This window comes from Geothermobacter hydrogeniphilus (assembly GCF_002093115.1).
Taxonomy (GTDB): domain Bacteria; phylum Desulfobacterota; class Desulfuromonadia; order Desulfuromonadales; family Geothermobacteraceae; genus Geothermobacter_A; species Geothermobacter_A hydrogeniphilus.
Window position 1 is genome coordinate 172,747 of sequence record NZ_NAAD01000002.1, and the last position, 57,316, is coordinate 230,062.

The window sequence follows — 57,316 nt, forward strand, 5'->3', positions numbered from 1 at the left end:
GCCGCTCTGGATCCCGCAGCTGTCACTGCTGGCGGGACTGGCCCTGCTCTGCCTGCAACTGCTGGCCGAAATGCTGAGGAGGCTGCCATTTTTACCGACCCGCTGATACTGACCCTGGTCCTGTTCGGGGTGCTGCTGCTCTGCCTGCTGGCCGGGTTGTGGATCGGCTTTTCCCTGTTCACGGTGGGCATTGCCGGGATGCTGCTCCACCAGGTCAACCTGCCGCCGACCATCTCCATCTTCGACAAGATCGGCGGACTGATGGCCAACTCGGTCTGGAACAGCCTCAATTCCTGGTCGCTGACCGCCCTGCCGCTGTTCATCCTGATGGGGGAGATCCTGTTCCGCACCGCCGTCTCCACCCGGCTGCTGAACGGTCTGCTGCCCTGGCTCGGCTGGATCCCCGGCCGACTGCTGCACATCAACGTCGTCGCCTGCTCGTTGTTCGCAGCGGTCTCCGGATCGAGCGCCGCCACCACCGCCACAGTCGGCAAGATCACCCTCGACGAACTTTCGAAGCGCGGCTACGACCGCTCCCTGGCAATCGGTTCGCTGGCCGGTGCCGGAACTCTCGGGTTCCTCATCCCGCCGAGCCTGATCATGATTATTTACGGGGTGCTGTCGGATACGTCGATCGGCAAGCTGTTTATCGGCGGGGTGATTCCGGGGCTGGTGCTGGCGGGATTCTACTCACTCTACATCGCCGGCCGGGCCCTGCTCAACCCGCAGGTGGTGCCGGGGCACAAGGAACGTTTTACCGGCCGCGACCGGCTGGCCTCCCTCGGCGACCTGGCACCGGTCCTGCTGCTGGTCTTTGTTGTCCTGGGCGGCATCTATTTCGGCTTCACCACCCCGACCGAAGCGGCGGTTATCGGCGTTCTCGGCTCGCTGCTGCTGGCGCTGGCCTACCGCAACCTCACCTGGGACAATTTTCGCCAGTCGCTGCTGCAGGCGGTGCGCACCACCGGCATGATCTGCCTGATCATCGCCGGGGCGGCCTTCCTGTCGCAGGTCGTCGGCTTCGTCGGCATCGCCCGCGGCATCAGCCAGGCGATCGCCGCCATGCAGCTCTCACCCTACACCCTGCTGCTGGTGCTGGGATTGATGTACCTGGTGCTGGGAATGATCCTGGACGGCATCTCGATCGTCGTCATGACCCTGCCGATCGTCCTGCCGATCGTGGTTCAGGCCGGGTTTTCGCCGCTCTGGTTCGGGATTTTCCTGGTTATCATGGTGGAATTGTCGCAGATCACGCCGCCGGTCGGCTTCAGCCTGTTCGTCATCCAGGGCATCGCTGCGGAACCGGTCGCCGCCATCCTCAAGGCCACCCTGCCCTTCTTCCTGATCATGATCGGCATGGTGATACTGCTGGCACTCTTCCCCGAGATGGTGCTCTACCTGCCGGAGAAGATGATTCATTGATGGGTGGAGGACGATGAAAGGCCAAGGACAAAAGGTGGCAGGGATACGATTCCCTGACACCTTTTTTGTTCTCCTTCGTGTTCTTCGTGCCTTCGTGGTGGACTCGCCTAATCAAGCCGCACGATCAGGCCGCCGACGAAGCGCGGATCGAGACTGTCAACATCCAGGTTGCAGAATTCCTCGTCCCAGACCGCCAGGCACCAGTCGGCGAAACTGCCGCCGCCGGGCAGCTGCCGCTCCAGTTCGGCGACGGTCTTGTTCCGCAGGTCGGGGTCGACCCGGCCGTCACGGCCGACGAGACCATGGAGGGTGACCAGTTCCACCGCCGGAATCGGCTCGGGAACAAATTCGCCGCCGAGCAACTGGTTGCCGAGGGCGGTGAGAAAGAAGGTGCTCAGGCTGATCTGGCCGAGCTCATCGGGCTGACAACCGGTGAGATCGAAAGTTTCAGCCTCCGGCAGCGTGAACGGAAAGACCTCTTCAAACAGCCGCCGCTGGACTTCAAGACGACGCAGCCAGTCTTCGGCCGATTGCAGCTCCGTCAGGCTCTCGAAGGGCCGGCTGCCGCCGCGGTTGACTTCCAGAATCCCTTCCCAGCATTCCGGGCGCGGTTGCGCCAGGTTCTCAAGCAGCGCGCGGCAGGGAGCGTCGAAGTAGGGAGCCAGGGAACTTTTCAGCAGGGCGCGGGCCCGACCCTGCAGCTGCAGCAACAGGCTGAAACCGAATCGGAAGAGGATTTCCAGGTAGGAGGACTCGAACAGCTCCGCCGCCTGTGCCACATCCTGCCCGCAGAGTTTCTCCAGCGCCAGGTTGAGAGTCGCGTAGAGCCGGCGCAGGGCCTGATCGACCTGCAGGACGTCCCCGGCATCGATGCCGTCGGCGACCAGCAACTTGTTCAGCAGGCAGGTCAGTTCCCAGGCGGTTTCATCACTCAGGCCGCCGGCGAGAACTTCGGCCAGCAGGTTTTTCGGCAACGTTTCCGCCAGCACGAAACCGGGAGCGGCACGATCCTCTTCGACACCGAAGGGAATCGTCTTGCGCGCGTCCGCCGGGCTGAAAGTCTCCGGGTCGAGCCAGGCGTAAATGCCGCGGGCGGCATAAGGCTCGGGAAATCCCTGATCCAGCAGCCGACCATTCCGCCAGCGAAAGACCTCCTCTTCGAGGGCGGCATCCAGCTCCTGCCGGATCGACTCAACCAGTCGACGGTGGAAAACCGGGTCGCGCCGGAAGAGAACCCCGAGCAGCCGCTCCAGCAGCTTGGCCACCTCGCTGTCGCTGTATTCAATGACGAAACCGCCGTTGAGCAGAATCGCCTCGTCACGCTCATCCTCGTCGTCAAAATCCTCGGGGCCCCGGGTCACCCGCATCCACTTCTTGAACATCAGCGTCAGCAGCTCGAACTCGATGCCGGTCAGCACCCTGAGCTGCTGATCTTCTTCGGCCTCGGCCACCAGGGTCAACCAGTGCAGCGCCTGCCGCGGATCAAGCAGATCCCCCTGCCAGCAATCGAGATCGATGAAACCGTTGATCTGTTCCGGGGTCGCCAGTGCCAGCAGTTCCAGGACATCCTCGGCCCCCAGCTCCCGGATCAGCAGGTAAAGTTCCTGCATCGGCATCCGCTGCACCAGCTGCTGCATGTCGGCGGCCTCGATCAGCAGATCATATTGCCGCCGGCCGCGCAGGGACTGGACCATGGCCAGCCGCTCATCGAAGCTGAGAGCATTGAATTCCTTGCCGCTGATCTCGCGAGGTTGACGCAACAGCGTCAGATGCTTGACCCGACGTTTGTCGGGCAGGGTCATTTTGTTCATCGTCCATCCTCGTCAAGAGATTGCCGTCCAAGTGGGGCAATCTAATGCAGTGACTACGGCAGGTCAAGGCTCCTGCATGGAATTCCTCGAATTACCGCAACAATGATTTTGCCGATCTGCTGCTATAATAGCTCCCATGAGATATTTTGTAATCCTCCTGCTGGTGTTCTGCACCCCCGCTTACAGTTCCGGTCTCGACCTGCGGCACCTGGTTCGCGGCGTCGAGGATCAGTACATGGGCGCCTCCTCGACCGCCCGGATGACCATGCGGGTCAGCACCGTCCACTGGCAGCGTACCACGGAAATGGATGCCTGGTCATTGGGACGGGATCACTTCCTGGTCCGCATCCGCGAACCGGCCAGAGAACGCGGCGTGGCCACCCTGAAAGTCGGCCGGGAGGTCTGGAACTATCTGCACAAAGTTGACCGGACCATCAAGATCCCGCCCTCGATGATGGGAGGAGCATGGATGGGCAGCCACATCACCAACAACGATCTCGTCAAGGCGGCGCACGTCGATGAAGATTACGACTTCACCCTGCTGAGCGAAGATCAAACAAGCTGGACCGTGGAAGGCACACCCAGGCCCGACGCGGCGGTAATCTGGGGAAAAATCATCTACCACATCGAAAAACAGCGCCGGGTACCGCTGCAGATCAGCTACTTCGACGAGGACATGATCGAGGTCCGAAGAATAAGCTTTGACCGGGTGAAAAAGATCGACGACCGCTTCATCCCGCTCAGGATGACTGTCCGGCCCCTGGAGAAACCGGGTGAAAAGACCATTCTTGAATACCGTGAACTCAACTTCAACATCGATCTTAAACCCGCCTTCTTCTCCCTGCGCAACCTGAGACGGCGCTGACATGCTGATCGCCATCGCCTACCGCAACCTCTGGCGCAACCGCCGCCGCACCCTGCTGACCCTGTCGGCGATGGTGGTCAGTTCATCGCTGCTGATTCTCGCCCTGGGCGTCTTCTCCGGCATGCTGGAAGATATGCTGGCGTCGGCGACAGAACAGTATCATGGCCACCTGGTTGTTTCCAAAAGCGGCTATCAGGACAACCACGACCTGTATGCAACCATCAGGGATGAGAAGCTGCCCGGCATGCTGGAAACTCGACCCGAGATCGTGGCCGCCTCCCCCCGGCTGCGGGCTTACGGTCTGCTGTCGGGGCGCGATATCAGCCGACCGGCGGAACTGCTCGGTATCGACCCGGAACGGGAAAAGAAGGTCACCACCCTGATGTCTCACCTGGTCGCCGGACGGCCGCTGCCATCGGCGCCCGGCAACGGCGCCCTGATCGGCTCCGGCCTGGCGCGTCGTCTCGGTGTCGGCCCCGGTGATCAGCTGGTCTTCGTCACCGGCGCCGCAGACGGCTCGATCGGCAATGACCTGCTGCGGGTCACCGGCATTTTCAGCACCGGTGACAGCGGGCACGACAACGGCCTGGTGCTGGTCGGCCTCCCCTGGCTGCAGCAGTTGCTGGTCCTTCCCGGGCAGGTGCATGAAATTGCCATGCGGGTCAACGACCCGATGGCCGCCGCCGGAATTGCCGACCGGCTTGCCGCCGTGTTGTCGCCCGGACTGGACGTTTTCGACTGGGGAGACCTGCTGCCGGAAATGCGTGAAGCGGTCGCCTCCTTCGATGTCAGCCGGATGATCGTCGTGCTGATCCTCTATGCCGCCACCGGTCTCGGCATCCTCAACACCTTCTTCATGGCAGTGATGGAACGGACCCGCGAATTCGGCATCCTGATGGCGATCGGCATGCGGCCGCGGACAGTCCGCGCCATGGTGCTGCTCGAAACCCTGCAGCTCGGGCTGCTCGCCCTGCTCCTCGGCGGCAGCGGCGGGCTGCTGATGACCTGGCTCATGCAGCGCTTCGGCATCGACCTGTCGGGGCAGATCACCCCGGTCACCTACGCCGGCGGCACGATTCTGCCGCGCCTGCATGCCGCCTTTGACCCGGTCAACGTCTGGATGCCCTGCGGGTTGCTGCTGGTGATCTGCATGGTCGCCGGCTACCTGCCCGCCCGCCGGGCGGCGAAACTGCAGCCGGTGGCGGCGATCCGGGAGGAATGATGAAAGCATTTTGGGCCGCCAAGGCGCCAAGAAGGGCAAACTCTTTCAACGGAGAGCCGGAGAGATGCAGAGAAGGAGAGAAAATCTTTTGAATTTTAAAACCCTCAAAATGTCTTATGCCTTTCTCCGCGTCTCTTCGTTAAGAAGAGGTTTTCTTGGCGCTCTTGGTGTCTTGGCGGCATTCTGGACAATATAGAGTGAACATGCTGATCCTTGCCTGGCGAAATATCTGGCGCAACCGGCGACGGACACTGATCACCCTGGCGGCCATCGCCCTCAGCGTGACCCTGGTACAGGCGTTTCACAACCTTTCGTACGGGGTCTACCAAAGCATGATCGCCGGCGGAGTCCGGGCCGGCAGCGGGCACCTGACAATTTATCGCAAGGGCTATGTCGACAACCGCGACGAGCGCCTTTCCTGGCGACCGGGAGACCTGGCGGAACAGGCCGCTGCTCTGCCGGGCGTCGAAGCGGTACTGCCGCGCGTCTACCTGCCGGGCATGGCGCAGTCGAGCCGCGAGAGCCGGGGCATCCTGCTGACCGGCATCGACCCGCAAGCCGAACGACCGGTCAACCCCTTTCTCAAGGGGCTCGATGAGACGCGGATGATCCGCTCCCTCTCCGGACGGGACGCCCTGGTGGGGGTCCGGCTGCTGAAGGAACTCAAACTCAAGCCGGGCCGGAAGTTCGTCGTCACGGTGCAGAACCGATCCGGCGACCTGGCCAGTGAACTGTTCCGGGTACGGGGAGTCATCACCACCGGCCTGAAGGATGTCGACGGCAGGCTGATCATGGTCGGCCTGAAAAAAGCGTCCGCGATGGCCGGAATTGGCGGGAAGATCCATGAACTGGCAATCATCCTCGATCAGCCGCGGCGTGACCGGGACGTCGGTCCGGCACTGGAAAAGCTGATTCACAACCGCCGGCAGCTCGCGGTCATCCCCTGGGACCGGGCAATGCCGAACCTGGCCAACGCCATCAAGCTCGACTATGCCAGCCAGAAATTCATCTTCGCCATCATCCTGCTGATCGTCACCATCGGCGTGGTCAACACCCAGCTGATGTCGGTGATGGAACGTTATCGTGAATTCGGCATCATCCTCGCCGTCGGCGCCACAGCCGGCCGCCTGCGGCTGCTGGTGCTGACCGAATCGCTGATGATCGGGCTGAGCGCGATGCTGCTGGGCTCGACGCTCGGCAGTCTGGCAACCCTCTACCTGAACCGGGTCGGCATCGACTTGCGATCTTTTGTCTCCGAATCGCTCGAATTCGGCGGCGTGATTTTCGACCCGGTCCTGCGCGCCGCCTGGGATTTCGGCTACATGGCGCAGATCGCCTGCTACGTCGTCATCCTCTCCCTGCTCGCCGCCCTCTACCCGGCCCGCAAGGCCGGCCGCATCCAGCCGGCCGAGGCGATGCGGAAAATCTGACAGAGAAAAGCGGCTAAAGGCTGAAGGTTTTCCCCTTGGCCTTTAGCCCTTGGCCTTTAACCAATCTTCAATCTTAGCCTTGCACCCAGCCGCGACCGGCTATATCCTCTATGATCATGTCCCTGATCCAACTTGACAAGGTCTGCAAGACCTACCGCACCGGCAACCTGGAGGTTCCGGCGGTGATCGATTTCACCGCCACCATCGAGGCGGGAGAATTCACCGTGCTGGCCGGTCCCTCCGGCAGCGGCAAAACCACCCTGCTCAACCTGATCGGCTGCCTCGACCAGCCGAGTTCCGGGCAGGTGGTGCTCGACGGCCGCAATGTCGCCACCACGCCGACCCGCAAACTGGCCGACTTCCGACTGCAGCACATCGGCTTCATCTTTCAGTCCTACAACCTGATCCCGGTCCTGACGGCGCTGGAAAACGCCGAATTCACCCTGATGCTGCGCGGCGTGCCGCAACAACAGAGACATCAGCGGGTACGCGAACTTTTCGCCCTCCTCGGCCTCGAAGGGCTGGAGGACCGGCGTCCCAATGACCTCTCCGGCGGGCAGCAGCAGCGGGTCGCCATCGCCCGCGCCATCGCCGCGGAACCGGCGGTTGTGCTGGCCGACGAGCCGACCGCCAATCTCGATTCCAGGGCCGGCCGGGATCTGCTCGAACTGATGTACCGCCTCAACCGGGAACAGCAGACCACCTTCGTCTTTTCCTCTCACGACCCGCAGGTGGTTGACATGGCCAGGCGGGTCATCAGCCTGCACGACGGCCGACTCGCCGACGACCAGCGCCGGAAACCGTGACTCGTCTGCCGGCGTTCCTGCTGCTGTTCATCCTGAGTACAACATCGGCGGTGGCCAGCGGCTCCGTCGGCGGTTTTCTGAAAAGTATCGATCTCTACCGCCAGGCGCCCCCGCAGAGCGACCTGCCGGCGGGATGGCTCTCCGCCAACCGTCTGCGACTGGAAGCGGAAGGACCGCTTGCCGGCAACTGGCAATTCAACATCGCCGGTGAAAACCTGCTGCTCTACAGCGACCCTCCGCGATTGACGCCGCTGCCGGGTGAAAACATCAACCGCCGTGTCGACCTCGAAAGTGACTGGAATCGCGACGGACATTTCGCCGACCAACTGCAGATCGACCGGCTGCAGTTCTCCTGGCAGGATGATGACAACAGGTTCAGCCTCGGACGGCAGGCCCTCGGGTTCGGCCGCATCCTGATCTTTTCGCCCCTCGATATTATCGCCCCCTTTGCCCCCGACGTCATCGATGCCGAGGTGCGCCCCGGAGTTGATGCGCTGCAGGCAGCCCACTATTTCGGACTCGGTGGCGAACTGGCGGGAACGGTCGTTTTCGGTCAGACTGCGCGGCTGAACAGCTACCTGGCAACCGCCACCAGCAACATCTCCGGCGTCGATCTGCTCGGCATCGGCGGGTCGCTGCGAGGCCGGGCGATGCTCGGCATCGGTGCGGCAGGCAGTCTCGGTGGATTGGGGATCAAGGCGGAAGTCGCCTTCTACCGGGGAAGGGATGTCGGTCAACCCGGCGGCGATCCGGATGACCAATTTTCAATCGGGGCCCTGGAACTCTGGTACCGTTTTGCCAACGACCTGGTCCTGGTCGCCGAATATCTCTACAACGGCCCCGGAACCGGCGACCCGCGTGACTACCCGGGGCGCATGCTGACGGCACCGGTTGAGGAAAACCTGACCTACCTTCTCGGCCGCCACTACCTGCTGCTCGCCCCCTCTTATGAGCTGCATCCGCTTCTCAACCTGCAGGGACTGCTGATCTGGAACCTGGGCGATGATTCTTTCCTGCTGCGGCCGCTGATCGACATTTCCCTGGCCGACAACCTCAGTCTGCAGCTTTTCTGGTCTTTTTTCGTCGGCGACAAACCGCGACGACAGCCCATTTCACCCCTGCCGGAAATCCGCAGTGAATTCGGCTCGGCCGGAGGCGCCGGCGGACTCTTCCTGGCGTACCATTTCTGACCTCCACATGACGCAATTTGTCACTGACAAGGGGCAGCGGCTGGCTAAAACCGGTCCAATCAATCCAGGATCTTGAAGGCGACAACCTCCTTTTCCAGTGCTGTAATCTCCGCTGAAAGTTCTCCCAGAATGCTGTCCAGGGCATTGGCCGAACCAAGATTCTTCCGGGTCGACTCCTGGATGTCGGCAATCGCTTCGACGATCCGACCGCTCCCGACGGCCTGTTGGTCGCAGGACTGACGGATTTCCAGGATTTTACTGCTGATACCCTCTGTCAAATGCGAGATCTGTTCGCTTTCGTCACTCTGTTTACGGGTGGCGTTACGGACCCTGTCAGTCAGTTCTGCCATCTTTTCAACTTCGGCCATGATCTCCTCGCTGGCGGTGGCCTGTTGATGAGTCGACATGGCGATCTGGCCGACCATGTCCGAAACCTTCTCCATGGTATCGCGAATGAGCTGACTCCCTTTGGCCTGTTCCCTGGTAGCCCGGGCAATCTCGCTGACCTGCACCGTGGACCGCTCGACACCATCGACAATTTTGTTCAGGGCGGTCCCGGCCTGCAGCGAAAGAGACTCACCCTCTTCAATCTTCTTCTCCGCACTGGTGACTGCCTGGATAACGGACCGCATTTCTTCCTCCACCCGGCCGATAACCTGCTCGATCTCGTCGGTCGACTGGCCGGTGCGCTCCGCCAGGGAACGGATTTCATCGGCAACGACAGCAAATCCGCGACCATGTTCTCCGGACTGGGCGGCGATAATAGACGCATTGAGTGACAACAACCGGGCTTCCTCGGTCACATCGTTGATGACCGAAAGGAACATGCCGATATCCTTGACACTCTGGTCAAGAGACTGGATCGATTCGGCCGTCAGTTGCCCTGAACGCCGAATTTCCTTGATCCCTTCAATGGTCGCCTGAACCGCCCGCTGGCCGGTTTCGGCATCCTCGTGTACGGCTTCCGCGATCTTCGCCGTCTGCCGGGCATTCCCCTCGATTTCCTGAATGGAGGTATCCATCTCGGCGATCGAGGACGCCGTTGTAACCGCGGCATGATTGAGAGTTCTGGCGTTCTCTTCAATATGCTTGATGGTCGCGACCATTTCGCTGATGGAGGAACTGACGTGCTCCACGGATCCGGCCAGGGATTCGGTACTGCCCGCAACACCTTGAATGTTCCCGGCCATATTGAGGATTGACAGCGCGGTCTCGGCAACGGAACGATTCAACACCTCAACGGCGGCCGTAATCTCCTGCTGCGAATCGTTAATACGGACAACAGCCGCTGAGGTCTCTTCGACACCTCGCTGTTGAACCTCCGCGCCGTCGACGACCTCTCTGGAAACATCGAGCATGCGATTTTCCATCTGACCCAATTTTCCGGTCAGTACTTTGACCTTGCCCAGCATGGCCGACAGCTTTTCCAGCATCAGGTTGAAATCAGCACCGAGCCGTCCCAACTCATCCTCCGAAAGGATTGTGACCGTCGCGGTCAGGTCTCCTTCGGCCCCCTGTCTGAGAGCTTTTACAAGTATTTTGATACGACTGACAATGAACCGGGTGGCAAACAAACCAAGGGCAACGGCCAGCAGGATCGAAACGCCGATCACGCTGAGAAAAAGCACCGAAGAACGGTGCTGAATCGCAGCGGCTTCCGTGGCTCCCCGCGCGGTCAGTTTGCCGACTTCAACCAGCAGATCATCAACCGCGACACTGACCGCATCGACTTCATGCGGGAGCTCTATCCAGACCAGCCGGTCGAGGGTGCCGTCAGCAGTTGCGCCGCTCAACAGAGCCGCCTTGCGTTTCAGCAGTTTCTGCGCCACCAGGTCGAAGGTTTCGAAGTTCCGGCGGACATTCTCAATCCGCTTGTGTAGCGTGCTTCCAGGTTGAGCGGGAGGGATGTGGAGGCGGGGTTGCCCCTTGAGCAGAATCGTGCAGTAGCTGTCGAAAGTCCCCCGCTGCAGATCGTAGTCGACCTTGTGGTTCTCAAAGTCATCGGCATTGCCCCGAGTCATGGCCGCTTCAAGCAGGTTGAGCCGACTGCCCTGCAACGCCACCTTCATCAGTACGGTTATCTTGGTCTGCGCCGCGCGACTCTTGGTCTGCGCCAGCAGCGCACGGATCTGGGACTGGCTCCACAAGCCGAAACTGCCGGTGACGGCGACAAGCATCGCCATCACCAGAAAAAGAAAAACCAGCTTGTATTGCAGCTTGATATTTTTCAGCATTCCTCAATCTCCTCCCGGAGCCACATTCAACGCTAAATCACGGATAACAGGCAAATTGTGTCATTTTACGTATTTACCGCGAAAACAAGCAATGCTTTTTCTGCAGCGGATCCGTCTCGACCTGCGGACGGGGCGGATCCGCTCGGCTCAGAATACAATTAAAGCCGAGCAACAATCGTACCGACACCCTGCACGATTTTGGCGCAATAACTGCATTTCACGCTGTGCCCGTTTATTCTGCCCGGGTCAACGGTCAACCTCACGTGGCCGCAGACCGGAGCTTTATTTATCTTAGGAGGTCGAACATGAAAGCTCAGATCATTCTCATCCTGCTGACGGCCGGGCTGATCATCCCCTGCCTGAGCGCCACTTCCGCCTGGGCTATTCCCGCTTTTGCCCGCCAGTATAAAACCGAATGCAAGACGTGCCACACCGTCTTTCCCGAACGCAACGAGTTCGGCGACGCGTTTGAAAAAAATGGCTTCATCTGGCCCGGCAAGGTTCACACCACTCCCCCGACTAAGGCAACCCTGTCTCCCGCGGAACGTCAGAAAGCTGAAGCCATGTATAACAGCGGCCTGCCCGAACAGCTTCCGGTTTCGCTGCTGGCGCAACACGACGTGACCTACAACAGCGACGCGCAACCGAACTTCGATCTCGACGCCGAAACCGAGCTGGAGATCTTCGCTGCCGGGAATTTCCGCAACCAGGTCGGCTTCTGGGCGGAATACAATTTCGAACCTGACAAAACCACGGGTGAGATCTACCTGCAGCTGCAGCAGCCCTACAACCTTCCCTTCAATGTCAAGCTGGGAGAATTTCAGCCGAAATTGAGCATCTGGAAAGCGAATGACCGCCCGTCTCTCAGCAAGTTCGGCTACAACGGCATGAAGGTCGGAAACAACGATTTTACAATCGCCGGCGAGCAGGGAGCCGTCGAACTCAATGGCGTTCTGGGATCCCGTCTTTTTGTCGCCGCCGGGGTCACCAACGGTCCGGACCCGAAAAGCGCCAACAACGGCAAAGACTATTACGGGCACATCTCGGTACGTATCGGCGGGACCGACTTCCTCGGTAAGGAGCCCGAGGTCGACCTTGATCATGACAGCGTCTGGGATTACCTGACCCTGACCATCGGCAGTTTCGGCTATTTCGGTTCCAACGCCGACGGGGTCAATGATTTCTACCGTGCCGGGCTGGAATCGGAAACTCTCTACAAGCGACTGCGGGTTCGCGTCAGCGGCATTTACGGCCGTGACGACGACCCCTCCGGCACCGGCGCAAATGTCGATTCACGCTTCGCTCTCGCCCAGGTCGAATACCTGATCGGTTCCGGCCTGATGCCGTCGATGCGTTTTGAATTCCAGGATATTGATGAAGAGGGCATCACCCGCCGCTATATCCCGGGAATTTCCTACGCTCTGCTGCAGAATGTGCGCTTTGCCGTTGAGTACCTGCACGAGACCACCCCCGACGAGACCATCCGGGAAACAACCGGCCGGGTCACCCTGGTCTTCTGATCACAACCGGCTCCTTCCTCATGAAGAGAGAGGCACAATGAAAAAACGGATACTGATTCTGCTCACCCTGCTGCTGTTCGCTGCTGGAGCGGAAGCCAAACTAGTTGTTATCGGCAGCGGCAATGACACCCGGTTCGATCCCTCCGGCTTTCCGCCGGAGATGCAGAAGGCGTACAAGCTCATGGAGGTCAAATGCGTCAAGTGCCACTCCCTTGAACGGGCCGCCATCGCGCTGCAGACAGGCATCGCTCCCATTACCGGCGGTCTTTTCGACCGCAACGCAACCCGCGCCTACGGCATCAAGATGCTGCGCAAACCCGATTCGAACATGACCAAACAGGACGTCAAGATCGTCGTTCCGCTGCTCAATTACATGCTCGGCGAAGTCGAGCATTAAACCCCATCCCCCCGCTTCCCCGGTTGGAAGCGGGGGGACGACATATTCCCTCCCGACATCCTTCATTCAAACCGTTCCGTCTGCGGATGAAACGCCTTCCAGACAAACCAGTAGGTCGTGACATGGGGAACCGTTCGCCCCTCGCTGTCCGTGATCCGCAGGCGGTCATCGCTCTTGTCGTAGCGGAACGATAATTTTTCTCCGCCAACCGAGTCCTCCAGCAGTTCCCGCTGCCTGACAACCGACAGCGGGTAAGCCCGACTGACACCTGCCAGCTCGATGCCGACCACCAGTTCCTTGTCCTCTTCGCCAGGCCCGGCGCGCAGAAAACCGAACAGCCCGCTGCGTCGACGGTAGTAATCTTCATAGGGGTCACGGCTGTAATCCCGGTCATATCCGGTCGCGGTGGTCAGGACCAGGGTTCGCGGATGCCCGGCACGCCACTTGTCCCAACGGGTCAGGGTCGAGGGAAGAACATCCAGCTTCGCGCCGCGCCGCGGCCCGGTCACCGCGCGACGCAGAATCTGCGACCAGAGCGATTCGCTCTGATGATCGTACATCAGCACATTGCTGCGATAGAGCAGGCCGGAGACCCCGAAGGTCAGTTCTTCATCACCGATCCGGCGGGAGTACACGACTCCCGAATAGGCCAGCGGTCACCAGGAAACCAGCACCGGCAGACCACCGAAACGATCGTTGACCAGTTCATGCCAGGAAAGAATGCGGGTCGGGTAGGCCTTGGCGATCCCGTTGATGTCGACCCCCAGCACCAGGTCATCAGGACGCATGAAGGCGGCTTCGGCGGCAGCGGCGAATCGCGGTGCAAGCAAAGCCGGAATGCCGTCTTTGGACGGCCCGCCGGAGAGGATTTCGCCGGTATCGATGTCGGCTCGGGAAAGATCCCAGGCGGCGAAAACCGGGCCCGGCCAGAGTGACAGCGCCAACAACAGCAACAGGCGCATGAGCGTGTTCCTTTCTCCTCCCTGGCAGTTCCGTAATTCAGGTGAAAAGACCGGCCAGGCGCGTGCCGCACTGTCGGCAGCAACCGCCCTCGAGACGCATGGCAACCACATGGAAGCCGCGCCGCTCGATGAGCCTCTCCCCGCACCCGGAACAGAAGGTATGCCCTCCCTCGGGATCATGGACATTGCCGGTGTAGACATGCAGCAACCCGGCCTCCCGACCGAAATCGCGGGCGCGGCGCAGGGTGTCGGCCGGGGTCGGCGGGGCATCCAGCAGTTTGTAGGTCGGATAGAACGCGGTGACATGCCAGGGAACCTCGCAGCCGAGTTCACAGGCGATAAAACGGGCGATCCCGCGCAACTGGTCATCATCATCGTTGCGCCCCGGGATGACCAGGGTCGTCACCTCGACCCAGATGCCGTGGCGTCGGTAATCCTTCAGGGTCTCCAGGACCCCGTCGAGGGAGGCCCCGGTCAGCTTGCGATAGACATCGTCGCGAAACGCCTTGAGGTCGATATTGGCGGCATCGAGGTAAGGAGCCAGCGCCGCCAGCGGCTCCGGCATGATATAGCCGTTGCTGATAAAAAGATTGCGCAATCCGGCCCGACGCGCCAGCACTGCCGTATCATGGGCATACTCGAAATAGATGGTCGGCTCGGTGTAGGTGTAGGCGATGCTGTCACACCCCGCCTGCCGGGCGCGGCGGACAATCTCCGCCGGGGACAGGATCTCCCCCGCCGGCGGTCGCCCGGAAAGCGGCCACTGGGATATCTGGTGATTCTGGCAGTGCAGACAGCGGAAATTGCAGCCGACCGTGGCGATGGAAAAGCTCAGCGATCCCGGGTTGACATGGTAGAGGGGCTTCTTCTCGATCGGGTCGACCTGCTCGGAAATGCTGCGCCCGTAAACGGTCGTATAAAGCGTCCCGTCGCGATTCTCCCGCACCCCGCAACGACCCTGCCGACCGACAGGAATCGTACACTGAAAACGGCACAACCCGCATCGGACCGCCTGCCCTTCCCCTTTTTTCCAGAAGCGTGCCTCGTGCATGTCTGTTACCCCCTGATCGTGATCTGTTCCCAGTATAGCAGCAACGGCTGGAGGCTCAGGGTTCGAGGCTCAAGGTTCAAGAGGAGGGAGGGACATTTTATATTGTCCCCTTCAGGTTTGCCCGGGTCAAGGATAGGACAGGTTCTTCACTTCCGCGCCAGGTCCGGTTCACCGCAGTGTCGCAGGATGTCATCTCGGCAGCAGTCGCGGAGTTTGATTGCGCGGGACCAGACGGTCTGCTCGTCGGCATCATCGAGAAGTCTGGCACTGTCGAGGGGACGCCCGATCCGGATGCTGATACTGCCCTGATGGGGGAATTTGTCGTCACCGCGCAGGATCGACCGGGTGCCGCGGATGGCGATCGGCACCACCGGCAGACCGGCTTCGGCGGCGGCGACGAAGGCGCCCATGTGGAACTCACGCAGACCCGGAATTCGGGTGAAGGTTCCTTCCGGAAAGAACATCAGCGAACATCCCTCGCGGGACCGTCGGCCCAGGTGTCGCGCCTGCTCAATCCCTTTCTGTTTGTCAATGCGGTCGACGAATTCAGTCCCGATTCGCTGCAGCGGAACGCGCAGCAGGGCACTGTCTGCCAGTTCCTGCTTGGCGACGAAACCGAAGCGTATGGGCAGAGCGGCAATCAGGGCATAGCCATCCAGGTAACTGGAATGGTTGGCAACCAGCACGCAGGGCCCCTTCGGCAGATTTCCCAACCCCGTGACCCTGAGCGGGATACCGCAGCCACGGCACAGCAGGCGGAGAGACAGGCGCATCCAGGCCCAGCGCCAGGAGATGCGCGGCAGGAGCATGACGGCCAGGTAGACCGATGGCAGCAACAGGTAGTAGAGTCCCCAGCTGCGCCCGGCGAAACCGCACCCGGCCAGCCACCGGCGGCCGCGTCGCAGTTGCCCGCGGAGACCCATCATGGTCAGTCGCAGGTACTGCAGCCAGGGTTTGTGACGCTGACCGAGGTGTCCCTGCTCGTAGAGTTCGCGGGCGGCTGTTCTGCGGATCTTGCCGCTTGAGGTTTTCGGCACCGTTTGCGGCGCTGCGAGCAGCAGGTCGTGGGGAGGGGTTCCGACCAGCCGCAGCGAGAGTTCGTTGATGGCGCTGCGCAATTGCGCCAGGATTTGTGGGTCGGTTGCGCGCGTCTCCGCCAGGACCACCAGGCGTTCGGTGCCGCTGTGCCGGTCGGTGCTGCCGAAAACCGCGACATTCCCCTTGCGGATCCCTTCCAGTTCCGCGATCGCCTCTTCCAGCTCGGTGGGATAGATATTGCGGCCGGCAATGATGATCATATCCTTGCTGCGGCCGCTGATGTAGATATCTCCGTGGCTGATATAACCGAGATCTCCTGAGTTGAGCCAGTCGCCGTCGAACAGCTCAGCGGTTGCGGCCGGATTGTGGAAATAACCGCTGCAGGCCGAAGGTCCACGGAACTGGATATGTCCTTCCTGGCGCTCGGGAAGCTCGTGTCCTGATCGATCCACAACCCGGATTTCATGCTCCGGCAATGGTCGGCCGCAGGCCACGATCCGCAGCCGCTCTCTGCCGTTATCCTCCAACGGTACGGCCTTTCCGCTGCGGATAAAAAACTCCCGGTCGATGGAGTCGATCAATGGTCCCCGGCCGTATTCAGGGAAGGCCAGGCCGACTGAATTTTCCGCCATGCCGTAGACCGGCATCAGCGCTTCACGCCGGAAGCCATAGGCGGCAAAGCGCTCGACGAACCGTTCGACGCTGTTGGCGCTGACCGCCTCCGCGCCGTTGAAGGCACAACGCCAGGAGGAGAGATCCAGGCCGGCAAGTTCGTCATCGGAGAGCCGCGTGAGACAGATCTCATAGGCGAAGTTGGGCGCCGCCGAGAGGGTGCCGCGATGGCGGTGGATGGCATGCAGCCAGCGCACCGGACGATTGAGAAAGTCGAGGGGAGAGAGGAGCACCAGCTGGGCGGCGTGGTAGAGACAGGAGAGCCAGCAGCCGATCAGGCCCATGTCATGGTAGAGGGGAAGCCAACTGACCACCACGTCAGTGTCATCAACCTCAACCGCCCGGCCCATGGCGCGGATATTGGCCAGCAGGTTGGCGTGGGTGAGGATGACTCCTTTGGGATTTCCGGTCGAGCCGGAAGTGTACTGGAGAAAGGCCGTGTCCGTCTCCTGCAGGGCCGGAGCGGCATAGTCGTTGGTTGCGGCGCTGGAAAGTTCGTCGACCGTGAGCAAGGTCTGCAGGCCCGGGAGGCTGGCTTTGAGCAGCCGACCGAAAGTGCGGGCCTCGGGCATGGTGACTAGGTGGGTCGCCCGGCAGTTCTCAAGGATGACCACTTGTCGCCGCAGGTGTTCTTCCATCTGCGCCTTGCGGGCAGGCGGATAGATCGGCACCGGTACGCCGCCGGCCAACAGGGTTCCCCAGAAGGCAAAAAAATAGTTCGCCTCGCTCGGCAGCATGATCGACACTGTCGATCCCGGCATCAGTCCGTGTTTTTGCAGACCGGCTGCGACCCTGGCGGCACCTGCGTGCAGCTGCCGGTAGCTGAGGATCTCGGCGTCTCCTTCATCGGTATAAAAATGGATATGCGGGCGATCCGGCTGGTGGTCCAGGTGCCAGTTCAGAACCTCGGGGAGGGTTCGGGCGCTATGTGGCGCCGCTTCGGCTGCTCCGGCCACAAGACCCCGAACCCGCTCGGGAGCGCCCAGAGTCCGGGCGGTGTCAGCAGTGAGAACAACGCGCAACAGGTCGCGGGCCGTTTCGGCATCGGCGAAGGTTGTTTCCGCCAGAGCGATGCCGAAATGCCTCTCCAGACGCTGGATCAGTTCCATGCGGCCGAGACTGTCGAAACCGAGATCCTGATCGAGGGAACTGTCGAGGGTCACCGTAGGGGTTGGTTGTCGCCCCGGGTGCAACTCTTCTCTCAGTCGGCGCAAAACATCAAGCAGATCTTCTGCCGTCCGGCCGGTTCGCTGGCATCGGTTGTTGTTCATCAGCACTCCATCGGCCCTGCAGGGTCCATCGGTAATACCGGATAAGATCATTTTAACAGGGATGTTGATCCGGCTGAAGTTTATCGGACCAATAAAAATCAGAAAGGTTGGTTGGTTGGGGAGGGAGGATTTTTCGGTTGGGCAATCAGGGAGTCATCTTGAAAAAAAACAGCACAAACGGTACGAGATGGTCGAGAAGTACCCGAATGCAAGGCGTCTCACGGCCGAAGGAGTGAGGCGTAGCGGCAGCTACGTCGCAGCGACTGAAGACGTGAGCAACGCAGCAGATGTGCGGATATCGGCCGCCCCCCACCACTACCGTTGAAGGCGGTCGAGACGTGCCCGGATGCAAGGCGCGCGAAGACTGAAACCGCAGGTGTAGCGGCAGCTACATCGAGGATTGAGGGCTGAGTGCAACGCCGCAGACGGGTGCGTATCGGCCGCCCTCGCTAAAACACAAAGCGGCGCATGCTAACGTTGAGCAACAACCCCACCCCCACCATCGTCGTCACCATACTGGTGCCGCCGTAGGAGAAGAGCGGCAGCGGCACCCCGACCACCGGCAGCAGGCCGATGACCATGCCGAGATTGACGACAATGTGCCAGAAAAACATGGCGGTGACACCGAGGGCGAGATAGGTACCGTAACGGTCGGCGGCCCGGCGGGCGATATGCAGTCCCCAGAGGATGAGCAGCAGGTAGAGGGTCAACAGCACCAGGCAGCCGGTAAACCCCCATTCCTCGGCGAACACCGAAAAAGCGAAATCGGTATGCCGCTCCGGCAGGAAGGAGAGCTGCGACTGGGTGCCGTGCATGAACCCCTTGCCGAACAGTCCGCCGCTGCCGACGGCAATTTTCGATTGGATAATATGGTAACCGGAACCGAGCGGATCACGTTCGGGATTGAGAAAAGTGCGAATCCGCTCCCGCTGGTAGTCATGCAGCAGAGACCAGCCTCCACGACAGGCCAGGCCGGCAACCACCGCCAGCAGAATCAGGATCCGGCGACGAATGCCGGCGAACAGCGCCATGGTGCCGCCGATGAACAACACCATCATCGAAGTCCCGAGATCGGGCTGCTTGATAATCAGCAGCGCCGGCACACCGAGCAGCAGGAACGGCTGCCAGAGTTCCTTCAGCCCGAAACCACCGAAGGGAGCATTTTCGCTGAAATAGCGCGCCAGGGCGATGATGATCACCAGCTTCATCACCTCGCTCGGCTGCAGATTGAAAAACCCGAGATTGATCCACCGGGTCGCCCCCATGCTGGTCTTGCCGATCACCAATACCGCGAGCAGCAGCAGAATCGTGCCGCCGTAGAAGAAAAAACTGAAATGTTCCAACCGGCGGTAATCCAACAGGCAGACGGCAACGGCAATCAGCAGCCCGCCGCCGAGCCAGGCCAGCTGCTTGAGATAGATCGTGGCAAGACTGCTCTGCCAGGCACTGGTGGCACTGTACAGGTTGCCGATACCGATCAGGCTGATCAGCAGGACCAGGCCGAGCAGCGGCCAGTCAAAATGGGTCAGCAGTCGTCTGTCAAACATTCGTCAATCACCCAGATAGCCGGGCCCGTCCACCTGCGGCAGGTCTTCGATATGGAAGTAGCTGCGGAACATCTCCCGCGCGATAGGCGCGGCGCTGGTCGAACCATGCCGGCCATGTTCAACCACCACCGCCACCGCGATCTGTGGGTTGTCCGCCGGCGCATAGGCGACGAACAGGGCATGATCGCGAAAACGATACGGGGTCTTGTCCTTACCGGTCTGTTGTTCTTCCTCCTCGGTCGATTTCCGCCGCACCACCTGGGCGGTTCCTGTTTTGCCGGCAACCCTGACCCGAGTCAGCTTGCTGCGCCAACCTGTCCCGTGAGGTTCATTAACCACCGCCTCAAGCCCTTTACGGACGGCGGCCAGGTTTTTCGGTGACAGGGCGACGGCACGGATCTGTTCCGGTTCCTGGACCAGGACGTCCTGGCCGGACATATCTTCGATACGTTTGAGGATCTGTGGGCGCATGACCTTGCCGCCATTGGCCACCGCCGCGGTCATCACCGCCAGTTGCAATGGCGTGGCAAGGTCATAGCCCTGCCCGATAGCGGCGATCACCGTCTCTCCATCGTACCAGCGTTCATTGAAACGGCGGTGTTTCCAGTCACGGGTCGGGATCAGGCCGCTTTTCTCTCCCTCAAGCAGCACCCCGGTGGGCCGGCCGAGCCCGAGAGCAAAGGCCATCTCGGACAACTTGTCGATGCCGAGGTCAAGGGCCACCCGGTAAAACCAGACATCGCAGGATTCACGCAGCGCCTTTTTCAGGTTGGTCCGACCGTGTCCGCCCTTTTTCCAGCAGCGGAACACCCGCCTTCCGAGCTCGATCGCCCCTTCGTCGTCTACTGTCGTTCGCGGCGTGGCAACCCCCGCTTCAAGGGCCGCCAGCGCGGTGACGATTTTAAAGGTTGATCCGGGCGGATACTGACCGCGCAAGGCCTTGTTCTGCAGAGGATGGCGAGGATTATTGAGCAGCGCTTTCCACTCTTCCGGAGAAATGCCGCGAGCAAACTGTTCGGGATCAAACGATGGACGACTGGCCATGGCGAGGATTTCACCACTGGCGACATCCAGCGCAACAGCGGCCCCCGCCTGGTCACCGAAGGCCTTTTCCGTCGCCCGCTGCAGTTCCCGGTCGATGGTCAGATAAACCTTGTCGCCCGGGACCGGTTCGCGGGTCCGCAGACTGCGCATCTCCTTGCCCCGCACATCCACCTCAAGCAACCGTTCGCCATCCTTGCCGCGCAGGTAGGGCTCCAGCTCTTTTTCCAATCCGCTCTTGCCGATAAAATCTCCTGAACGATAACCGTCATCGGCCAGATCCTGCAGTTTATCCTCGGTAATTTCACCGATATAACCGAACAGGTGGGCCGCCAGTTCACCGTTCGGATAAGCCCGCAGGGGATGGACTTCAACCAGCACGCCGGGCAGTTCGGGGGCATGCTCCTGGACAATCTCCATCTTTTCCCGGCCGACATCATCGGCCAGCCGTACCGGGCGGTAAGGAGGGAGGCGGCGCCCGGCCTGCCAGCGTTTCAGCAACTCGGCCGCCGGAACCTGCAGCAGCTCCGCCAACCGGCCCAGCAACTTCTCCGGATCGTCGACATCCTGGCGCATGACGGAGATATTGAAGGAAGGTCGGTTATCGATCAGCAATTCCCCGTTGCGATCATAGATCGGTCCGCGCGGAGCGGTCAGCGGCACATAGCGGATACGGTTTTTTTCCGACAGTTCACTGTAACGCTGACCGCTGATGACCTGCAGGTACCAGAGCCGCATGATCAGCAGCAGAAAGACCAGCAGCGCCACCAGCGAAACCACCAGCAGCCGCCGGCTCTGCTGCGGGCCCTTATCCCACCCGCCGTTAAGCCCCATGACGCCTGTCCAATCGGTTCAGGCCGGGCAATTCGGCCATCGGCACCAGGCGCCGCTGAAGCCAGGGGGCAAGACGCAGCAACAGCCAGGCGGAGACGAGATTGAGCAGCAGTTGCGGGGCAAGCTGACGAACGACTTCCCACCCGAGCGGTCCGGGATCAGCGAAGGACGCGAAAAACAACAGCAGGACGGCGTCGACCAGGGTGCCGCAGGCAACCATGAACAGCAGCAGGGTCGCGTTTTCAGCATTGAAGCGGCCGACGAAAAAACGCACCAGGTCAAACACCAGCAGCAGGACCACCATGTGCAGTCCGGGGTTCGACCCGGAGAGAGCATCGAGACCGGCTCCGAACAGCAGGACCAGCAGGCCGCCGCCCAGCAGTGATTCGGTCAGGCCGACATAGACCACCAGCACCAAAATCAGGTCGGGACGGGCCTGCCATCCGAACAGCTGAGGCCAGAGAACCGTCTGGATCAGGGCAAAAAAACCGCCCAGCAACAGCAGCCCCAGAATCCGTTTCATGGTTTCTCCCTGAGCAGCACCAGCACTTCTTCAAGCCGCGAGAAATCGACGCTCGGCTCAACCTGCACCATCTGAAAGAGTCCGTAATTGCCGCGCTCGGCTTCAATCACCCGGCCGACGCGCAGTCCCTTGGGAAAGATCCCCCCCATTCCGGAGGTCACGACCTGGTCACCGGCGGCAACCTTCTCACTGCGAAGCGCATAGTCAAGTATCAGCCGGTCTCCCCTCCCCCGGCAGACAGCGCGACTGCGGGTCGGCTGAATCAACACCGCCAACGCCGAAGAGGCGTCTGTCACCAGCAGGACCCGTGACTGGTAGGGGGCAACCTGGATGGTTCGCCCCACCACCCCTTCGGCGACCACCACCGGCAGTCCCTCCCGGACACCGTCGCGGGTCCCCTTGTCAATCACCACGGTACGGAACCAGCTGGACGCATCCTCGGCGATCACCTGGGCCGGCAGCATGTTGAAGTTGACGCTCTGCTTGAAATCAAGCAGTTTTCGCAACCGCTGGTTGGCCAGCCGGGTTTCCTCAAGGGCATCGAGCCGGGCGCGCAACTGCCGGTTGGCAGTCCGCAGCTGATCATTTTCACGGGCCGTGGACACCAGCCAGAGATAGTGGTCCCAGGCATCGGCCAGGGTTTCGATGGATTGATCCAGAAGCTGCTGAAAGGGGGCGGTCAACTGCAGCAGACCGCGCTGGAAGAGACTGGTCCGGGGACGATGACGCAACTGGTAGGAATAGAACATCAGGGCAGCGAGCAGCAGGCACCCGGCGAGCAGCAGGGTCCGATACTTTCGAAACAGCTCAAGCATGTCTGCTTAATGCCCCGGTCAAGCTGGAAAGGGGCAGCGTCCGGCAGAACACTGCCCCGGTTGTAAACGGCAGGGTCAGGAGGTGACGGTCACCCGGCGCAGCAGATCCAGCTCATCGAGCACCTTGCCGGAACCGAGAACGACACTGGAAAGCGGATCCTCGGCCTGCACCACGGGGAGTCCCGTTTCTTCACGCAGCAGGTTGTCCAGATTGCGCAGCATGGCGCCGCCGCCGGCCAGCACGATCCCCTTGTCGACAATATCCGCAGCCAACTCCGGCGGTGTCCGTTCCAGGGCGATCCGTACCGCCTCGACGATGGCATTGACCGGTTCGGAGATTGCCTCACGAACTTCACTGGCGGTGATCTCGAGGGTTTTCGGAATCCCGCTGACCAGATCCCGGCCCTTGACCTCCATGGACGGATTATCATCTCCGGCGTAGGCGCTGCCGATCTCGATCTTGATCTGTTCGGCGGTCCGTTCACCGATCAGCAGATTGTACTTGCGCTTCATATGCTGCACGATCGCCTCATCGAGCTTGTCGCCGCCGACCCGGACGCTCTTCGCGTAGACGATGCCGGACAGGGAGATCACCGCCACCTCGGTGGTGCCGCCGCCGATATCGACGATCATATTTCCCGACGCCTCGGTAATCGGCAGCCCGGCGCCGATCGCCGCCGCCATCGGCTCCTCGATAAGATAGACTTCACGGGCCCCGGCCGACTCGGCCGACTCCTTGACCGCGCGTTTTTCCACCTGGGTGATGCCGGACGGAACACAGATCACGATCCGCGGCCGCACCAGCGCCTTGCGGTTGTGAACCTTCTGAATGAAATAGCGCAGCATCTCCTCGGTGATATCGAAATCAGCGATCACCCCATCCTTCATCGGACGGATGGCGACAATGCTGCCGGGGGTGCGGCCGAGCATCTTCTTGGCTTCCATGCCGACCGCCAGCACCTTTCTCTGACCGACATGGTCCTTCTGCACGGCAACCACTGAAGGCTCACTGACGACAATCCCCTTGCCCTTGAGATAGACCAGGGTATTGGCGGTGCCGAGGTCAATGGCGAGGTCGTTGGAGAACATACCCCAGAAGGCATTAAACATATTGAACATGAGATTCGAATCTCCCTGCGGACATGATGGAAGGCGCTGGTGAGCAGCGCCGAAAAATGACTGTTCACACTACCAAAAACGTCCTGCCATTTCAAGCCGTAAAAGACAAAAAGATATTGCATTTACCACCCTTATTGACTAACATGCCAGCCTGTTTTCAAACCCCGGCAAGACGCCACAAGGAGACCGTCCCATCATGCTCGATATTGTCCGCGCCAAGCAGAAGTCGATGTTCATCAAACTCGCCTTCGCCATCATCATTCTCAGCTTTGTCATCGGCTATGCCATGCTCACTTCCCCCACGGGCAACGGCGACCGGCCGAATGACCTGGCTGCCAGCGTCAACGGCAGCAAGATCAGCATGGAGGAATACCGGAGCGCCTATTCAAATATCTACAACCTCTACCAGAATATCTACCGTGACCAGTTCACCCCGGCCCTGGAAAAACAGCTCAATCTGAAACGACAGGCTCTCCAGCAGCTTGTCGACCAGCGGCTGCTGGCCCAGGAAGGGGAAAAACTCGGCATGGAGGTCAGCAAAAAGGAACTGGTTGACGCCATCGCCAAGATTCCGGCCTTCCAGGAAAACGGCGTCTTCAACAAACAGCGTTACGTCGACGTCCTCTCCTACCAGCGCCTGACCCCCGATGTTTTTGAAGAGATGCAACGCAACGACCTGCTGGTCAAGAAGGTCGGCGACTACCTGCGCGGTGAAGTCAGCGTCAGCGACGAAGACATCGAAGCCGAGTTCCGCAAGCAGAATGAAAAGGTTAACCTGGCCTTCGTCCGTTTCGCTCCGGCCCTGTTCGAAGACAAGGTCGAAATCAAGGAAGAGGCGCTCAAGGAATTCTTCCAGCAGAATCAGGAGCAGTTCCGCATCCCGGAGAAAGTCTCGATCCGCTACATCCTGTTTGATCCGGCGTCCTATGTCGACCAGGTCAAGCTTGAGCAACAGGACATTGAAAAATATTACCGCCGCCACCTCGATCAGTTTGAAATCCCCGAACAGGTTCGTGCCAGCCACGTGCTGATCCGGGTCGCCCGGGATGCTGACAAAGAGGTACGGAAAAAGAAACGCGCGCTGGCCGAAAAAATCCTGGCCGAAGCCAAAGCGGGCAAGGATTTCGCCAAGCTGGCAACAAAATACTCGGATGACAAGGCCAGCGTCGCCAAAGGCGGCGACCTGGGCTATTTCACCCGCGGTACCATGGTGAAAAGCTTTGAAGATGCCGCCTTTGCCCTGAAACCGGGAGAACTGAGCGACATTGTCACCTCCCCCTTCGGCTTCCACATCATCAAGGGCTCCGGCTACATCGAAGCGGGCGTCAAACCGCTGGAAGATGTCCTCGACGAGGTCAAGCAGGGCCTGCGCAAGGAACTCGCCCGTCAACTGGCCTACGAGAAAGCCATGGATGCCTACAACATCAATCGCAAGGCGGGAGACCTGGATGCCGCGGCCAAGAGCGCCGGTCTTGAAATCAGCGAGAGTGGTCTTTTTACCCGCGATGAGCCGGTCGGCACACTCGGCAGCCAGCCCGAACTGAACAGCGCAGCCTTTACTCTCCAGCAGGGCGCTCTTGCCCGACCGCTGAACCTGAAACAGGGCGTGATCCTGATGACCCTCAAGGAACGCCAGGAAAGCCGTCTTCCCGAATTGGCCGAAGTGCGCAAGGCCGTTGAAAAAGCTTTCCGCAGAGACAAAAGCGTCGAGTTGGCCCAAGCTGCCGCCGACAAGTTGCTGGCAGACCTGAAAACGGCCGGCGATCTCAATGCCGCCGCCGGGGCCGCCAAACTCAAAGTCGAAGAAACCGGTGATTTTGCCCGCAGTTACGGAGACTTTGTCCCCCGCATCGGTCAGAGCGCCGACCTCGCCAAACAGGCGTTCACCCTGACCGAAGAGAAGCCGGTTGCCGATCAGATTTTTGAAATCAACGGCAAGTTCATCGTTGCGGTGCTGAAGAAACACTCAACAGCCGACATGGCACAGCTCGATGACGCTAAACGTGAAGAACTGCGCACCAGCCTGACCAAGAAAAAGCAGGATGAAGTCTACCGCGCCAAGCTTGACGAACTGAAAAAGAAAGCCCAGATCGAAATCAGCCCGGCGCTGGCCAGCCTGATGAACGAAGGATAATGGCGTCGCAAAAACTCACCAGCAGCTGCATTTCCGTGCTTGCTCTCGCGGCTTCGACGTACGTCAGTACGCCTCATTGCTCGACAAGCACGCACCTTGCTGCTGATGCTTTTTGCTCAGCCGACAACTCTTTTGCTTTCTTGCGAAAGCATCAAGGATAAGAGACATGCCCAAGATTCTGCTGCAGAGCGACTGCCCGACCCTCAAACTTGCCAGCCGCGGCAAGGTGCGCGACATCTATGACCTCGGCGAACACCTGCTGATCGTCACCTCCGACCGCATCAGCGCCTTTGACGTGATCATGGACCAGGGCATTCCCGACAAGGGGATCGTCCTGACCCAGATCTCCAAATTCTGGTTCGAGCAGATGAAGGACCTGGTGCCGAACCATATCGTCTCCACGGAAGTCGACGAGTTCCCGGTCTCTGCCCGGGCCTATCGGGAGCAGCTCGAAGGACGCAGCATGCTGGTCAAAAAGGCCGCGCCGTTGCCGATTGAATGCATTGTGCGCGGCTATGTCTCCGGATCCGGCTGGAAGGACTACCAGGCCCATGGCGCGATCTGCGGCATCAAGCTGCCTGCCGGTCTCCGGCAGAGTGACCAGCTCCCCGAACCGATCTTCACGCCGTCGACCAAGGCTGAACTCGGAGAACACGATGAGAATATCGACTTCGCCCGCGCCGAACAGCTCTGCGGCGCCGAAGTGGCGGCACAGGTACGCGACCTGACAATCGCCATCTATCAGCGTGCCCGACAGTTCGCCGATACCAAGGGGCTGATCATCGCCGACACCAAGTTCGAATTCGGGTTGATCGACGGTCAGCTGATCTGGATCGACGAAGCCCTCACCCCCGATTCTTCCCGGTTCTGGCCCAAAGATCTCTACCAGCCCGGCGGGCCGCAGCCGAGCTTCGACAAGCAGTTCCTGCGTGACTATCTCGAAACCCTCGACTGGGGCAAGGTCGCCCCGCCGCCACAGCTGCCGGACGAAATCGTCGAGAAAACGGCGGACAAGTACCGTGAAGCGCTGCAGCGCCTGACCGGAATCAGCCTCTAAGGTGTCGCGGAGAAGACGCCAGAAAGCCGCGTTCCGGCTGATCGTCCTTCTGCTGGTGACCATCCTTGGCGGTTGCGTCGTCATCGGCCCGCAGCCGGACGGCGAACTCGGCCGCCGCCAGCGGCAGCATGCCGAGCAGCTGATCAAGGGGCATGACTACCAGGCGGCGGCGAAGGAACTGGCCCTGGCGACGGCCAACCTGCCCGATGACAACGAAACCGCCCTGCGTTATGGTGAGGTCCTGGAAGCGCTTGACCGCCAGACCGAAGCGGCCGGCGTCTACCGCCGGGCACTGAAGAACGACGGCGACCGGAAGAACCAGCTGCGTTATCGCCTGGCGCTGCTGCAGGCCCTGCAGCTCAACCAGTTGCCCGAGGCGGTCGCCCTGCAGCGGCAACTGCCGCCGGAAACCTTTCAGGCCGGGGATCTTCAGGCCGTCATCCTGCTGCAGCAGGGCCGAACACGCCAGGCCCTGATCCTCCTGGCCGACCTCGCCAAAAAGGTTCGCTCCGAAGATCAGGCGGCACATATCGCCTACCACGCCGCCCTCGCCTACCGTTCCCTGAAGGATGACAACAACACTTACAGCAGCCTCTACCAGGCGATCAACCGCGCCGAGAACCTGGGACTGATTCAACAGATCCAACGCTTCTGGAACCATCCGCAACCGGCGGGAAGCTCAACCAACACTCCCGGCAAATGAATCGCAGCCGGGATGGCGTTTTTTTCGCGCAACCGGCAAAAAAAGCGTTGACACCCCAAAACGGCTTTGTTATAAACAGCTTCGCTTTGAGGGGCTATAGCTCAGCTGGGAGAGCGCTTGAATGGCATTCAAGAGGTCGGCGGTTCGATCCCGCCTAGCTCCACCAAGAAAAACAAGAGGTTAACTCGCGAGGGTTAACCTCTTTTTCTTTTTGCATCGGTGAGTTCATGCCGGCCATCAGCCTGACCCTTCCCCTGTCCCGTTTCGATCCTCTCGCGGTCCAGCTGCGCCTCGCCGCGAACGGTCCCGGCTTTCTGGAAAGCGCCAACCTCGCTGACCGGACCGGCCGCTACAGCATCGTGCCGCTGCGGGTCCGCGAAACCTGGCAGCTGGACCGGCGGGAGCGCCTGGTCCGGCAAAAGGACGGGAACCGGCAGCTGCTGGCGGGGGATTGCTGGCAGCTGCTGCAGCAGCACCTGGAGCAGAACAGCTGCACCGGAGGCGGGTTGTTCCCGGGCGGTTTTTTCGGCCTCTTCGGCTATGACCTGGCCGGCAGCATCGAGCATCTTCCCCGACAGGCCAGGCGCGACCTGCCGATTCCCGAGCTCTGGCTCTGCTGGGTCGACCTGACCGCCGTCTACGACCACCGGGATCACCTCCTGACCCTGGCCGGCCTCGACGACAGCGTTGATCTCGCCGCCTGGGGCGAACGGGTGATCGACGCCTGCCGGGAAAAACTGCCTGTGGCAGAGGTCAGCCTGCGGCAGCCTTCGCAACCGGTCCTGAGTGAAACTGACTTCAGGACCATGGTCGATCATGCCAAGGATTACATCCGCGCCGGCGACATCTACCAGGCCAACCTCTCCTGCCGCTTCGATGCCCGGCTCCAGGGACCGTCCTGGGCCCTTTATCAACACCTGCGCAAGGTCAACCCGGCCCCCTTCGCCTGCCTGCTGCGCACCCCCGGAGTTGAGCTGATTTCCGCCTCGCCGGAACGACTGGTCAGCCTGCGTGACGGGATCGCCGAAACCCGGCCGATCGCCGGCACCCGGCCGCGCGGCTACACCCCGCCCGAGGACCACTCCCTCGGCGAGGAACTGCTGGCCCACCCCAAGGAGCGCGCCGAGCACATCATGCTGCTCGACCTCGAGCGCAACGATCTCGGCAAGGTCTGCCGTGTCGGCAGCGTCGAGGTCGACGAACTGATGGTGCTGGAGCGCTACTCCCACGTCACCCACATCGTTTCCAATGTCCGCGGTGAGCTGCGACCGGAATGCGGACCGTTCGAGCTGGTACGGGCGATGTTCCCCGGCGGCACCATAACCGGGGTGCCGAAAAAGCGCTGCATGGAAATCATCGACGAACTCGAACCGACCGGGCGCGGCAGCTACACCGGCAGCGTCGGCTACCTCTCGGCCAACGGCAATCTCGACCTGAACATCCTGATTCGCGGCTTCCAGCGCTGCGGCGATCACCTCAGCTACCAGGTCGGCGCCGGCATCGTCGCCGACTCGGACCCGCAACGCGAATGGCAGGAGTGCCTGGCCAAGGGCGCCGCCATGGCCCAGACTCTGGAGGGGCTGTGAGGATCATCATCAGCGACGGCGAACCGGTGACCGGCGGCAATCTGCAGGTGGATGTCGAGGACAGCGGCTTTCTGTACGGCGATTCCCTGTTCGAAACCCTGCGTGCCGAACAGGGGGAACTGATCTGGGTCGGGCAGCACCTGGAACGGATCGAGACCGCCTGTCGGCTGAGCGGCATCCTCTTTGACCGGCAACTGGCGCAACAGGGGCTGGATGAGGTCTGCCGCCGCAGTGGCAAAACAACGGCGCGGGTCCGGCTGACCGTCAGCCGCGGCGGTCCCGACGGCAGACCACGGCAACTGGTCACCGCCTGCCCCTATCAACCCCCGGCGACAGAGAGCTACCGTAACGGCGTGGACTGCGTCTACGCCGCCAATCGCCGGGTCAACGCCGTTTCCCACCTGCCGCAGATGAAGCGCGGCAATTACGCGGACTGCCTCTACGCCTCCCGCCAGGCACGCGCCGCCGGTGCCTTCGAAGCCCTGTTCATCGAACCGGACGGGATGCTGCAGGAAGGCGCGATCAGCAACCTGTTTCTGCTCGTTGACGGGGTCCTGCTCACCCCACCGGCCGGAGACCTGGTGCTGCCCGGCATCGCCCGCGCCGAGATCCTCAAGGCGGCAAAGAAGATCGGCCTGCCGGTCAGGGAACAGCCGCTGCACCGGAAACTGCTCGCCGACTCCGCCGAGGTCATGCTCAGCAACAGCCTGTTCGGCCTGATTCCGGTCCGCAGCATCGCCGGGCACAACCTCCCGCGCGGCCCCCTCGCAGCGACCCTGCGCAAACAGCTCGGTTTCCCGTTCGATTCGACTTGACCACTCGGGTTCGGGTGATTATAATTTCGACGCTTTTGCCGAAGTGGTGGAATTGGTAGACACGAAGGTCTCAAAAACCTTTGCCTTCGGGCGTGCCGGTTCGATTCCGGCCTTCGGTACCATCATGAAAACAGGGGACCATGCGGATACGTGGTCCCCTGTTTTTGTCTGCGCCCCTGCCGATAGATTGACCGGGGATGCGGAACTATTGTTGCTGAACGGGATAATAATTCACGATCACGGCAACTTACAGCAATTTTACCGTCTTGCAGGCCCACCCCCATCGAGACCCATCGACTGTCAAGAATCCCCGGGCAGGGAAATAACCCTTGACTTCTGTACCGATCGGTCCACATTATGAATTCATGGCGACAGGCAGACCAAAAGAATTTGATTATGATCAGGCGCTCAAGGCTGCGATGAAGCAGTTCTGGTCCGTTGGTTTTACCGCGACCTCGCTGCAGGATCTGTTGCGCGTCATGGGGCTGTCCAAAAGCAGCTTCTACCAGACGTTCGGCAGCAAACATGAACTTTTTCTGAGATGTCTTGAGCTCTACCAGTCCAGGCTGATCCAGAGGCTGAAAGGGCAAATGGCGGGGGAATGGTCGGGGATCGGTTTTATCCGCAATCTGTTTTCCGAAGTCATCCTGGAGGCTTCCCGACCGGAAAAGTATGGATGCCTGCTGGTCAATACGGCGGGAGAATTCGCACAACGGGACACCGAAATTGCTCAGCTTGTCTCCCGGGGCCTTGAAAAACTCAGGCAGCTTTTTCTGCGCGCCATCCGGCAGGCGCAGAGCCAGGGGGACGTGGAATCGGAAAAAGATGCTGAGCTGCTTGCCCGCTACCTGGTCACAACCATCTGCGGCATCCGCAGCATGATCAAGGGGGGGACCGAAAAAAAAGATCTGGAGATGGTTGTGAAAATTGCCCTGGGGGTATTGGGCTAAAAAAATTTCCCCCATTGGGGACCGAGCGGTCCAATAATTTTACCTGAGCAGAGGAGAACATCATGAATCGCATTGCCCTTGTCACGGACCAGAACGCCAATGAAAAGGTCGCCGCCATCTTCGCCGAGTTCGTGGAAACCCTGGGGGTGATGGAAATTTTTGCCGGATTCTACCGCTTTCTCGACGCCTTGCAGGGCCGATCGATTTTTGAAGCACCCCATTCGCCAAGCAATTCATAACCCGGATTCTGCCCGGAGGACTCTATGCCCCACTTACAATTTGAAATCAATCGCAGCCTGAAAGAGGCCGAAAAAATCACCATTGCCACCCAGGCAAGACAGCTTTTTTCTGCAGTGATGGACACCGGAACCGATCACATCAGTATCTCGATACGTGAATTTCCTGCCTGCAATCTCTCCATCGGCCGTGCACATGAACCGGAAAGAGGCATCGCCCTGGTCAATGCTGATATCAGGGCGGGACGGACCATGGAACAGCGGCGGGAGTTGACCCTCGGATTTATGGACCTGCTGCACCGTACCCTGCAGATTCCCAAAGAACAGATGTATGTCACGCTGACCGAACACAAGGGCGAGGATTTCCATCTGCAGGAGAGGTTCCTGGCGAGTTGGCAGGAGGGGGAAGACCCTTTGGTGGACTAGACGAGGGTGGTGAGGTGGATACGACCTCGATTTTTGTCTGCGCCCCCACAGCCCCTGCCCGGTTCGGGATTCCACTTCAGAGTGAAGACAGTGGATGTTAGGATGTTTCAACAGTGGAGACGATTTCCCGACAGGAGAGGACGATGGACCTAGATCTGAGCAGCCTGAAAAAAGTCGTGGCGTCTCTTGATGCCGTTCTGGCCGAAACCCGCAACCTGACATTCATGAACAGCCTGACGCCGGTGCAGAAAAACGCCATGATCGCCGGAGCAATTCAGAATTTTGAATTCACCTACGAACTCTGCTGGAAATTTCTCAAGCGCTGGATGGAAAACAACATCTCCAGTGAAAGTGTCGAAGGCATTACCCGCAGGCAACTCTTTCGTCTGGCCGTCGAGTCACGCCTGATCGACGATGTCGAGCGCTGGATGATCTTTCACCGTGCCCACAATCAGACCTCGCATGTCTACGATGAAGAGGTCGCCAGGGATGTCTACCAAAGCGCGACCGAATTTCTCCCCGCAGCCAAAGCCCTGCTGGCCGCCCTTGAAGCCCGCAATGATTGACCTGCCGCAAGACACCCTGGAATCGATCAGGGACATTCTGCACCGGTTTGTTCCCGATGCTGAAATCCGCGCCTTCGGTTCCCGCGTCAAAGGAACCGCCAGGTCACACTCCGACCTCGACCTGGTGGTGGTTGGAGCGGAGCGGTTGCCGCGTGATCCCTACTACCAACTGCAGGATGCTTTTGAGGAATCGTCACTGCCGTTCAGGGTTGACGTGCTTGACTGGCATCGAATCTCACCGGAATTTCGCCGGCATATTGAACAGGGGTACGAAATTATTGTTGCCGGAAGGGGATGACGATTCGACGATTACAGGCGCTTATGACAGACTTGCCATCTTGCAATTCTGCCCCCCCTGTTTCTGTTCCCCCGGTTTTTCGGGGGTGAACGCTCCGTGACGGTTCCGGTTGGCACCTGCCTGGGTGTCGACCTCAACACGGGCGAGGCTGATTGAGAACGGAGCGGACCTTGCGCAGCAGACGTTCACGTGTAAAAGGCTTGAGCAACAGTTCGTCGTAGGAGACGGCCATCTGGTCGAACAACTCCTGGTCGGCATAACCGGACATCAGGATCACCTTAAATCCGGGATGATCGGCAACCAGCCGGCCGGCCAGTTCGGGACCGGTCATTGCCGGCATGACCACATCGGTCAGCAGCAGCGCAATGTCCCGGTTGCCGGCGGCCAGAGATTCCGCCTCCGCCGGTGAATTGGCGGTCAAGACCCGATAGCCGGCCTCTTCCAGCAGCAGGCGGGTGGCGGTCAGAACCTGCAGTTCGTCATCGACCACCAGCAGGGTTTCGTTGCCACTCAGGTCACTGGGGGCAGGATGCTCCTGGCGGGATCTGCCGGTTTCGCAGGAGATGGCCGGCAGGAAAATGGTAAAGCAGCTTCCCCGTCCCGGTTCACTTTCGACCTCGATGGTTCCCCCGTTTTGCCGAACGATGCCGTAGACGGTCGCCAGCCCCAGTCCCGAGCCGCGACCGCCGCCCTTGGTGGTGAAGAAAGGGTCGAAAATCCTCTGGCGGGTGGCCTCGTCCATGCCGGTGCCGTTGTCGCGTACCGACAGCAGCAGCTGGCCGTCGGGGGCTTCGCCATCGGCCTTCTGCCGGTGAAAGGCCGTACTGAGTTCAATGACGCCCTGAAATCCCGGAGTAATCTTCTCCTGGATGGCGTCGCGGGCGTTGATCACCAGATTGAGCAGAATCTGGTCGAGCTGGGCCGGGTCGAAGCGCAAAGACGGCAGTTGCCCGCCGCGATGAAAGCGCAGCTCGATGTCTTCACGGACCAGCCGGCGCAGCATGATCAGGGATTTGTCCACCCGCTGGTTCAGGTCGAACAGTTTCGGCCGGGTGATCTGTCGGCGGGCGAAGGCAAGAAGCTGCTGGGTGATTTCCGCCGAACGTTCCGCCGCCAGCAGGATCTGTTTCATGACCGGTGTCAGCGGATGATCCTCTTCCAGCCGCTGGCAACAGAGTTGAGAGAGGGAGAGGATGACGCTGAGCAGATTGTTGTAGTCGTGTGCCACGCCGCCGGCCAGCTTGCCGACCGCCTCCAGCTTTTCCGTCTGGCGCAGCCGTTCTTCGAGCCGTTGCTGCTCGGTGATGTCGCGGCGCATTTCGATCACTCCGGTCAGCGCTCCCGCTGCATTCCGGGTCGGAATGCAGCGCAACTCCCAGATACGTCCCTGGTTGTCGATAAAGATTTCCATCGCCTCCCGGCCGGTCTGCATCGCCCTTCGCCCCGGACACGGTTCGCTGGTGGCGTGACATTCGTGAAATACCTGCTGGCAATGGCTGCCGACCAGTTGGTCGACGGTCAGGTCCAGCTGCTTTTCGACTTCGCCATTGGTCCACAAGATGACATTTTCGCCGGAGATGGAGCAGAGCATGTCGGGCAGAGCATTGAGCAACTGGCGGAATTCGTTCGACAGGGTGCGGTAGCGTTCCTCATTCTCCCGGGCCCTGCGGGTGGCGTCTTTCGTTCTGAGCAGGGCCTGGATGGTCGCTCGCAGCACGGCCGGCTCGACCGGCTGGGTCAGATAGGCATCGGCTCCGAGTTCCAGGCCTTCCACCCGGTCGTGGTCGTCGATGGCGGCGGCACTCAGGTGCAGGATCGGCAGATCGGCGGTTCGCGGCTGGTTCTTCAGCTGCCGGCAGACCTGTCGGCCATCCATGTCGGGGAGCTTGACGTCGAGAACGACCAGGTCGAATTCTTCGGTCAAGGCACGTTCCAGGGCCTGCTGGCCGTTGGTTGCCTCCTCGACGCGATAACCACCCTGCCGGAGCTGCCTGGCGGTCGTGTAGCGGTTGGGTTCGTTGTCGTCGACCAGCAGAATCCGCGCCGGCCGGGTATCTGATGGGGTCATTGCGCCTCCCTGTCGGAGAGTTGCAGTCGCCGGGGAATCTGCAGAGTGAAACAGGAACCCCGACCAGGAACACTTTCAACGGTGAGATCACCGCCAAGGGCGTGGGCGAGTTTACGGGACAGCGGCAATCCGAGGCCCGTCCCCTTGACCCGGCCCTGCAGCCGGTGGTCGATCTGGGTGTATTCTTCGAAAATCCGCTCCTGGTCCTCGGGCGCGATGCCGATCCCGGTGTCGGTGACCTGAAAGCGGACCTGGTCGCGCTGCGTGTCGTAGTCAGCCCTGACCCTGACTTCCCCCCGCTCGGTGAACTTGAGAGCGTTGGAAACCAGGTTGCGCAGTATCTGTGCCAGTTTGTTCTCGTCCGTTTCCAGCAGCGGAAAGTCGTCGTCGACGTCTTCCACCGCCAAGACCACCTGCCGCTGCTTGTCGCCCAGGGTCGGTTTGAGCATGCCGCGCAGAGAACTGAGCAGCTGGCCGGCACTGCAGGGAGCGACCCGCAATGTCATCTTGCCGGCCTCGAGTCGGGCCAGGTCGAGCAGGTCGTTGACCAGGTCGGTCAGATTTTTCGACGCGAGATGGATGTAGCCAAGCTGCTTGCGCTGCTCGGGATTCAGTTCGCCGTCGGCTTCGTCGAGCAACAGCTGGGCCAGGCCGAGGATGGCGTTGAGCGGAGTGCGGAATTCATGGCTGAGGTGGGAGATAAACTGGGCCTGCAGCCGGTTGATCCGCTGCAGGTGATCGGCCTTTTCTTCCAGTTCCCGGCTCAGGAAGATAATGCCACGGTTGGTGTCGGTCAGCTCGCGGTTGAGCTGTTCCAGTTCCTGCTGTTTCTGCCGCAGGCTGGCCATCGCTGCCAGAAGTTCCTGGTTCTGGCGCTGAATTTCTTCGTAGGGACTTTGCGGTTGCTGCCGGCACAGACGGCGGATCAGCTTCTGGATGAGATCGGGGGTGGGGGAGGTCTGTTCGGCCGACAGGGCCTTGCCGACCAGAACCCGGGTGCCGTCGTGGCTGGATGCCAGGTCGAAAAGATCCATGATGCGCTTGACGCCTGCCAGCCCCCGCCCCCTGGTGTGGCATTCGTCGCTGGCGCCGTCCTGCGCGGTCTGAGGGTTGCCGAAACCGGGCCCCTGGTCGTTGACTTCGATCAGCAGCCGGTGGTGATCGACGGCGAAACGGACGCGACCGCCACCTGCGTGGCGGAAGGCGTTGCGGGCCAGTTCCGATACCGCCGTGGCGATGCGCGAGATGTCCTGGCGGTCAAAGCCGAGACCGTCGGCGATGGCCGCCGCCCGCTGCCGGGCCAGAACCACATCCTGTTCGTAGGCGATACGCAGGGTCAGAATGTGTTGTCGCATGGCTCGCTCCGTCGGATTGCCAGGACCGCGACGTCATCGGCACCGCGACGATGGTCGCGGCAGAGGACGGCCGCCGTCAGCAGGGGGTGGCGTTCGAACAGGCCCGGTTTGACGGCCGGATCCCAGCGGGACGACAGGCCGTCGCTGTGCATGATCAGCAGGTCACCTGGTTCGAAAGCCGATTCGCTGGAACGCAGGCTGGCACGGATATGACCGGCGATGCCCTGCCGGGAAGGCAAATGATACCACTGCCCACGATGCCGGTAGCGGACGGCAATATTACCGAGACCGACATGGATCAGCCGGTTGCTATTGGCATCGATCTCGATCAGGGCGACTGCCCCGCCCCGGGTCGGCCGCAAAGCTTCATGGATCTGCTCGAGCCGGCTGACGATCGGTTCACCCCGGGCCTGCAGAAAAGAGGTGACGGCCGCTTCCGCTGCTTCGGCGGCATGGATGCCGTGGCCGAGACCGTCGCAGAGAAGGCAGCAGAGCCGTTCGTCCATCTGGTCGATGGCCCAGGTGTCACCACAGACCTCCTCGCAGCTGGCCGGCAGGCGGAAGGCACCGGTTATGAACGGAGACGGGAACAGGTCGGGGTGTGGCCGGCTCCAGATGCGGCAGATGACGGCGGTGCCATGACGGGGGCGGGCATCGATATCGAACAGGTCGGACAGCCGTTGTACGGCGCCGAGACCGTTGCCGCAGGTGCCGGCGGTAGAATAACCGTCCTGCAGGCTGCGTTCGACATTGCTCATGCCGGAGCCGGTGTCAAGGGCGACAATGTCGATGCCGGGAACGGCTGTTTCGGTGATCTGTCGCAGGACAACCTGTCCGCTGCTGCCGGCATGGCGGATGATATTGTTTGCCAGTTCGGTGCAGACGATTGCCACCCGTCCCAGAGATTCTTCGTCAAAGCCGGTTGCTTGGCAGAAAGCCGTCGCCTGGCGGCGCAGTTCTCCGACGTCGGCGTCGTGGCGGATGTCGCAGAGTATCTGATCGCGCATGTCAAAGAGTCCAGCCGATGATGGTGACGCGGGTTCCCTGACCGGGAGTTGACTGAATGATGAATTCGTTTGCCAGCCGCTGGGCGGCACCGAGACCGAAACCGAGCCCGCCGGCCGTGGTGTAGCCATCGGTCATCGCCTGTCTGATGTCGGCGATGCCCGGCCCCTGATCGACAAACTCCATCTTCAGCCCCCGGCGGCCGGAGCGTTCCAGCACGTCGAAATGGGCCTGACCGCCACCGCCATGTGTCAGAACGTTGCGTCCCAGTTCACTGGCGGCGGTCACCAGCTTGGTCTGGGCGACCAGACGAAAACCGAGCTGAATCAGTATCTCCCGACAGGTCTTGCGCAACAGGACCAGATCTGATTCCTGTCGCAGTTCAATCGTCTTGCGGCCGGTCATGATCCTGCGCCTTTCGAACGAGGCCCGGAACAGCGGCCAGGTGTTTCTGCAGCAGGGCCATGCCCATCTCGACGTTGAGGGCGGTGAGAACGCCTTCGAGTCGCATGCCCAGTTCCACCAGGGTGATTGCCACGGCCGCCTGCATGCCGACCACCACGGTGACGGCGTCGAGCAGACGGGCGGTGGCGGCAATCTCTCCCAGAACCCGGCCGATGAAGGAGTCGACCACGTCGAGGCAGGAGATGTCGATCAGCACCCCCCTGGCACCGGTTTCGACAATGCGCCTGCTCAGTTCGTCCTGCAGGTCGAGAGCCACCTGGTCGGCCATGTCGATCTGGATACTGACCAGCAGGCAGTTGTCGACTTTGAGAATGGGGATTTTTTCCATGCCTCACTCCCGTTCGCGTTTGCGGACGGTCAGTCCGCGCAGGGCAAAAGCATGGGCGAGGGCTTCGGCCAGGGTGGCCTTGGTGGTCACGTCCTGGAAGCCGACACCGAGATGGACCATGGTCTGGGCGATCTGCGGGCGGATGCCGCTGATCAGGCATTCGGCGCCCATCAGGCGTGCTGCGGCGACGGTTTTCAGGATGTGTTGGGCGACCATGGTGTCGACGGTGGGGACGCCGGTGATGTCGAGAATGGCCACCGTGGAGGAGGTGGCGACGATCATGTCGAGCAGCGATTCCATGATGCTCTGGGTGCGGGCGCTGTCGAGGGTGCCGATGAGAGGCAGGGCGAGGATGCCGTCCCAGATTTTGACCGTCGGGGTGGAAAGCTCCATCATTTCTGACTGTTGCTGACGGATAAGCTTTTCCTTGATGTCGACCAAGCGGGTGACGGCGTGCATGCCGAGCTGATCAAGCAGGTCGGAGCTGGCCTGGGTCAGTTCGAGGACTTCCGCGGGGTTATCACGCAGATGCTCGGACAACAACCTGAACAGGGGCTTTTTCAGGGTGAAGATGGCGGCAGTGACCTGCTCGACGGAGAAGCCGCGCTCGATGCGGTCGTTGGTCAGACGTTCGAGAAAGAGGAGTGTCTGGTCGAGAAGGGGGGCATCTTCCCCGGCGGTCAGATCGGCCTCGAAGACGTTGAAGAAGTCTCCGGCGTCGTGTTGCAGATCGCTTAGTGAAATGAAGCGCTTCTTGTCGGCAAGAGCCTCCTGCTGCAGGGCGACCCAGTCGTCGACCAGCTGGTCTCTGTGCTTCTGGATCAGCAATGCCAGACGTTTCAATGCAGACATGGTTACCTCCTGTTTTATATGATTCAATGTTTGATTGGTTCGGCAGAAAGAAGCGACAGTTTAGCCTGAATCAGTGGGTTCATGGCGGATGAAGAGTGCAAGCGCTTGAGCTGAATGCGATTTTCAAAAATCTGAGGCGCACCCGAAGGTTCGCCGGTGATTTCCGGAAAGTGCAGACGAGTCAATGACTTGTGCTGTTCGTCGGCAATGAACTCACTTGATTCAGTGTTAAGATAACGCAAAATATTGGCAAAAGCCAAGGGGCAAGAGAAGAGAGCTGGATGATCTTTCACCGTGCCCGCAAGCAGACCTCGCATGTCTACGATGAAGAGGTCGCCAGGGATGTCTACCAAAACAACGGGGGTACGAAATTTGCCGGACGGGGATAACGAACCGACGATTACGGGCGCTTACTACAAACTTGCCAACTTGCAATCCTGACCCTGACCCTGACGGCTTCTGTCGGCTTGTACATCGCTCAGTAGCCCCGTCTCCTTTTGCGCACCCGATAAAGGCGTTCGGTAAAGCCGCCTTCTTTTTCAAAATCTTCCGCCAGCCGCATCACCTGTCGGTCGAGCAGGGCACAGGCCACCGCCAACAGCACCAGAGCCGCGTTGGCGGAAAGTTCGGGGTAGATGTGAGCGGACAGCGTGGACCGGGTGAACATGCTGGACTCGGCTGAATTCACCTGTCCACTCTTTCCAGACAGTCCAACAGGTCCACATCTTTTCGCCACCTCGACAACCCAGTGTGCCACTTCATCGGCCGTTGTGCAGCGCCGATCTATCAGCTCCTGGCGCAGCGGCTCATCCTTTGACCACTGGCGAAAGCCCCGCTGACGCAGAAAATCTTCGTAATCAAGCTTCAGCTCTTCCAGGCTGGCCCGCGCCACCTGGGTCAGCTTTTCAGTTCAGTCTTCTTCGAGGTCGCCGAGGCCTGTGCCCCCTCGGCGATGTTCTGCACCCCGCTGCGGGCGGCCTGCACCATCTGGTCGCGGGTGCGACTGAAGCGGTCGATGTAGCGGTCGCAGAAACGCACCGTCACGTCGTAGACCAGCTGCGCTACCTGAAAGCTCTTGAGCTTTCGGTAACCGCCATGCTTCGGAATCAATCCTTCCATTTCTGCCACCGTGTCCCTCCTGCTTCTGCTGTCCACCCTCCCCGCCGCGGCTGTGCCGGTGACGAGCTTGTGGTGGTCGCGAGCAGAACGGGGGCCGCGTGATTTCTACTACCAACTGCAGGATGCTTTTTGAGGAATCAGCTCTGCCATTCAGGGTTGACGTGCTCGACTGGCATCGAATCTCACCGGAATTTTGCCGGCATTTGAACGGGGGTAAGAGATTATTGTTGCCGGAAGGGGATGACGAATCCACGATTACGCGCGCTTAGGACAAACTTGCCATCTTGCAATCCTGACACCATAGGTTGTTCTTTTCGCGCGATGGTCCGACAGGACCAGAGCCGGGTTCCGCCCCTTACCCGAGCCCGACACCAACTGGAGAAAGAGAGCCACGCATCCCCTTCCTCTCTTATCCCGCCTGTCTTGAACGGGCCGGCACAAGGGTACGCGCGAGATTCCAGGCGGCAGGGAAGACCAGGTCGCAAAGACCGGCCCCTGCATTTCAGAGCCTCGATATGTTTGGAGCGGAACTGAGTCCGCAACCCGAGAGAATCCAAAGCCGGAGACCGGCGGTCCTCGAAGATCAGTCGCTTGTCAAAGAACGAAAGGGGTTACTCTTTTTCGTTAACGGACTTTTTTATTCTTGACGGCCGGGGGCCTGATAAGTGTTATGCCGATTTTTTTATTGGAAGAATTGTTCAAAAAGCTGTTTCGAGCTCTCCCAAACTGAGGACAAGCTTGTAATGCCACCGAGAACTGTTGATAGTTCAGAGAGTAAAGCTTTAGCGACAGCTGTTTTCCTTTTCTCTTTAGGGGCTACAACTTCTTCTGCAATGGAAGTAATAAGTTCTAAAATCTGATTCTTTTGGTTTGTTGAGATTTCTGCAGATTTTATTATGGCCTCAGACAGCGAGGTAACTGCTGTTGCTATTTCTGGGTTTCCATCCGATTTCAGGATTGTGACTGTCCCATCCATGCTTTGGATTGTCCCTGTATTTAAGACTCCAATTTCGCTATTGGTTACATGGATATTGTTCAATGTCGTTCCTCCAGTGTGAATAATTGTGCGACTTTCTGGATATTTTGGAGACATGTCAGGAAGACCAACCATTGCTGACATGTCTGCTAATAGATAATTGATTTCCCTTTGAAGCATTTCCCGTTGCTGCATCTGCACATTATTCCACCTGATATAACAATCAAGGCAAAGAGGTGCTTGCTGATCTTCTGGACCAACCATATACATTGGTGGCTTGCCACAGTTATAGCACCTCATTTTATTTCCTTTCTTCGGCATAACGAGCCCGTAGAAAAACCCTTCCACAAGAGCAATCCCCGAGCCTGGTTGATTTTTTTCTTTCCGAAATCCGCCCGTCAGGTGTGACCTGTTCAGGCGATAGCCCCTCTCTCCGAACAAGTTGGTTGGAAATTTTACCTTTTTGCAGCCGATTTGCCCCCCCCCTTTTTTCTCTTTTTTGCCTTAAACCGTCCCGAATCGGTGAATCTTGGTCATATTGTGCAGCATGGTCATCATCTGCCACTGGCCGTTGACCTTCTTCTTGCCCCGCAAGTAAAAAACCCCGCCCAGAGGACGGGGCTTTAAGGGCGCCCCCAGAGGGGGCGTTACCGGCAGCCCCCAAAGAGGGCAGCCGGAGCGTTGTTCCCACGTCCAAACGGGTTAAAATTTGAGTTGCTGCTGTTCCACTTTCTTCTCGTGCTGCTCTTGATACCGCACGTAGCGCCTGATCATCTCGGCATCCAAACCGACCGTGTCGACGCAATAGCCGGGCGCCCAAAAATGATTGCCCCAGTAGCGTTTTTTTCGCAACTTGGGATGTTTCTTTAAAATGCGTATCGCCGAACGACCCTTCAGGCGCCCCATCAACTCCGAGATGGAAACCTTCGGCGGCACCATGATGATCAGGTGAACATGGTCTTTCTGAATATTCAGCTCAACGATATCGCAGTGGCTTTGTCCGCTGAATATCCGAATACACGCGCGAACCTCCTGGGCCAACTCGCCTTCCAGAATCCGGAAGCGATATTTCGGTACCCAGACGATGTGATACTGGCAGTGCCAAATGGCATGTGTTAATTTTCGAAAACGACTCATGGCATTCCTTTCTATTCAGGTCGTTGCGGGAACAACATCTGAATATGGTTTGCCATGAGCCCTTTTGGCAAAGCCAAAGGACTCTGACCCCGTCCAGAGGACGGGGGGTTCTACTTCAAACTAAACTCCTGGCCAACGTTGAGTGCCTTGTATAGTCCGTAGAAAATTTGATAATCGCAACCTTCTTTGACTTTCGGATTCATATCCCCATAACTGCGCTGCCTGAAGCACCACCGTATATATGGTTTATCACCAATTGGATATTCTATATAGCTGAGTATGTTCAGGTCATAGAGAAATTGAAGAAAATCACCCGGTGTAGACATGAACTTTGGGACGCTTTCACTGCTCTTTGATATAGATTTATAAAAATTATCGTAGAACGCTAAATATTCGCTGTACGAGAACTTATTTTTCCCATTTAGATGCTTAAAAAATCTAAGAAATAGATTGTACTCTTCTTCACCATAGTAAAAAGTTAGATGATCTTTTACCTCTCCAAGCAAATATTCTGAATATGCACGCTTGAATTCTGCGTTATCAAACTCAGCATACTTTAAGTATTTCTTCTCCTTACCACTTCGCTTTGCAATTTCTTGCAATATAGACAGCATGGTAACTATGTCTCGCGGCCGATAGTACGACCACCTTAGGAAGCTTATAAATGATGAGTGGTGTTCAAATCCTTCCATGAGATTTGGAGTGTCCCACGGAAAATAGTAATCCCAAGCCTCACCTTCTTCGAGAGAATCATCTTGCTGTGACGATAAAAGATGATCAATAACCTTAAAAATATCCGATTTACGATGATTCGTGTACTCGGTTCGCCAATCGAGAAACACTGAGTTATCACGAATCTTGGTATTTTGATTTTGAAGGCCAACTGATTGAAATATATCTGGTCTGATAAGCAAAGTCACTCGCATCCTACCACCACCGCCTTTAACCGTCGGGAAGAAATCATTGTTAACTTCCCAGACTGCATTTGCTAGTCCTTTTATACAGAGCATGTATTCTTCATAAGGTATTGAGGAGGGACGAATGTCTATCCCATCGATAAACAGTAAATGATTTTTTTTCAATCTCGCTTGACGGAATGCATCTTCGAAGCCTTTTTGAATATAGAAAAGATTTGTTTGGAATCTTGCCTCAGAAAAGGTTAGAGTATCCTTTTCTTCTCCTGACACCTTGGCATACTTTGCTATGAGTTCCGCTGCAATTTTGGATTCTTGAACAAATTGCAGCGCCTGAATTATTTCTGGGGAGAAAGCCTTGTGATAGTACTCATCTATGGCTTTTTGTATGGCGCTAATCTTTGTGAAACGCCTCAAGAATTCGATGCCTCCCTCCCTCTCTATTATTTGCTTGGCGAGAAGGAGATAGAGAATAACTTTCCAAATACTGGAGTAATCGGAAAGCCCTAGATGCTTTTCTTTTTTTAATGCAATGAACTTTTGATACTCAGTTTCCCGAATATACCTTAGGCTCGAAAGAGTATCGAGATGGTCATTGTTTGCGAGGTAAACCGCATAAGCAGTCTTTCCCGTGCCTTTCTCGCCAATCAAAAATGAGATAGATGGGTCACATAGACGATCGAGGTTGTGGTTACGGATAAAAACCCTATTTAGCAGAGATTTGTTTTCTCGCCGTCTATAATTCTCAGCATCAGAGAACCCAAGCTCCAGGTCATTGACTACTTTCATTGTCTGATCCCTTTTTTCGTATAACGAGCCCGTAGAAAAACCCTCCCACAAGAGCAATCCCCGAGCCTGGTTAGATTTTTTTCTTTCCGAAAACCGCCCGTCAGGTATGGCCTGTCCAGGCGATAGCCGTCACCTCAGCACGAATTGTCAGAAATCCTACCGTTTATCGGCCGATTTGACTACATTTCCCCTTTTATGGTCTCAAATCATCCCGAATCGATGAATCCTGGTCATGTTGCGCAACATAGTCATCATCTGCCACTGGCCGTTGACCTTCTTCTTGCCCCGCAGGCTGAATCTCTTGATGCCGATGACGTCGGTGATGTGGCCTCAGAGACGGGCCTATAAACACAAAAAGCCGCCCCGGCTGCGTCGACAGCGGGTGCGGCTTTCTGATTCTGGCGCGGATTCCTTCCGCTCATGGTCCCCTCCATTGCCAGCAGATCACTAACACATGGTTGTTTCTAGCATTTTTTGACATCATGAACAAGATGTAATAGATCCTGAATCCACCGACCATTTCAAAAACACCAACAGGGTCACATCTCACTAATCAAAATACGGCCCCCCTCAACCTGCACAAGCAGATCCCGACCCGGCCCAAAACCGTTGCTATTGACCCGAGCGAGTTCGCCGAAGGCGGTGAAATGCAATGCTCATCAGGCAATCTCCGGCAAGCCGCAAAAAGCTGCAATCATTGCTGTTTCTTGACGCCCCGAAACAATAGACTTATTTTCAAAGCAACCACCGTCCCTCAGCCCCGGTTCTTCCCGGAAGGAAGCCGCCATGCGCTTCATCCTGCCGACCCTCACCCTCCTGCTTCTACTGTCCGCCCTCCCCGCCGCGGCCGTGCCGGTGTCCGGCTCACTCGGCGGCGGGTTCGAATACCGGCGCCTGGATCTGCGTTTCGGTGATCTGCGCGGCGAAATCTGCAACCTGCGCCGGACCCCGGTGGATGAGGTGGCGGTGCTGTTTACGGCCGAGGATTTCCGCGGTCGGCCGCTCTGGCGCTCAGTCGTCGACCTGGCCGGAATCGGCGCCGGACGCTGCCGGAGCTTTCTGCGCAGCCCGGACGACTTCAGCCAGCCGTCGCGACTGCGCGGGCAGCTGGTCGCATTCCACCATCAGCCGCTGCTGCCGGTCGGCAATCTCAACCTGCCCTACCGCTTCAACGGCCTGACGGTGCGTGGCGGCCGGCTGACCAGCGAGTTCTGCAACCGCTCCGGCCGCGAACTGACCGAATACGGCCTGAACCTGCTGGCCTTAAGCGGCCACGGCGAGGTGATCTGGCGGGAGAATTTTCCACTGCGGAGGCTGGCCGACGGCGCCTGCACCAGCTTGGGCACCGATCTCGACTCCCGCCGACCGGCCCGCACGATCCTGTTCAACGTCCTGCCCCAGGCCCCGCCCGCACCGCTGCGCAGCGGCGACATTGCTCCCGGGCTGCGCTACGACAGGCTGCGCGTCACCGGTCGGCGGCTGCGCGGACGAATCTGCAACAGCGGCGGCGCTCGCGGCGCCGGGCTGCTCAAGGTCTACGCCCTGCGGGAGAACGGCAGCGAAGCCTGGGCGCAGAGCCTCTACCTGCCGCCGCTTAAAAACGGCGTCTGCCTCACCATCGGCGAAAAGATCCTCGACCAGGCCATCCGCCCGGCCGCCTGGCGGTTCAGACTGGCGGACCTCCAGCAGGAATAACCGCAGCCGTTCATCCTCGACGGACAGAGCGGGCCGTTGCTCTGCGGGACGTGGACAAGCGGGCCGCCGCTGTGGTAGATTCCGGCTTCACGCACCAACCATGTCCGGCCTCCCGGCCGGCAATTTCCTCAAGGAGCAGACAATGTCCGAACAGATATCCCAGGTCCGTTTCGAGACCTCCATGGGAGCCTTCACCCTGGAACTGGATGCCGAAAAGGCCCCCAAGACCGTCGCCAACTTTCTCGCCTATGTCGATGACGGCTTCTTCGCCGGCACCGTTTTTCACCGCGTCATCGACGGCTTCATGATCCAGGGCGGCGGCCTGACGCCGGATCTGAACCAGAAACCGGGCAAACCGCCGATCGAAAACGAAGCCGACAACGGACTGCAGAACAAGCGCGGCACCGTCGCCATGGCGCGGACCAACGATCCGCACAGCGCCACCAGCCAGTTCTTCATCAACGTCGGCGACAACGACTTCCTCGACCACACCGCCAAGAACCCGATGGGCTGGGGCTACTGCGTCTTCGGCCGGGTCAGTGACGGGATGGAGACCATCGATGCCATCCGCCAGGTCGCGACCGGCAACAAGGGGATGCACCAGGATGTCCCGAAGGAGACGATCCTGATCGAAAAGGTCGAGCGGATCTGAAAACAACGGGCCGCGGAATCACAAGATTCCGCGGCCCGTTTTCTTGAGAGGGGGATCGAAAAAAACGTCCCAGGCAACTTTCTACAGTGGATTTTGGAGGGGGACAGTCCCCGTTCGGGGACAGTCCCCATACGAAGAAGCCGACAACGCTTCAGTTGACGGAAAAGAACCGCCCCGACCTGCAACGACAGAGACGCCCAGGTTTATACCTGAACGATACGTTGAAGGGCGAGGGATTTTTCGTCAGATCAAGGCGGAGAGGCAAGCCCCGCGGAGGCGTAGCGGCAGCTACGTCGCACAAGGGGGTTGCCTCTCCAACGCAGAGCTGGCGGAAAAGAACCGCCCCGCACACCTAGTCAGCGACCAGCGTGACGACTTTCAGATACCGCCCCTCCGGAAACCCGACCGGATAGGGGAAATCCCCTCCCTGCCCGCGCTGATCGATCACCTTCAGGTTCCGCCCGGCGTCCAGTCCACCCCGCCGCAGTTCCTTGAGATAGTCGGCAATCTCCATTTTCTGATGATTGGAACAGGCCATCACCAGCCCTCCCGGCTTCAGCACCGCGAGCAGGGCGGCGATGATCTCGGCGGTGCCGCCGCGCGAGGAGAACTTTCCCTTCCGGGTGGTGGAAAAACTCGGCGGGTCGACGAAGACCAGGTCAAAAAGACGATTTTCACGGGCGAGGCGTTTCAGAACCTTGCGGCAGTCCCCGCAGAGCAGCTCATGCTGCTGCGGCGACTGGCCGTTGAGTTCGGCATTGTCGCGGACCCAGTCGAGATAGTGCCGCGAGGCATCGACGCTGGTCACCCCGGCCGCGCCGGCGGCGACGGCGGCCACCGAAAAGGCACCGGTAAAGCAGAACAGGTTGAGGACCTTGCGGTCCCGGCACCAGCGGCCGAAACGGCGCCGGTTGTCGCGCTGATCGAGAAACAGTCCGGTGTGCAGCCCGGCGTTGAGCCGCACCAGGTATCGCAGCCCGTGTTCCCGCACCGTCAGCTTCTCGGGGGCCGGTTTCCCGGCAACCAGTTCAACCAGCTGCTCCTCGCTGCCGAACTGCTGTTTCAGGTTGCGGGTCTGCTGCGGCCGCTGCTTCAGGTAGATGCCGGCCGGACGCCAGGTCTTTTCCAGGGCGGCGAGCAGCGGTTTCAGATACGGCTGCCAGGCGGGGGTGTAGAACTGCACCACCAGCCAGTCCCGGTAGCGGTCCACGGTCAGCCCCGGCAGTCCATCCCCTTCGCCGTTGACCAGCCGGAAAGCGTCGGTGCGGTCGAGATCGAGAAACCTCTCCCGCAGCTGTTCGGCTGCCTGCAGCCGCCGCGAAAACCAGCCCGCTCCGGGATCGACAAGATCCCGATCGAGCAGCCGGGCAACCACCCGCGCGCCGGGTTCCAGCAGCGCCGTCCCGAGCAGTCCACCATCCGGGGCCTGCAGCCGGGCAAGCTGTCCGGGGTGCAGGGACGCGGGCCAGGCGGCGGTGTAACGATCGGCGATCACCCAGGGGTGACCGAGCTGCAGCATGCGCGCTGTTTCCGCTCCAACCTTCAATGTCCTGAGGGCCATGCCCCATCCTCCCGAAAGTTTTTCCTTCCCCGCCGCGGCCGCATGATATAAATCTGCTTTCGAGGAGGGAGCCATGTCCAGATCAGCAAAAACCCGTGCCGAACAGCATATCGAAACCCTGCTGAGCCAACTGCCGCCGGACTCGCCCCGCTACCGGGCCCTGGCGTCGGCACGCGATTTCAAATCATCCTGGGTCAGCCTCGGCGAACAGCTGCAGAGCGTTCGCCGGCATCAGCTGTACAGCGAATGGGGTTATGACAGCTTCGACGACTACTGCCGCCTGGAAATCCGCATCAAGCGTCTGACCGCCCTGAAGCTGACCAACGCCTACCGCTTCCTGGAAAAGCGGGAACCGGAACTTCTCAAGGAGCCGGCCGACAGCGGCACCATCCCCGACTACCGGGCCGTTGACCTGTTGCGGCAGGCCGATGAAGAAGCGGGCTTCGGCGAAGACGATTACCGTCAGCTGCGCGCGGCAGTCATCGAACAGGGCCGCAGTCTACCAACGGTGCAGCGGCAATTCAACCAGGTTGCGCGGGCCGCGGAACCGGCCGCGGCAACCACCCGCCGCAGCCTGCAGTCCGCCCTGGCCGCAATCCGGCGGCTGCAGAACGCCCTGCAGCCCCTGCCGCAGCACGCGGAATTCTGCCGACAGCCGCTGGATCAGCTGGCCCGGCAACTGGAGCAGGAACTCGCGAGCGGAATAGATGAGGATGAAGAAAGTGCCGAACAGACCGGTTGAGAAAAGGACTCAACCGCCGAGCAACCGCCAGCTCAATGCCAGGACCAGGGTGCCGCTGATGCAGATCGCCAGGTAGAGAGCCAGCACCCGTTTCCTGAACATCGAGATGAAGACCCCCATGACCGGCAGAGCGGTCACCGGACCGCCGACCAGCATGGCGATCCCCGGCCCCCTGGCGAGGGGGATGGCCTGGCCCGGATCGGGCAGGAAATAACCGAAGATCATCGAGGCGGCGGTCACCTGCGGCATGTGCAGCGGCAGGGCGGCGAAGGTGATGGTGAAGATCGGGGCGATTCCCTGGCCGGCAAGCAGGCCTTCGATCCAGCCGTTGGGAATGAAGAATCCGGCCAGCACCTCGATCAGCATGCCCAGCAGGGCGAACTTGCCGATCTTGATACTCCCTTCCCAGAACTTGGCGAGAAAAACCAGAAACTTGTTGTGGGTGCAGCGGTCGACCTTGTGCGAGAGCTGCTTGCCGCAATCACAGCGCAACTCTTCCACCGGGTAATCCGGGTCGTGAAAATTACCCTCCGGCAAAGCCTGGCGGAACAGCTCATCATCGCTGAAACCATGGTTGCGCAGCAGCAGGGTCACATAACCGGCAAACAGGCCGAGCAGCACGGCGCAGACCACAACCGTGTTCGCCCAACCGATGCCGAGCATGCCCGACAACATCGCGTAGGACGCCGGACTCATCAGGGGCGATGTGACCAGCAGCGCCATCGCCGGAGCCAGCGGCAGACCGGCCAGCATCAGGGAAATCACCAGCGGCAGGGTGGCGCAGGCACACAACGGACTGATGGTGCCGAGCAGGGTCGCCAGGACAATTGACCAGGCCCCGAAGCGGGTCAGCGCGTGGCGGATTTTGACATGCCATTTCATGGTGCGGATCACGGCCTCGAACAGCACCCCGATCGCCAGATAAGGCAGGATATAGAGAAATTCACGGCCCAGGTCACGACCGATCTCATTCAGGGTCTGGAGCAACTGATCCACGTACGCAAACCTCCTGGCTGGTAGAGTCCCGGGGCAACCACCGCCGCCGAATGAAAACTTTCTGTCGCCGCCACCATCAGGACGGCAGGATTCCGCCGTCTCCACGCATTGCGGGCGGACAACAGCAGCGGCTGACAGTCAAGTAGTCGAGACAAAGCAATTCCCGTTCCTAAACCTCACGCCTGCAGGAACCCGGCAAACGTTTTTTCACCCGGCGAACAACGTTAGGCCGAGCATTTTTACATGTCAGTGCTATAATGTGGAAAATTCAGCCTGAGTGCCGGAGCATTTGTCGCCGGCGCGCCTCACCGGCAAACATCCACCGACTCAGGTTCAGGAGCAGTCATGGCAAAGGATTTCAAAACCAGGGTGCGGGAACAGTTTTCGCGTACCGCGGATGGTTATATTCACGACAAGGGGTTTGCCGGCGGCGCGGACCTGGAAGCGGCCCTCAACCTGCTGCAGCCGGGCAGCGACGACACCCTGCTCGATGTCGCCTGCGGCGGTGGCCACACGGCGATGTTTTTCGCCCCGCATGTCCGCTCGGTGGTCGCTTCCGACCTGACCATGCAGATGCTGAAAAAGGCCCAGGAATTTCTCAGCGAGGAGGGCCGGGTCGACAATGTCACCTTTCGGGAAGCCGATGCCGAGGACCTGCCCTTCCCGGCCGGGTCCTTCACCGCCCTGACCTGCCGCATCGCCCCCCACCATTTCGCCGACGTCCCCCGCGCCCTCAAGGAATTTCACCGGGTGCTGCGCCGTCATGTCGGGCGGATGGTGATCATCGATACGCTGTTGCCGGACGACCCGGAAATCGCCGAATTCTACCAGGCCATGGAACAGATGCGCGACCCGACCCATGTCCGCGCCTACACCGAACCGGAATGGGTGCAGATGGTCAGCGACGCGCTGTTCGATGTCAAGCACACCGCCATCTTTCCCAAGACCCACGACTTCCCCGAGTGGTCCCGCCGTTCCGGCCTTGATGCCGCCGGCGTCAAGCGCCTCAACCAGTTCTTCATCGATGCCCCGGACAAGATCCACGACTATTTCCAGATCGAAACCTTCGCCGGAGAGGTCGAATCCTACACCGACCGCAAGCTGCTGATCTACGCGACCCGGATTGATAAGAAGTAGGTTCAAGGCGCAAGGGGCAAGGCGCAAGGCTCAAGGCTCAAGGCTCAAGGCTCAAGGCTCAAGGCGCAAGGCGCAAGGCGCAAGGCGCAAGGCGCAAGGCGCAAGGTGCAAGGTGCAAGGTTCAAGGTGCAAGGTGCAAGGTGCAAGGTTCAAGGTGCAAGGTTCAAGGTGCAAGGCGCAAGGTTTGAGAGGGGCAAGGACGGAGGTACGAAGTGCGAGAAAAGCGGCTGTCTACCGGCTTCCCGAGCACGTTGAAGGGCGAGGGATTTTTCGTCAAATCAAGGCGCCGGCTGATGAGCGCGGAGGCGTAGCGGCAGCTACGTCGCACAAGCAAAGAGGCCGGCAACGCAGAGTTGGCGGAAAAGAACCGCCCCGCGCACCAATGAGCGCGGGGGCGTAGCGGCAGCTATATCGCACAAGCGAAGAAGCCGGCAACACAGAGTTGGTGGAAAAGAACCGCCCCGACCTGCGGTGACAGAGACGCTCAGGCCTATACCTGAACGATACGTTGAAGGGCGAGGGATTTTTCGTCAGATCAAGGCGGAGTGGCAAGCCCCGCGGAGGCGTAGCGGCAGCTACGTCGCACAAGGGGGTTGCCACTCCAACGCAGAGTTGGCGGAAAAGACGCCCCGCGCACACAAAAAAAGGGATGCCTTGCGGCATCCCTTTTTTGTGCGCATATCAACCTTACTTGATGCCTGCAGCGTCTTCCAGCATCGCCGTGGTAACCGACTTCGGACGCTCGATGGCGTAACCGAGAGCGCGGTCCCAGGTGATGTTGGCGAGGCAGCCGATGGCACGACCGACACCGAACAGGACAGTGTAGAAGTCGTACTCGGTGACACCGTAGTACCACTGGATGACGCCGGACTGGGCATCGACGTTCGGCCAGGGGTTCTTGGCCTTGCCGTGCTCCTGCAGAACACCCGGAGCCACTTCGTAGATCATGCTGACCAGCTTGAACAGCGGGTAGTCCTTGAGACCTTCGGTCTTGAGGCAGAACTCACGCTGCGAGCTGTAGCGCGGATCGGTCTTGCGCAGCACGGCATGACCGTAGCCGGGGATGACCTGACCGCTGTTGAGAGTGTCCCAGAGGGCTTTTTCCAGCTGCTCCTTGGTCGGCACTTCGCCGCCGAGCTTGGCCATGAAGTCCTGGGTCCAGCCGAGGACTTCCTGGTTGGCGAGACCGTGCAGCGGGCCGGCCAGGCCGTTGAGTCCGGCGCTGTAGGAGTAGTAGGCATCGGAGAGAGCCGAAGCGACCAGATGGGTGGTGTGCGCCGAAACATTGCCCGACTCATGGTCGGAATGGAGGATGAAGTACATCCGCGCAACATCATCGTACGGAGCATCAACACCCATCATGCGGGCGAAGTTGCCGCCCATGTCGAGGTTCGGGTCGGCATCGATATGGGTGTCGCCCTTGTACTTCATGCGATAGATGTAAGCGGCGATCGGAGCGAGTTTCGCCATCAGGTTGGTGGCGTCCTCGTACATGTCCTCCCAGCAGGTCATCTTGTTGAACTTGCCTTCGCGGTAGTTTTTGGCGAAGATCGAGTCACGCTGCATGGCCAGCACGGCCGTGGAGAACATGGTCATCGGATGGGAGTCACGCGGCATGGCGCGCAGCACGTCGATGACATACTCGGGAACCTGGGAACGCTTCTTCCAGTCCTCAACCACTTCGAGGGTCTGCTCCATGGTCGGCACGTCGCCGGTCATCAGCATGTACCAGAATCCCTCGACATAGGGATAATCGGAACCCGGAACCTTCGGCAGAGCGGCGAAGGTCTCGGGGATGGTCTTGCCACGGAAACGGATGCCTTCCATCGGGTCAAGATAGGAAATGTCGGTCACCAGGCACTTGACACCGCGGGCGCCGCCGATCGCCTGGGCAATGGTGACCTCACCGAGACTGACATCACCGCATTCCTTGATCAGCTTGACGGTACGCGGACGATGCTCATCGATCTTCTTGCGCAGGACTTCTTTCAACGTGGACATACTCTCTCTCCTTTGCAGATGTGAATGCTGTGGGAAAAATCCCACCAAACGAAACTGCCCCTTTATCCTTGAGTTGCCACCCCTCACTCTGCCCTGCGAATCGCCGGGAAAGAGGGGTTCGATAACCATAACAAAAAGAAAAGCCCTGACAAGGGAGCCTGCAGGAGCAGGCAGGTCGGCAAACCTTGTCTGGTGGCAAATTCCAAATATCGTTTTAGCAACCCGATGAGGAGATGTCAAGAAAATTTGTATACAGTATCCGGTCTTTCCCCACTGGACTCACCCCCCCGACCACGCTCCCGAAAAGACGAATACGGGCTCCTGCCAGTCCGCACGACGCCGACGAAACGATCTCGGTCAGAGAGCAGTTTAGGCCTTGCTTTCTTTCGGCCTCATGCTAAAATGCGTAAAAATTGTGCAATATAAAAATTTCAACATAGCGTCCCTGAAGCTGGCCAATCCGGTTCTGCTGGCGCCCATGGCCGGCATAAGCAATCTGCCCTATCGCCGCATCATGAAGGAATTCGGCGCGGCCCTGGTTTTCAGCGAGATGGTCAGCGCCAATGGCCTGATCCGCGATGGACGACGGACCCTGGAACTGGTTCGCTCCTGCGCCGCGGAGAAACCCCTGGGCATTCAGCTTTTCGGTTCCGAACCGGGCGTCCTCGCCGCAAGCGTCCGCCACCTGGAAGGCGCCGGCGACCTGATCGACCTCAACCTCGGATGCCCGGTCAACAAGGTCGTGCGCAGCGGAGCGGGAAGTGCCCTGTTGCGCGATCCCAACCTGGTCGCGAAGCTGATAGGTGCCCTGCGCAAGGCCACCGACAAGCCGCTGACGGTTAAAATACGTTCCGGCTGGGACCGCCGGAGTATCAACTACCTGGACATCGGACGGATTGCCGAGGATTGCGGAGCCGACGCGGTGACCCTGCATCCGCGCACCCGGGCCGAAGGCTTTTCCGGCAGCGCCGACTGGGAGCAGATCGGCCGGTTGAAACAGGCGCTCGGCATCCCGGTGATCGGCAGCGGCGACATTTTCAACGCCGACGACGCCCTGCGCATGCTGCAAACCACCGGCTGCGACGGCATCATGATCGGCCGCGGCGGGTACGGCAATCCCTGGCTGATCCGCAACATCCTGGACCGCCTGGCCGGACAGCCCGAACGCCCTCCGTCCGCCACCGAAAAGCTCCGGGTGGCGGAACGGCATCTCCGCTTCATGGAAGAGGATATCGGTGCCGGAAAAACGTTGTTTGAAATGCGCAAGCATCTCTGCTGGTACTCCAGAGGCATGGCCGACGCCGCCCATTTTCGCCAGGTTGTCAACCATGCCACATCACTGGAGCAGATGCGCAGCCTGATGCGAAACTTTTTCGCCCGGAATGAGAACCAGGATGCAGGACATCATCCCGCCACGTGAAGCCCAGCTCTATCGCCAGATTCTGGAGAATGTCGACCGGGCGGTCATCGCCGTCGACCGCGGAGGACTGATCACGCTCTTCAATCCGACTGCCCAGTCCTATACCGGCCTTTCCGAGAAACAGGCCCGCGGCCGCTCCTTCAGGAAACTGTTCGCCGGCCAGCCGCGGCTGCTGGAACTGGTCGATGAAACCGAACGGAAAGGACGGGCCATCTCCGACCCGGAGAATGTCCACCTGCTGCGACCGATGGCAGACCCGCTGCCGGTGAGCGTGTCGGCCTGCCCGCTGCTCGACGCCGCCGGTGCCCAGGAGGGAGTGGTGCTGCTGATCCACGACCTGACCCGCATCCGTGAACTCGAGGATGCCGTCCATCGCGCCGACCGCCTGAGCATGCTCGGCACCCTGGCCGCCGGTCTGGCCCACGAGATCAAGAACCCTCTGGGCGGCATCAAGGGGGCGGCGCAGTTGCTGGCCATGGAACTTGATGACAACAACCTGGTTGCCGAATACACCCAGGTGATGGTTCGCGAAGCCGACCGTGTCAACGGCATCATTGAGGAATTGATGGACCTGGCCAACCCGCGGCCGGCGGAATGGTCAGAGGTCGACCTGACGAGAATTCTGAACGATATCGTCCTGTTTCAGAAGGAGGCCTATCGCGGGCAGGATATCGAGTTCAGCCTGGCCCTCGATCCCAGCATTCCCCCGCTCAGCGGCGACGAGAATCTGCTGACCAGGCTGTTTCTCAACCTGATCAAGAATGCCGCCGAAGCCGTGACGCGAGAGGGGCGGATCGAAATCCGATCACGCATCAGTGGTGATGTCCACCTGACCCGACCCGGCACCCGTCCGGTCCCCTTCGTCGAGGTGGACATTATCGACAATGGCTGCGGCATACAACGTGAACATCTGGAACAGGTTTTCACGCCTTTCTTTACCAGCAAAACAACCGGCAGCGGGCTCGGGCTGTCGATCTGTCAAAAAATTGTGACCGAGCATCAGGGATTCATGAAGGTCAGCAGCACTCCCGGTGAGGGAACCCGGATACGAGTGGCCCTGCCCTTTATCCGCAGGCGCAGCTGAGTTGCAGCAGATGCCTTTTTCAGGAGGGGTTCGTACCCATGTCCATCCGTAGAATTCTGGTCGCCGACGACGAAGACTCTATCCGCTGGGTGCTGTCGAAAGCACTTGGGAAACAAGGGCACAAAGTTGACCTTGCCGCCGATGGGGATGAAGCCCTGCAACTGTTTCGTCGCAACCAATATGACCTGGCCATCCTTGACATCAAAATGCCGAAACCGACCGGCCTGGAACTGCTCGATCTGTTTCAGCAGGAGAGACCGGAGATGCTGGTCATCATCATGACCGCCGAATCCTCGATGAAGAATGCCGTCGAGGCGATGAAACGCGGAGCCTACGACTACCTGACCAAACCCTTTGATCTCGATGAGCTGGATGCCATCATCCTCAAGGCCGGCAAGGCAACCGCCATCAGTGACCAGGTCACCCTGCTCAAGGATGAATTGAAAGAGCATTACCAGTTTGAACGCAATATCATCGGCAACAGCCAGCCGATGCAGGAGGTCTACAAGCAACTGGGTCGCATCGCCCCCTCGGATATCACCGTACTGATCACCGGCGAATCAGGAACCGGCAAGGAACTCGTCGCCCGCGCCATCCACTTCAACAGTCCCCGGCTGGGAAAACCTTTTCTTGCCATCAACTGTGCCGCCATCCCCCGGGACCTGCTTGAAAGCGAACTGTTCGGCCACGAAAAAGGGGCCTTTACCGGGGCCACCGAGCGCAAGGCCGGCAAGTTTGAACAAGCTGACGGCGGGACCCTGTTTCTCGACGAAATCGGCGACATGTCCCTCGACCTTCAGGCCAAACTGCTCAGGGTTCTGCAGGAAAAGGAGCTCACCCGCACCGGCGGCAGCCAGACCCTCCAGGTCAATGTGCGCATTGTCGCCGCCACCAACCAGGATCTGAAACGCAAGGTTGCCGACAAGGAATTTCGTGAAGACCTCTTTTACCGCCTCAACGTGATGCCGCTTGAACTTCCACCGTTGCGCGAACGCCGCGAGGACATTCCGTTATTAGCCCGGTATTTCCTGCAGAAAGCCCGGGATGACCTGCACGTCTCCACCCGGGGCATCAGCGACGAAGCCCTGAACCTGTTGCAGAAACACGCCTGGCCGGGCAATGTCCGGGAGTTGGAAAACACCATCCAGCGCGCCGCCCTGCTGTCTCCCGACCAGTTCCTCACCCCCGCCGATTTCGTCAGTCTCGGCAACGAAATCAGCAGGCAGGAGAATGACAATTCACTGGAGGCACTGGTTCACAACAAGCTCAGCGCCTCACTGGCCCAGATGGATGTCAATGAACTGGACAACCTCTACGAAATGGTGCTGCACCAGATGGAACGTCCCCTGATTCAGATTGTGCTTGGGAAAACCCGCGGCAACCAGGTACGCACTGCGGAAATCCTGGGGATCAACCGAAACACTCTGCGCAAAAAGATCAAGACCCTCGGTATCAACATCAGCAGGGATTGAACAATCCCGGCCCGGCGCAACAGTGATGCGATATCGACCCGGCGCCTACTGCAGTCCGGTTGTGTTGCGGAGAGCGGCCCGTCTTTCGGGGAAGGAATAAACGCGGCGACGACCGCGCAACGGGCCGGTCGCGACATCGACCCAGCCTTCGGCACGCCGAAAACGACTGATGGCGGCCTTTTCCAACAGTTGGTCGAGAATGGCCGGTTTGACAAAATCATGGCGGCCATCGAGATAAACAACAGGGATCATCATTTCCCACCTCCTGCCGGGGTCACCTGACACCATAGTGAGCTTTAACTAATTTGTAACCGACTTTATGACAAAGTCAATGAACACAAATAAAAAGAGCGTTGTCGGTCAGTCCGCGAAATCGACCACAGACGGCAGGACTCCCGCCCTGACCCTGGTGGCGGCCATGACTGACGACGGGGTTATCGGCCGACGAGGGGAGATGCCCTGGCGGCTGCCCGCCGAACTGCAGCTGTTTCGGCAGCTGACCATGGGCGGGACCCTGATCATGGGCCGAAAAACCTTTACATCCCTGCCCGCCCCCCTGCCCGGCCGGATCAACCTTGTCGTCAGTCGGCATCTGCAAACGGCCCCGGGGCGCACGATCTGCAGCTCTCTGCAGACCGCGCTGCAACTGGCCGCAACCCTGCCGAGACCTGTTTTCATCGTCGGTGGCGCGCAACTGTACCGACAGGCACTGCCGCGCTGCGGGAAAATGGTTCTCAGCTGGATTGAAGGACAGCCGCAGGGCGATACCTTCTTTCCGGCAATCGAATGGTCAGAATGGGAAATCGAACGGGAAGAGAGTTATTCGGGCTTCAGGCGTTGTTTCTACTGCCGGGTCTGAACAGATGCCTTCAGCCGGATGAAAAGACCATCCTCCACCTGAAAACATGCCGCTCGATGCCGCCGGCATCGATCAGAATCCGTCATCACGGCGAGCCTGGTTTTCAAAACGGGTGTACATCCCGCGGAAAGTCAGGTTGACGGTGCCG

General features: G+C 59.7%; 53 protein-coding genes, 2 tRNA genes and 2 pseudogenes (2 of these 57 running past the window's edge). 29 read left to right on the forward strand and 28 right to left on the reverse strand.

Going from position 1 to position 57,316, the window contains the following annotated elements:
• On the forward strand, positions 1-106 hold the 3' portion of the coding sequence (locus tag B5V00_RS02655) for a TRAP transporter small permease subunit (RefSeq protein WP_172399591.1). Its footprint begins 389 nt before the window's first position; only the last 106 of its 495 coding nucleotides appear in the window; its start codon lies off the left edge, out of view; the stop codon is at positions 104-106.
• Positions 88-1,422, forward strand: coding sequence for a TRAP transporter large permease (locus tag B5V00_RS02660; protein WP_085009211.1), 1,335 nt, complete (start codon positions 88-90; stop codon positions 1,420-1,422). The genes B5V00_RS02655 and B5V00_RS02660 overlap by 19 nt, the downstream gene beginning before the upstream one ends.
• 107 nt (positions 1,423-1,529) lie before the next feature.
• Here B5V00_RS02660 and B5V00_RS02665 read toward each other — a convergent pair whose 3' ends face one another.
• Positions 1,530-3,233, reverse strand: a complete 1,704-nt coding sequence (locus tag B5V00_RS02665; protein ID WP_085009212.1) for a DUF6178 family protein — start codon at positions 3,231-3,233, stop codon at positions 1,530-1,532.
• Positions 3,234-3,369: 136 nt separating this feature from the next.
• On the opposite strand from B5V00_RS02665, the gene B5V00_RS02670 reads away from it, so the two are divergent.
• From B5V00_RS02670 to B5V00_RS02690, 5 genes are all read left to right on the forward strand, one after another.
• Positions 3,370-4,098, forward strand: coding sequence for an outer membrane lipoprotein-sorting protein (locus B5V00_RS02670; protein ID WP_085009213.1), 729 nt, complete (start codon positions 3,370-3,372; stop codon positions 4,096-4,098).
• Between the two features lies 1 nt (position 4,099).
• Positions 4,100-5,320 carry an ABC transporter permease gene (locus B5V00_RS02675; protein ID WP_085009214.1) on the forward strand — a complete coding sequence of 407 codons (1,221 nt, stop codon included), beginning with the start codon at positions 4,100-4,102 and terminating at the stop codon, positions 5,318-5,320.
• Between the two features lie 203 nt (positions 5,321-5,523).
• The gene (locus B5V00_RS02680; RefSeq protein ID WP_085009215.1) at positions 5,524-6,750 is read left to right on the forward strand and encodes an ABC transporter permease; all 1,227 of its coding nucleotides are present in this window, start codon (positions 5,524-5,526) and stop codon (positions 6,748-6,750) included.
• 116 nt (positions 6,751-6,866) lie between these two features.
• Positions 6,867-7,556 (forward strand): ABC transporter ATP-binding protein, encoded by a 690-nt coding sequence (locus B5V00_RS02685; protein ID WP_085009368.1) that lies wholly within the window; start codon positions 6,867-6,869, stop codon positions 7,554-7,556.
• Positions 7,553-8,746 (forward strand): hypothetical protein, encoded by a 1,194-nt coding sequence (locus B5V00_RS02690; protein ID WP_085009216.1) that lies wholly within the window; start codon positions 7,553-7,555, stop codon positions 8,744-8,746. The genes B5V00_RS02685 and B5V00_RS02690 overlap by 4 nt, the downstream gene beginning before the upstream one ends.
• A gap of 59 nt (positions 8,747-8,805) precedes the next feature.
• Here B5V00_RS02690 and B5V00_RS02695 read toward each other — a convergent pair whose 3' ends face one another.
• A complete protein-coding gene (locus B5V00_RS02695) occupies positions 8,806-10,980 on the reverse strand; it encodes a methyl-accepting chemotaxis protein (protein WP_085009217.1) in 2,175 nt (724 codons plus the stop codon).
• A gap of 305 nt (positions 10,981-11,285) precedes the next feature.
• Between B5V00_RS02695 and B5V00_RS02700 the strand changes: the two genes are divergently transcribed.
• Both B5V00_RS02700 and B5V00_RS02705 read left to right on the forward strand, forming a co-directional pair.
• Positions 11,286-12,500: a hypothetical protein gene (locus tag B5V00_RS02700; RefSeq protein WP_085009218.1), complete on the forward strand. Its 1,215-nt coding sequence runs from the start codon at positions 11,286-11,288 to the stop codon at positions 12,498-12,500.
• A gap of 37 nt (positions 12,501-12,537) precedes the next feature.
• Complete coding sequence (locus B5V00_RS02705; RefSeq protein WP_085009219.1) at positions 12,538-12,897, forward strand: cytochrome C; 360 nt, start codon at positions 12,538-12,540, stop codon at positions 12,895-12,897.
• A gap of 62 nt (positions 12,898-12,959) precedes the next feature.
• Here the strand turns inward: B5V00_RS02705 and B5V00_RS02710 are convergent, their stop codons facing one another.
• The 8 genes from B5V00_RS02710 to B5V00_RS02755 form a co-directional block, all read right to left on the reverse strand.
• Positions 12,960-13,859: a DUF3179 domain-containing protein gene (locus tag B5V00_RS02710; protein ID WP_281249626.1), complete on the reverse strand. Its 900-nt coding sequence runs from the start codon at positions 13,857-13,859 to the stop codon at positions 12,960-12,962.
• 37 nt (positions 13,860-13,896) lie between these two features.
• A complete protein-coding gene (gene amrS, locus B5V00_RS02720) occupies positions 13,897-14,910 on the reverse strand; it encodes an AmmeMemoRadiSam system radical SAM enzyme (RefSeq protein ID WP_085009222.1) in 1,014 nt (337 codons plus the stop codon).
• Between the two features lie 146 nt (positions 14,911-15,056).
• Complete coding sequence (locus B5V00_RS02725) at positions 15,057-17,891, reverse strand: AMP-binding protein (RefSeq protein WP_085009223.1); 2,835 nt, start codon at positions 17,889-17,891, stop codon at positions 15,057-15,059.
• 449 nt (positions 17,892-18,340) lie between these two features.
• A complete protein-coding gene (rodA, locus tag B5V00_RS02735) occupies positions 18,341-19,438 on the reverse strand; it encodes a rod shape-determining protein RodA (protein ID WP_085009225.1) in 1,098 nt (365 codons plus the stop codon).
• Between the two features lie 3 nt (positions 19,439-19,441).
• Entirely contained in the window at positions 19,442-21,313 is a 1,872-nt protein-coding gene (gene mrdA / locus B5V00_RS02740; RefSeq protein ID WP_085009226.1) for a penicillin-binding protein 2, read from the reverse strand.
• Positions 21,303-21,836, reverse strand: coding sequence for a rod shape-determining protein MreD (gene mreD / locus B5V00_RS02745; protein ID WP_085009227.1), 534 nt, complete (start codon positions 21,834-21,836; stop codon positions 21,303-21,305). Before mreD ends, mrdA begins: the two co-directional genes overlap by 11 nt.
• Positions 21,833-22,651 carry a rod shape-determining protein MreC gene (mreC, locus tag B5V00_RS02750; protein ID WP_085009228.1) on the reverse strand — a complete coding sequence of 273 codons (819 nt, stop codon included), beginning with the start codon at positions 22,649-22,651 and terminating at the stop codon, positions 21,833-21,835. The genes mreD and mreC overlap by 4 nt, the downstream gene beginning before the upstream one ends.
• Positions 22,652-22,726: 75 nt before the next feature.
• Complete coding sequence (locus B5V00_RS02755) at positions 22,727-23,770, reverse strand: rod shape-determining protein (protein WP_085009229.1); 1,044 nt, start codon at positions 23,768-23,770, stop codon at positions 22,727-22,729.
• Between the two features lie 196 nt (positions 23,771-23,966).
• On the opposite strand from B5V00_RS02755, the gene B5V00_RS02760 reads away from it, so the two are divergent.
• The 12 genes from B5V00_RS02760 to B5V00_RS02810 all read left to right on the forward strand — a co-directional run bounded on the left by B5V00_RS02760 (position 23,967) and on the right by B5V00_RS02810 (position 32,541).
• Positions 23,967-25,904: a SurA N-terminal domain-containing protein gene (locus tag B5V00_RS02760; protein WP_085009230.1), complete on the forward strand. Its 1,938-nt coding sequence runs from the start codon at positions 23,967-23,969 to the stop codon at positions 25,902-25,904.
• 166 nt (positions 25,905-26,070) lie between these two features.
• Entirely contained in the window at positions 26,071-26,961 is an 891-nt protein-coding gene (locus B5V00_RS02765; protein WP_085009231.1) for a phosphoribosylaminoimidazolesuccinocarboxamide synthase, read from the forward strand.
• Between the two features lies 1 nt (position 26,962).
• Positions 26,963-27,664: a tetratricopeptide repeat protein gene (locus B5V00_RS02770; protein WP_085009232.1), complete on the forward strand. Its 702-nt coding sequence runs from the start codon at positions 26,963-26,965 to the stop codon at positions 27,662-27,664.
• A gap of 90 nt (positions 27,665-27,754) precedes the next feature.
• Positions 27,755-27,830: transfer RNA gene (locus tag B5V00_RS02775), tRNA-Ala, on the forward strand.
• Positions 27,831-27,891: 61 nt separating this feature from the next.
• Entirely contained in the window at positions 27,892-29,250 is a 1,359-nt protein-coding gene (locus B5V00_RS02780) for an anthranilate synthase component I family protein (protein WP_085009233.1), read from the forward strand.
• Positions 29,247-30,065: an aminotransferase class IV gene (locus B5V00_RS02785; RefSeq protein WP_172399594.1), complete on the forward strand. Its 819-nt coding sequence runs from the start codon at positions 29,247-29,249 to the stop codon at positions 30,063-30,065. Before B5V00_RS02780 ends, B5V00_RS02785 begins: the two co-directional genes overlap by 4 nt.
• Positions 30,066-30,102: 37 nt before the next feature.
• A tRNA-Leu gene (locus tag B5V00_RS02790) sits at positions 30,103-30,187 on the forward strand.
• Positions 30,188-30,484: 297 nt separating this feature from the next.
• Positions 30,485-31,015 (forward strand): TetR/AcrR family transcriptional regulator, encoded by a 531-nt coding sequence (locus B5V00_RS02795; RefSeq protein ID WP_172399595.1) that lies wholly within the window; start codon positions 30,485-30,487, stop codon positions 31,013-31,015.
• A 62-nt stretch (positions 31,016-31,077) separates the two neighbouring features.
• A complete protein-coding gene (locus B5V00_RS17100) occupies positions 31,078-31,254 on the forward strand; it encodes a hypothetical protein (RefSeq protein ID WP_172399596.1) in 177 nt (58 codons plus the stop codon).
• A gap of 24 nt (positions 31,255-31,278) precedes the next feature.
• Positions 31,279-31,677 carry a tautomerase family protein gene (locus tag B5V00_RS02800; protein ID WP_085009236.1) on the forward strand — a complete coding sequence of 133 codons (399 nt, stop codon included), beginning with the start codon at positions 31,279-31,281 and terminating at the stop codon, positions 31,675-31,677.
• A gap of 143 nt (positions 31,678-31,820) precedes the next feature.
• The gene (locus B5V00_RS02805) at positions 31,821-32,243 is read left to right on the forward strand and encodes an HI0074 family nucleotidyltransferase substrate-binding subunit (protein WP_085009237.1); all 423 of its coding nucleotides are present in this window, start codon (positions 31,821-31,823) and stop codon (positions 32,241-32,243) included.
• On the forward strand, positions 32,236-32,541 hold the full coding sequence (locus tag B5V00_RS02810; protein ID WP_085009238.1) for a nucleotidyltransferase family protein: 306 nt from the start codon (positions 32,236-32,238) through the stop codon (positions 32,539-32,541). Before B5V00_RS02805 ends, B5V00_RS02810 begins: the two co-directional genes overlap by 8 nt.
• A 133-nt stretch (positions 32,542-32,674) precedes the next feature.
• On the opposite strand, the gene B5V00_RS02815 is transcribed toward B5V00_RS02810, so the two are convergent.
• From B5V00_RS02815 to B5V00_RS17485, 13 genes and pseudogenes are all read right to left on the reverse strand, one after another.
• Positions 32,675-34,609 (reverse strand): ATP-binding response regulator, encoded by a 1,935-nt coding sequence (locus tag B5V00_RS02815; protein ID WP_085009239.1) that lies wholly within the window; start codon positions 34,607-34,609, stop codon positions 32,675-32,677.
• Complete coding sequence (locus B5V00_RS02820; RefSeq protein WP_085009240.1) at positions 34,606-35,964, reverse strand: ATP-binding protein; 1,359 nt, start codon at positions 35,962-35,964, stop codon at positions 34,606-34,608. The genes B5V00_RS02815 and B5V00_RS02820 overlap by 4 nt, the downstream gene beginning before the upstream one ends.
• A complete protein-coding gene (locus tag B5V00_RS02825; protein ID WP_085009241.1) occupies positions 35,946-36,971 on the reverse strand; it encodes an ATP-binding protein in 1,026 nt (341 codons plus the stop codon). The genes B5V00_RS02820 and B5V00_RS02825 overlap by 19 nt, the downstream gene beginning before the upstream one ends.
• A 1-nt stretch (position 36,972) precedes the next feature.
• Entirely contained in the window at positions 36,973-37,374 is a 402-nt protein-coding gene (locus B5V00_RS02830) for an anti-sigma regulatory factor (RefSeq protein WP_085009242.1), read from the reverse strand.
• Positions 37,352-37,762, reverse strand: a complete 411-nt coding sequence (locus tag B5V00_RS02835; protein WP_085009243.1) for an STAS domain-containing protein — start codon at positions 37,760-37,762, stop codon at positions 37,352-37,354. The genes B5V00_RS02830 and B5V00_RS02835 overlap by 23 nt, the downstream gene beginning before the upstream one ends.
• Before the next feature lie 3 nt (positions 37,763-37,765).
• Positions 37,766-38,614 (reverse strand): STAS domain-containing protein, encoded by an 849-nt coding sequence (locus B5V00_RS02840; protein ID WP_085009244.1) that lies wholly within the window; start codon positions 38,612-38,614, stop codon positions 37,766-37,768.
• 23 nt (positions 38,615-38,637) lie between these two features.
• Complete coding sequence (locus B5V00_RS02845) at positions 38,638-38,931, reverse strand: hypothetical protein (protein ID WP_172399597.1); 294 nt, start codon at positions 38,929-38,931, stop codon at positions 38,638-38,640.
• Between the two features lie 161 nt (positions 38,932-39,092).
• Positions 39,093-39,733, reverse strand: a pseudogene (locus tag B5V00_RS17555) (four helix bundle suffix domain-containing protein).
• Positions 39,734-40,415: 682 nt separating this feature from the next.
• Positions 40,416-40,910, reverse strand: a complete 495-nt coding sequence (locus tag B5V00_RS02855; protein ID WP_139800624.1) for a hypothetical protein — start codon at positions 40,908-40,910, stop codon at positions 40,416-40,418.
• Between the two features lie 501 nt (positions 40,911-41,411).
• Positions 41,412-41,846 (reverse strand): IS200/IS605 family transposase, encoded by a 435-nt coding sequence (tnpA, locus tag B5V00_RS02860; protein ID WP_085009247.1) that lies wholly within the window; start codon positions 41,844-41,846, stop codon positions 41,412-41,414.
• Positions 41,847-41,956: 110 nt separating this feature from the next.
• Complete coding sequence (locus tag B5V00_RS02865; protein ID WP_085009248.1) at positions 41,957-43,549, reverse strand: P-loop ATPase, Sll1717 family; 1,593 nt, start codon at positions 43,547-43,549, stop codon at positions 41,957-41,959.
• A gap of 201 nt (positions 43,550-43,750) precedes the next feature.
• Positions 43,751-43,858, reverse strand: a pseudogene (locus tag B5V00_RS17620) (transposase); the annotation flags it as partial.
• A 350-nt stretch (positions 43,859-44,208) separates the two neighbouring features.
• The gene (locus B5V00_RS17485; RefSeq protein WP_281249629.1) at positions 44,209-44,337 is read right to left on the reverse strand and encodes a hypothetical protein; all 129 of its coding nucleotides are present in this window, start codon (positions 44,335-44,337) and stop codon (positions 44,209-44,211) included.
• Between B5V00_RS17485 and B5V00_RS02870 the strand changes: the two genes are divergently transcribed.
• Positions 44,336-45,244, forward strand: a complete 909-nt coding sequence (locus B5V00_RS02870) for a hypothetical protein (RefSeq protein WP_085009249.1) — start codon at positions 44,336-44,338, stop codon at positions 45,242-45,244. The genes B5V00_RS17485 and B5V00_RS02870 overlap by 2 nt on opposite strands.
• A gap of 142 nt (positions 45,245-45,386) precedes the next feature.
• The gene (locus B5V00_RS02875) at positions 45,387-45,896 is read left to right on the forward strand and encodes a peptidylprolyl isomerase (protein ID WP_085009250.1); all 510 of its coding nucleotides are present in this window, start codon (positions 45,387-45,389) and stop codon (positions 45,894-45,896) included.
• A 352-nt stretch (positions 45,897-46,248) separates the two neighbouring features.
• On the opposite strand, the gene B5V00_RS02880 is transcribed toward B5V00_RS02875, so the two are convergent.
• The gene (locus B5V00_RS02880; RefSeq protein ID WP_085009251.1) at positions 46,249-47,457 is read right to left on the reverse strand and encodes a class I SAM-dependent rRNA methyltransferase; all 1,209 of its coding nucleotides are present in this window, start codon (positions 47,455-47,457) and stop codon (positions 46,249-46,251) included.
• A gap of 73 nt (positions 47,458-47,530) precedes the next feature.
• On the opposite strand from B5V00_RS02880, the gene B5V00_RS02885 reads away from it, so the two are divergent.
• Positions 47,531-48,199, forward strand: a complete 669-nt coding sequence (locus B5V00_RS02885; protein ID WP_085009252.1) for a hypothetical protein — start codon at positions 47,531-47,533, stop codon at positions 48,197-48,199.
• A 9-nt stretch (positions 48,200-48,208) separates the two neighbouring features.
• Here B5V00_RS02885 and B5V00_RS02890 read toward each other — a convergent pair whose 3' ends face one another.
• Positions 48,209-49,195, reverse strand: a complete 987-nt coding sequence (locus tag B5V00_RS02890; protein WP_172399599.1) for a permease — start codon at positions 49,193-49,195, stop codon at positions 48,209-48,211.
• Positions 49,196-49,540: 345 nt separating this feature from the next.
• Here B5V00_RS02890 and B5V00_RS02895 point away from each other — a divergent pair, with 345 nt between their 5' ends.
• On the forward strand, positions 49,541-50,332 hold the full coding sequence (locus B5V00_RS02895; RefSeq protein ID WP_085009254.1) for a class I SAM-dependent methyltransferase: 792 nt from the start codon (positions 49,541-49,543) through the stop codon (positions 50,330-50,332).
• Between the two features lie 687 nt (positions 50,333-51,019).
• On the opposite strand, the gene B5V00_RS02905 is transcribed toward B5V00_RS02895, so the two are convergent.
• Complete coding sequence (locus B5V00_RS02905; RefSeq protein ID WP_085009256.1) at positions 51,020-52,333, reverse strand: citrate (Si)-synthase; 1,314 nt, start codon at positions 52,331-52,333, stop codon at positions 51,020-51,022.
• A gap of 415 nt (positions 52,334-52,748) precedes the next feature.
• On the opposite strand from B5V00_RS02905, the gene dusB reads away from it, so the two are divergent.
• From dusB to ntrC, 3 genes are read left to right on the forward strand one after another with little or no spacing between them, the layout of a single operon-like run.
• Positions 52,749-53,753 (forward strand): tRNA dihydrouridine synthase DusB, encoded by a 1,005-nt coding sequence (dusB, locus tag B5V00_RS02910; RefSeq protein WP_245803899.1) that lies wholly within the window; start codon positions 52,749-52,751, stop codon positions 53,751-53,753.
• Positions 53,728-54,837: a two-component system sensor histidine kinase NtrB gene (locus B5V00_RS02915; protein ID WP_139800625.1), complete on the forward strand. Its 1,110-nt coding sequence runs from the start codon at positions 53,728-53,730 to the stop codon at positions 54,835-54,837. Before dusB ends, B5V00_RS02915 begins: the two co-directional genes overlap by 26 nt.
• A 38-nt stretch (positions 54,838-54,875) precedes the next feature.
• Positions 54,876-56,309 (forward strand): nitrogen regulation protein NR(I), encoded by a 1,434-nt coding sequence (gene ntrC / locus B5V00_RS02920; RefSeq protein ID WP_085009257.1) that lies wholly within the window; start codon positions 54,876-54,878, stop codon positions 56,307-56,309.
• A gap of 45 nt (positions 56,310-56,354) precedes the next feature.
• Here the strand turns inward: ntrC and B5V00_RS02925 are convergent, their stop codons facing one another.
• Entirely contained in the window at positions 56,355-56,564 is a 210-nt protein-coding gene (locus tag B5V00_RS02925; protein WP_085009258.1) for a GSU3473 family protein, read from the reverse strand.
• 76 nt (positions 56,565-56,640) lie between these two features.
• Between B5V00_RS02925 and B5V00_RS02930 the strand changes: the two genes are divergently transcribed.
• Positions 56,641-57,168: a dihydrofolate reductase gene (locus B5V00_RS02930; RefSeq protein ID WP_172399600.1), complete on the forward strand. Its 528-nt coding sequence runs from the start codon at positions 56,641-56,643 to the stop codon at positions 57,166-57,168.
• Positions 57,169-57,240: 72 nt separating this feature from the next.
• Here the strand turns inward: B5V00_RS02930 and dnaB are convergent, their stop codons facing one another.
• Positions 57,241-57,316 carry the final stretch of a replicative DNA helicase gene (gene dnaB / locus B5V00_RS02935; RefSeq protein WP_085009260.1) on the reverse strand. It continues 1,292 nt past the right edge of the window, so the window shows 76 of its 1,368 coding nt (coding positions 1,293-1,368); its start codon lies off the right edge, out of view; its stop codon occupies positions 57,241-57,243.

Excerpts from the sequence above, each read along its gene's own strand:
- B5V00_RS02665 (WP_085009212.1), bottom strand. The coding sequence starts at position 3,233 with ATGAACAAAATGACCCTGCCCGACAAACGTCGGGTCAAGCATCTGACG.
- B5V00_RS02670 (WP_085009213.1), top strand. The coding sequence starts at position 3,370 with ATGAGATATTTTGTAATCCTCCTGCTGGTGTTCTGCACCCCCGCTTAC.
- B5V00_RS02675 (WP_085009214.1), top strand. The coding sequence starts at position 4,100 with ATGCTGATCGCCATCGCCTACCGCAACCTCTGGCGCAACCGCCGCCGC.
- B5V00_RS02680 (WP_085009215.1), top strand. The coding sequence starts at position 5,524 with ATGCTGATCCTTGCCTGGCGAAATATCTGGCGCAACCGGCGACGGACA.
- B5V00_RS02685 (WP_085009368.1), top strand. The coding sequence starts at position 6,867 with ATGTCCCTGATCCAACTTGACAAGGTCTGCAAGACCTACCGCACCGGC.
- B5V00_RS02695 (WP_085009217.1), bottom strand. The coding sequence starts at position 10,980 with ATGCTGAAAAATATCAAGCTGCAATACAAGCTGGTTTTTCTTTTTCTG.
- B5V00_RS02700 (WP_085009218.1), top strand. The coding sequence starts at position 11,286 with ATGAAAGCTCAGATCATTCTCATCCTGCTGACGGCCGGGCTGATCATC.
- B5V00_RS02705 (WP_085009219.1), top strand. The coding sequence starts at position 12,538 with ATGAAAAAACGGATACTGATTCTGCTCACCCTGCTGCTGTTCGCTGCT.
- amrS (WP_085009222.1), bottom strand. The coding sequence starts at position 14,910 with ATGCACGAGGCACGCTTCTGGAAAAAAGGGGAAGGGCAGGCGGTCCGA.
- B5V00_RS02725 (WP_085009223.1), bottom strand. The coding sequence starts at position 17,891 with ATGAACAACAACCGATGCCAGCGAACCGGCCGGACGGCAGAAGATCTG.
- rodA (WP_085009225.1), bottom strand. The coding sequence starts at position 19,438 with ATGTTTGACAGACGACTGCTGACCCATTTTGACTGGCCGCTGCTCGGC.
- mrdA (WP_085009226.1), bottom strand. The coding sequence starts at position 21,313 with ATGGGGCTTAACGGCGGGTGGGATAAGGGCCCGCAGCAGAGCCGGCGG.
- mreD (WP_085009227.1), bottom strand. The coding sequence starts at position 21,836 with ATGAAACGGATTCTGGGGCTGCTGTTGCTGGGCGGTTTTTTTGCCCTG.
- mreC (WP_085009228.1), bottom strand. The coding sequence starts at position 22,651 with ATGCTTGAGCTGTTTCGAAAGTATCGGACCCTGCTGCTCGCCGGGTGC.
- B5V00_RS02755 (WP_085009229.1), bottom strand. The coding sequence starts at position 23,770 with ATGTTCAATATGTTTAATGCCTTCTGGGGTATGTTCTCCAACGACCTC.
- B5V00_RS02760 (WP_085009230.1), top strand. The coding sequence starts at position 23,967 with ATGCTCGATATTGTCCGCGCCAAGCAGAAGTCGATGTTCATCAAACTC.
- B5V00_RS02765 (WP_085009231.1), top strand. The coding sequence starts at position 26,071 with ATGCCCAAGATTCTGCTGCAGAGCGACTGCCCGACCCTCAAACTTGCC.
- B5V00_RS02780 (WP_085009233.1), top strand. The coding sequence starts at position 27,892 with ATGCCGGCCATCAGCCTGACCCTTCCCCTGTCCCGTTTCGATCCTCTC.
- B5V00_RS02795 (WP_172399595.1), top strand. The coding sequence starts at position 30,485 with ATGAAGCAGTTCTGGTCCGTTGGTTTTACCGCGACCTCGCTGCAGGAT.
- B5V00_RS17100 (WP_172399596.1), top strand. The coding sequence starts at position 31,078 with ATGAATCGCATTGCCCTTGTCACGGACCAGAACGCCAATGAAAAGGTC.
- B5V00_RS02800 (WP_085009236.1), top strand. The coding sequence starts at position 31,279 with ATGCCCCACTTACAATTTGAAATCAATCGCAGCCTGAAAGAGGCCGAA.
- B5V00_RS02805 (WP_085009237.1), top strand. The coding sequence starts at position 31,821 with ATGGACCTAGATCTGAGCAGCCTGAAAAAAGTCGTGGCGTCTCTTGAT.
- B5V00_RS02810 (WP_085009238.1), top strand. The coding sequence starts at position 32,236 with ATGATTGACCTGCCGCAAGACACCCTGGAATCGATCAGGGACATTCTG.
- B5V00_RS02815 (WP_085009239.1), bottom strand. The coding sequence starts at position 34,609 with ATGACCCCATCAGATACCCGGCCGGCGCGGATTCTGCTGGTCGACGAC.
- B5V00_RS02820 (WP_085009240.1), bottom strand. The coding sequence starts at position 35,964 with ATGCGACAACACATTCTGACCCTGCGTATCGCCTACGAACAGGATGTG.
- B5V00_RS02825 (WP_085009241.1), bottom strand. The coding sequence starts at position 36,971 with ATGCGCGATCAGATACTCTGCGACATCCGCCACGACGCCGACGTCGGA.
- B5V00_RS02830 (WP_085009242.1), bottom strand. The coding sequence starts at position 37,374 with ATGACCGGCCGCAAGACGATTGAACTGCGACAGGAATCAGATCTGGTC.
- B5V00_RS02835 (WP_085009243.1), bottom strand. The coding sequence starts at position 37,762 with ATGGAAAAAATCCCCATTCTCAAAGTCGACAACTGCCTGCTGGTCAGT.
- B5V00_RS02840 (WP_085009244.1), bottom strand. The coding sequence starts at position 38,614 with ATGTCTGCATTGAAACGTCTGGCATTGCTGATCCAGAAGCACAGAGAC.
- B5V00_RS02845 (WP_172399597.1), bottom strand. The coding sequence starts at position 38,931 with ATGCGAGGTCTGCTTGCGGGCACGGTGAAAGATCATCCAGCTCTCTTC.
- tnpA (WP_085009247.1), bottom strand. The coding sequence starts at position 41,846 with ATGAGTCGTTTTCGAAAATTAACACATGCCATTTGGCACTGCCAGTAT.
- B5V00_RS02865 (WP_085009248.1), bottom strand. The coding sequence starts at position 43,549 with ATGAAAGTAGTCAATGACCTGGAGCTTGGGTTCTCTGATGCTGAGAAT.
- B5V00_RS02870 (WP_085009249.1), top strand. The coding sequence starts at position 44,336 with ATGCGCTTCATCCTGCCGACCCTCACCCTCCTGCTTCTACTGTCCGCC.
- B5V00_RS17485 (WP_281249629.1), bottom strand. The coding sequence starts at position 44,337 with ATGGCGGCTTCCTTCCGGGAAGAACCGGGGCTGAGGGACGGTGGTTGC.
- B5V00_RS02875 (WP_085009250.1), top strand. The coding sequence starts at position 45,387 with ATGTCCGAACAGATATCCCAGGTCCGTTTCGAGACCTCCATGGGAGCC.
- B5V00_RS02880 (WP_085009251.1), bottom strand. The coding sequence starts at position 47,457 with ATGGCCCTCAGGACATTGAAGGTTGGAGCGGAAACAGCGCGCATGCTG.
- B5V00_RS02885 (WP_085009252.1), top strand. The coding sequence starts at position 47,531 with ATGTCCAGATCAGCAAAAACCCGTGCCGAACAGCATATCGAAACCCTG.
- B5V00_RS02895 (WP_085009254.1), top strand. The coding sequence starts at position 49,541 with ATGGCAAAGGATTTCAAAACCAGGGTGCGGGAACAGTTTTCGCGTACC.
- B5V00_RS02905 (WP_085009256.1), bottom strand. The coding sequence starts at position 52,333 with ATGTCCACGTTGAAAGAAGTCCTGCGCAAGAAGATCGATGAGCATCGT.
- B5V00_RS02915 (WP_139800625.1), top strand. The coding sequence starts at position 53,728 with ATGCAGGACATCATCCCGCCACGTGAAGCCCAGCTCTATCGCCAGATT.
- ntrC (WP_085009257.1), top strand. The coding sequence starts at position 54,876 with ATGTCCATCCGTAGAATTCTGGTCGCCGACGACGAAGACTCTATCCGC.
- B5V00_RS02925 (WP_085009258.1), bottom strand. The coding sequence starts at position 56,564 with ATGATGATCCCTGTTGTTTATCTCGATGGCCGCCATGATTTTGTCAAA.
- B5V00_RS02930 (WP_172399600.1), top strand. The coding sequence starts at position 56,641 with ATGAACACAAATAAAAAGAGCGTTGTCGGTCAGTCCGCGAAATCGACC.